General features: G+C 32.2%; 43 protein-coding genes and 3 tRNA genes (1 of these 46 only partly in view). 21 read left to right on the forward strand and 25 right to left on the reverse strand.

Annotated elements, in window-relative coordinates; genetic code table 11:
- Positions 1–189: 189 nt before the first annotated feature.
- The 7 genes from H0I26_RS09075 to H0I26_RS09105 all read right to left on the reverse strand — a co-directional run bounded on the left by H0I26_RS09075 (position 190) and on the right by H0I26_RS09105 (position 5,475).
- Positions 190–813 (reverse strand): hypothetical protein, encoded by a 624-nt coding sequence (locus H0I26_RS09075; RefSeq protein ID WP_218701932.1) that lies wholly within the window; start codon positions 811–813, stop codon positions 190–192.
- A 446-nt stretch (positions 814–1,259) separates the two neighbouring features.
- Positions 1,260–1,736: a DUF6155 family protein gene (locus H0I26_RS09080; protein WP_218701933.1), complete on the reverse strand. Its 477-nt coding sequence runs from the start codon at positions 1,734–1,736 to the stop codon at positions 1,260–1,262.
- A 390-nt stretch (positions 1,737–2,126) separates the two neighbouring features.
- On the reverse strand, positions 2,127–2,783 hold the full coding sequence (locus H0I26_RS09085; RefSeq protein ID WP_218701934.1) for a DUF2452 domain-containing protein: 657 nt from the start codon (positions 2,781–2,783) through the stop codon (positions 2,127–2,129).
- 124 nt (positions 2,784–2,907) lie between these two features.
- Positions 2,908–4,203 (reverse strand): sulfatase-like hydrolase/transferase, encoded by a 1,296-nt coding sequence (locus tag H0I26_RS09090; protein WP_218701935.1) that lies wholly within the window; start codon positions 4,201–4,203, stop codon positions 2,908–2,910.
- Between the two features lie 60 nt (positions 4,204–4,263).
- Positions 4,264–4,767: a hypothetical protein gene (locus H0I26_RS09095; protein WP_218701936.1), complete on the reverse strand. Its 504-nt coding sequence runs from the start codon at positions 4,765–4,767 to the stop codon at positions 4,264–4,266.
- A 16-nt stretch (positions 4,768–4,783) separates the two neighbouring features.
- Positions 4,784–5,020, reverse strand: a complete 237-nt coding sequence (locus H0I26_RS09100) for a hypothetical protein (RefSeq protein ID WP_218701937.1) — start codon at positions 5,018–5,020, stop codon at positions 4,784–4,786.
- Positions 5,021–5,022: 2 nt separating this feature from the next.
- On the reverse strand, positions 5,023–5,475 hold the full coding sequence (locus tag H0I26_RS09105) for an SRPBCC family protein (RefSeq protein WP_218701938.1): 453 nt from the start codon (positions 5,473–5,475) through the stop codon (positions 5,023–5,025).
- Between the two features lie 301 nt (positions 5,476–5,776).
- Here H0I26_RS09105 and H0I26_RS09110 point away from each other — a divergent pair, with 301 nt between their 5' ends.
- From H0I26_RS09110 to H0I26_RS09155, 10 genes are all read left to right on the forward strand, one after another.
- Positions 5,777–7,717: a peptidylprolyl isomerase gene (locus H0I26_RS09110; protein WP_256935309.1), complete on the forward strand. Its 1,941-nt coding sequence runs from the start codon at positions 5,777–5,779 to the stop codon at positions 7,715–7,717.
- Position 7,718: 1 nt separating this feature from the next.
- Positions 7,719–8,570 carry a peptidyl-prolyl cis-trans isomerase gene (locus tag H0I26_RS09115; RefSeq protein WP_218701939.1) on the forward strand — a complete coding sequence of 284 codons (852 nt, stop codon included), beginning with the start codon at positions 7,719–7,721 and terminating at the stop codon, positions 8,568–8,570.
- Positions 8,554–9,984, forward strand: coding sequence for a peptidylprolyl isomerase (locus H0I26_RS09120; RefSeq protein ID WP_317618227.1), 1,431 nt, complete (start codon positions 8,554–8,556; stop codon positions 9,982–9,984). Before H0I26_RS09115 ends, H0I26_RS09120 begins: the two co-directional genes overlap by 17 nt.
- Positions 9,985–9,989: 5 nt before the next feature.
- Positions 9,990–10,943 carry an AAA family ATPase gene (locus tag H0I26_RS09125; protein ID WP_218701941.1) on the forward strand — a complete coding sequence of 318 codons (954 nt, stop codon included), beginning with the start codon at positions 9,990–9,992 and terminating at the stop codon, positions 10,941–10,943.
- A 1-nt stretch (position 10,944) separates the two neighbouring features.
- Entirely contained in the window at positions 10,945–11,136 is a 192-nt protein-coding gene (locus tag H0I26_RS09130) for a gliding motility protein GldL (RefSeq protein WP_218701942.1), read from the forward strand.
- Between the two features lie 15 nt (positions 11,137–11,151).
- On the forward strand, positions 11,152–12,297 hold the full coding sequence (locus H0I26_RS09135; protein ID WP_218701943.1) for an acyltransferase family protein: 1,146 nt from the start codon (positions 11,152–11,154) through the stop codon (positions 12,295–12,297).
- Positions 12,298–12,529: 232 nt separating this feature from the next.
- Positions 12,530–15,310 (forward strand): bifunctional aconitate hydratase 2/2-methylisocitrate dehydratase, encoded by a 2,781-nt coding sequence (locus H0I26_RS09140; RefSeq protein WP_218701944.1) that lies wholly within the window; start codon positions 12,530–12,532, stop codon positions 15,308–15,310.
- A 186-nt stretch (positions 15,311–15,496) separates the two neighbouring features.
- Positions 15,497–17,767 (forward strand): aconitate hydratase, encoded by a 2,271-nt coding sequence (locus H0I26_RS09145; RefSeq protein ID WP_218701945.1) that lies wholly within the window; start codon positions 15,497–15,499, stop codon positions 17,765–17,767.
- 127 nt (positions 17,768–17,894) lie between these two features.
- Positions 17,895–18,770 (forward strand): anti-sigma factor, encoded by an 876-nt coding sequence (locus H0I26_RS09150; RefSeq protein WP_218701946.1) that lies wholly within the window; start codon positions 17,895–17,897, stop codon positions 18,768–18,770.
- 68 nt (positions 18,771–18,838) lie between these two features.
- Positions 18,839–19,405 (forward strand): TlpA family protein disulfide reductase, encoded by a 567-nt coding sequence (locus H0I26_RS09155; protein WP_218701947.1) that lies wholly within the window; start codon positions 18,839–18,841, stop codon positions 19,403–19,405.
- On the opposite strand, the gene H0I26_RS09160 is transcribed toward H0I26_RS09155, so the two are convergent.
- From H0I26_RS09160 to H0I26_RS09195, 8 genes are all read right to left on the reverse strand, one after another.
- Entirely contained in the window at positions 19,397–20,542 is a 1,146-nt protein-coding gene (locus H0I26_RS09160) for a lycopene cyclase family protein (RefSeq protein ID WP_218701948.1), read from the reverse strand. The genes H0I26_RS09155 and H0I26_RS09160 overlap by 9 nt on opposite strands.
- Positions 20,543–20,554: 12 nt before the next feature.
- The gene (locus H0I26_RS09165) at positions 20,555–21,004 is read right to left on the reverse strand and encodes a sterol desaturase family protein (protein WP_218701949.1); all 450 of its coding nucleotides are present in this window, start codon (positions 21,002–21,004) and stop codon (positions 20,555–20,557) included.
- A gap of 2 nt (positions 21,005–21,006) precedes the next feature.
- Positions 21,007–21,846 carry a phytoene/squalene synthase family protein gene (locus tag H0I26_RS09170; protein ID WP_218701950.1) on the reverse strand — a complete coding sequence of 280 codons (840 nt, stop codon included), beginning with the start codon at positions 21,844–21,846 and terminating at the stop codon, positions 21,007–21,009.
- Between the two features lie 2 nt (positions 21,847–21,848).
- On the reverse strand, positions 21,849–23,312 hold the full coding sequence (locus tag H0I26_RS09175) for a phytoene desaturase family protein (RefSeq protein ID WP_218701951.1): 1,464 nt from the start codon (positions 23,310–23,312) through the stop codon (positions 21,849–21,851).
- A gap of 13 nt (positions 23,313–23,325) precedes the next feature.
- The gene (locus H0I26_RS09180) at positions 23,326–24,225 is read right to left on the reverse strand and encodes a MerR family transcriptional regulator (RefSeq protein WP_218701952.1); all 900 of its coding nucleotides are present in this window, start codon (positions 24,223–24,225) and stop codon (positions 23,326–23,328) included.
- A gap of 91 nt (positions 24,226–24,316) precedes the next feature.
- Positions 24,317–24,402, reverse strand: a tRNA-Leu gene (locus H0I26_RS09185).
- Positions 24,403–24,454: 52 nt separating this feature from the next.
- Positions 24,455–24,527 (reverse strand) — tRNA-Lys (locus H0I26_RS09190).
- Between the two features lie 58 nt (positions 24,528–24,585).
- A tRNA-Lys gene (locus tag H0I26_RS09195) sits at positions 24,586–24,658 on the reverse strand.
- A 124-nt stretch (positions 24,659–24,782) separates the two neighbouring features.
- Here H0I26_RS09195 and H0I26_RS09200 point away from each other — a divergent pair.
- Complete coding sequence (locus tag H0I26_RS09200; RefSeq protein ID WP_218701953.1) at positions 24,783–25,298, forward strand: shikimate kinase; 516 nt, start codon at positions 24,783–24,785, stop codon at positions 25,296–25,298.
- Here H0I26_RS09200 and H0I26_RS09205 read toward each other — a convergent pair.
- Positions 25,290–25,793: a phosphoribosyltransferase family protein gene (locus tag H0I26_RS09205; protein WP_218702067.1), complete on the reverse strand. Its 504-nt coding sequence runs from the start codon at positions 25,791–25,793 to the stop codon at positions 25,290–25,292. The genes H0I26_RS09200 and H0I26_RS09205 overlap by 9 nt on opposite strands.
- Positions 25,794–25,797: 4 nt before the next feature.
- A complete protein-coding gene (locus H0I26_RS09210; RefSeq protein ID WP_218701954.1) occupies positions 25,798–26,172 on the reverse strand; it encodes an RNA-binding S4 domain-containing protein in 375 nt (124 codons plus the stop codon).
- 80 nt (positions 26,173–26,252) lie between these two features.
- Here H0I26_RS09210 and H0I26_RS09215 point away from each other — a divergent pair, with 80 nt between their 5' ends.
- Positions 26,253–27,305 carry an FKBP-type peptidyl-prolyl cis-trans isomerase gene (locus tag H0I26_RS09215; protein WP_218701955.1) on the forward strand — a complete coding sequence of 351 codons (1,053 nt, stop codon included), beginning with the start codon at positions 26,253–26,255 and terminating at the stop codon, positions 27,303–27,305.
- Between the two features lie 55 nt (positions 27,306–27,360).
- Here the strand turns inward: H0I26_RS09215 and H0I26_RS09220 are convergent, their stop codons facing one another.
- The 3 genes from H0I26_RS09220 to H0I26_RS09230 all read right to left on the reverse strand — a co-directional run bounded on the left by H0I26_RS09220 (position 27,361) and on the right by H0I26_RS09230 (position 29,915).
- The gene (locus H0I26_RS09220) at positions 27,361–27,951 is read right to left on the reverse strand and encodes an outer membrane beta-barrel protein (protein WP_218701956.1); all 591 of its coding nucleotides are present in this window, start codon (positions 27,949–27,951) and stop codon (positions 27,361–27,363) included.
- A gap of 144 nt (positions 27,952–28,095) precedes the next feature.
- Complete coding sequence (locus H0I26_RS09225) at positions 28,096–29,049, reverse strand: transketolase family protein (RefSeq protein ID WP_218701957.1); 954 nt, start codon at positions 29,047–29,049, stop codon at positions 28,096–28,098.
- A 20-nt stretch (positions 29,050–29,069) separates the two neighbouring features.
- A complete protein-coding gene (locus H0I26_RS09230; protein ID WP_218701958.1) occupies positions 29,070–29,915 on the reverse strand; it encodes a transketolase in 846 nt (281 codons plus the stop codon).
- A gap of 210 nt (positions 29,916–30,125) precedes the next feature.
- Between H0I26_RS09230 and tgt the strand changes: the two genes are divergently transcribed.
- The 9 genes from tgt (at position 30,126) to H0I26_RS09275 (ending at position 40,021) form a co-directional block, all read left to right on the forward strand.
- Positions 30,126–31,256 carry a tRNA guanosine(34) transglycosylase Tgt gene (gene tgt, locus H0I26_RS09235; protein WP_101020968.1) on the forward strand — a complete coding sequence of 377 codons (1,131 nt, stop codon included), beginning with the start codon at positions 30,126–30,128 and terminating at the stop codon, positions 31,254–31,256.
- 43 nt (positions 31,257–31,299) lie between these two features.
- Entirely contained in the window at positions 31,300–32,373 is a 1,074-nt protein-coding gene (locus H0I26_RS09240) for an LptF/LptG family permease (protein WP_218701959.1), read from the forward strand.
- Positions 32,360–33,268 carry a DMT family transporter gene (locus H0I26_RS09245; protein ID WP_218701960.1) on the forward strand — a complete coding sequence of 303 codons (909 nt, stop codon included), beginning with the start codon at positions 32,360–32,362 and terminating at the stop codon, positions 33,266–33,268. Before H0I26_RS09240 ends, H0I26_RS09245 begins: the two co-directional genes overlap by 14 nt.
- A gap of 109 nt (positions 33,269–33,377) precedes the next feature.
- A complete protein-coding gene (locus tag H0I26_RS09250) occupies positions 33,378–34,331 on the forward strand; it encodes an acetyl-CoA carboxylase carboxyltransferase subunit alpha (RefSeq protein WP_218701961.1) in 954 nt (317 codons plus the stop codon).
- Positions 34,332–34,587: 256 nt separating this feature from the next.
- The gene (gene dnaB, locus H0I26_RS09255) at positions 34,588–36,120 is read left to right on the forward strand and encodes a replicative DNA helicase (protein WP_101018036.1); all 1,533 of its coding nucleotides are present in this window, start codon (positions 34,588–34,590) and stop codon (positions 36,118–36,120) included.
- Positions 36,121–36,141: 21 nt separating this feature from the next.
- On the forward strand, positions 36,142–37,176 hold the full coding sequence (locus H0I26_RS09260; RefSeq protein ID WP_218701962.1) for an AI-2E family transporter: 1,035 nt from the start codon (positions 36,142–36,144) through the stop codon (positions 37,174–37,176).
- 70 nt (positions 37,177–37,246) lie between these two features.
- Positions 37,247–38,506 carry an asparagine synthetase B gene (locus H0I26_RS09265; RefSeq protein WP_218701963.1) on the forward strand — a complete coding sequence of 420 codons (1,260 nt, stop codon included), beginning with the start codon at positions 37,247–37,249 and terminating at the stop codon, positions 38,504–38,506.
- A gap of 135 nt (positions 38,507–38,641) precedes the next feature.
- Complete coding sequence (locus H0I26_RS09270; RefSeq protein WP_101018039.1) at positions 38,642–38,911, forward strand: EF-hand domain-containing protein; 270 nt, start codon at positions 38,642–38,644, stop codon at positions 38,909–38,911.
- A gap of 9 nt (positions 38,912–38,920) precedes the next feature.
- Positions 38,921–40,021, forward strand: coding sequence for an adenylate/guanylate cyclase domain-containing protein (locus tag H0I26_RS09275; RefSeq protein WP_218701964.1), 1,101 nt, complete (start codon positions 38,921–38,923; stop codon positions 40,019–40,021).
- On the opposite strand, the gene H0I26_RS09280 is transcribed toward H0I26_RS09275, so the two are convergent.
- The 5 genes from H0I26_RS09280 to thrS form a co-directional block, all read right to left on the reverse strand.
- Positions 40,018–40,821, reverse strand: a complete 804-nt coding sequence (locus H0I26_RS09280; protein ID WP_218701965.1) for an HAD family hydrolase — start codon at positions 40,819–40,821, stop codon at positions 40,018–40,020. The genes H0I26_RS09275 and H0I26_RS09280 overlap by 4 nt on opposite strands.
- Before the next feature lie 162 nt (positions 40,822–40,983).
- Positions 40,984–41,328, reverse strand: coding sequence for a 50S ribosomal protein L20 (gene rplT, locus H0I26_RS09285; protein ID WP_090839493.1), 345 nt, complete (start codon positions 41,326–41,328; stop codon positions 40,984–40,986).
- Between the two features lie 101 nt (positions 41,329–41,429).
- The gene (gene rpmI / locus H0I26_RS09290) at positions 41,430–41,627 is read right to left on the reverse strand and encodes a 50S ribosomal protein L35 (protein WP_090839495.1); all 198 of its coding nucleotides are present in this window, start codon (positions 41,625–41,627) and stop codon (positions 41,430–41,432) included.
- A 67-nt stretch (positions 41,628–41,694) separates the two neighbouring features.
- Positions 41,695–42,204, reverse strand: a complete 510-nt coding sequence (gene infC, locus H0I26_RS09295; RefSeq protein ID WP_256935332.1) for a translation initiation factor IF-3 — start codon at positions 42,202–42,204, stop codon at positions 41,695–41,697.
- Between the two features lie 70 nt (positions 42,205–42,274).
- Positions 42,275–43,829 carry the 3' portion of a threonine--tRNA ligase gene (thrS, locus tag H0I26_RS09300; RefSeq protein ID WP_218701966.1) on the reverse strand. The gene runs 380 nt beyond the window's last position, so only the last 1,555 of its 1,935 coding nucleotides appear in the window; the start codon falls outside the window, past its right edge — the gene reads right to left on this strand; it ends in the stop codon at positions 42,275–42,277.

Below are 43,829 nucleotides of genomic sequence, written 5' to 3' on the forward strand. Positions count from 1 at the left end.
GAGATGTATTTTGTTTACGGTTGTTTTTTTGTGTAAAAACATTTTGTTTTAGAGGTAGACAGTGTGGTATTTAAAATGATAGATTTTCGATTAATCACTTTTATTTGTCTTTATCTTGATTTTGTTCAAAAGTCAAATCAAAATGATTTGACGAATTTTATAAAAACGGATTAATTATTGTTTTGTTATCTACTTTTGGTTTATTTTCCAACCATTATTTTCATAATCGAAAAGGCTGTCTTCACCATTTATTATTGTAACGACGTGTTTTTCATAGGTTGCTTTATCAAAGGTCCATAATGAGCACCAGCGTTTAAATCTTTTTTTATCGTTTTTTCTTATTTCTTTAAAAAACCATTGTACTTCTTCTACAAATAAAGTAGGTAGTTTGTCGTACTTTTCTTTTTTTAAATAAATCTGAAGTAATTCAAAAGTTTTTAGCTTCCCTAGTATGGTGTCAGATAAAAAATGATGTTCTTCAATAGCGTACTTTTTAATTAGATTTTCTTTTGATTTATAGTAATTTTTATTTTGGTATATATACCCATCGGTCAAAAAGGTGTCTGTTTTTTTATTTTTGTTGTAAATAATAATTTTATGTGTACTTATATTTTCTTCGGTATAAAATATATTAGATTTATTTAAATCAACTATAAAGTCTTCTTTAAAATTCCCCCTTATTTTAATATTTGCTCCTAAATATTTAGAAAACACTTCGATTTTTTCAATTTCAGAAGGTTTAAATTTTAAATTCTTTGGAGTACTGCAGGATACTAAAATTAAAAAGTAAATTATGTAGGTGATTTTTTTCATTAAAGATGTTGTTATATTGATTAACGTTTTTTTTAATAATATTAGGGATCTTTTCTTTCTAGTCCGTTAGCCGATAGTAATTTATTTTTAGAAGAAGATAAAAATTGAGCTTAACGTAAAGGTGGTGTGCCATCGTTTTAATGATTTATATCAGCAGTTCTATTATTTTCGAAGGTAGTCGATTTTTTTATTAAAGTCAAATAGCAAAAGGGATGATCATTTCAGTTATGATAAAAGCAGAGCTACTTGTTTTATTAATTAAAATGAACTTATTTCAAAACACTGCTTAAGAGATGTACTTTGTTTACGGTTGTTTTTTATTTAGAAAAGAGTACAACGGTTTTGTGTAAGAATAAATAGGCTGTTTGTATGTATACAATTTTTGAAAATAAAAGGAATGTAACAAATACACAACGCCTTTTGTATTGACAAAAAAACGCAATTAGTTAATAGTTTAAGTCAAGTCCATATTCACTAGCTTTTGAGGATAAAAATAGTACTTGATCGTTATATTTCTCTTCCATTCCAAGTTCAAAGATTCCACTAACCGCGTTGTCAAACATCTTTGCTAGGGCATTATAATAAGTCCTATCATAATACCCAAAATCTTCAATAATTTCTAGACAACAACTTACATAATGTAATTCTAATTCAATATTGAGTGCTATAATATTCATTTTACGAACTGTGCGAATTATTTTTCGAGCCTCAATCTCACGTAAATCCATATTTCTCCCCTTTGGATAAATATATTTTTCTATTTCTTTTTTATATTTTTTTATTAGTTGTTCAATATCCCCCGTGGTTAATATATTCAAGTAATTTTTTGCGTCAGGAATTTTTTTATACATTTCTAAAACCAGTTTTATGATTTCAGTTTTGTCCATTTGGTTTAATTCCTTTTTTAAGTCTCTAAGTGCCATATTTAGATCTAATACTGTTTTTAGTTTGCTATTAACTTTAAGATGATATTGTTTTAATGATTTAAATCAGTAAGTCTATCGTGCTCTAATATAATTTATTTTTTTAACAACATCAAGTAGGTAAAGCAAATACGATTTAGGTTTTAGTAGGAGAGTGGAGGCTTGATTTATTAATTAAAGTGAATTATTATTTTAAAGCTTTTTTTGTTTTCGAAAGAAATATAATGTCTCGCACATCTAAATTAATCCCGTAATAAGCGGATTGCTTTTCGATAATAGATAGGTGTAGTTTTTGAATGTGGTAAATTCTAAAAATTGTTCAAACCGTTGTTTTAGTTCCGATTTATATTTTTTTTTTTATAGACATAGTTATACTCGTTTTTTTCTCGGTTAAAATTGACCAACAACTCTAAATAACATTGCGGTAGGCGCAATAATTAGTCCAATATAGAAAATGTATTTCCCGTGTTTTCTATCATTAGCAGAATAGGAATATACTTTTTGTCCATTTGGTAACGTCTTTTTAGAAGTCCACAAGAAATACCCAATGATTAACCCTAAAAACCCACCTAAAAAGGCAAATGCATACCCTCCAATTATCCAAGGCTTTTGATTGCCTTCTGGTTTAGCTAAATCTTTTAAACGTTCATTTTTTAATGAATTCAGCAAATCTTTATCGATTGGTTTACCTCTTTCTGTTAATATTTTTTGTACTAGTGAATAGTCAAAGTCACCCCACTCATCAGATTTGAGTAATATTTCATAAAGTTCTTCATTAGTAAATTCAAACAAGTAATAGTCTCTGCCAATTTCATTTATCAAATTTTCAGCGTCCTTTTCTAAAATTTTTTCAGCTTGTTTAAAATCCACTTGCTTTAGTCTTACCTCTATTTGATTTTGTAGTGTATTACCAGCAAAAGTAACATCTACAGGAGGAACATTGTCGGCCAGTTCCGATTCAATTCCGTTTTTTGATAATAACGCTTTCAGTTCGCTTGCTTGTTCTAAACTAGAAAACTTTCTAAAAATTGAATAATTTTCATTCATACATGATGTTTTTTTTAATAGGTAGTAATTTCTAGACGATACAATATCATTTTAATGATTAATATCAACAGTTATAGTATGACGTAAGATAGTCGATTTTTTTTATTAAAGTCTACAGCGGTGTTTATTGTCTGATTGTAAACAATTCTTCTTCTAACTGTGTCTTTACGTATTCTTGATCATAAGTTAATGTTTGTAAGACTAGATTTTTTTTCTCGTAAGGATCAACTTCTAAATTATAAAACTCTTCAGTACCATTAGCAAAAATTAATAGTTTGTATGCACCGTTACTTATGGTCCAGGCATCTTTTGTATTGTTTTTCATTTCAGAATATTGATACTTTCTAATACGATCTTCTTTTGTAAAAAGGGAGTTAAAACTTTTACTGTCATTAATTTCGGTAGTAGTTACTCCTGCAACTTCTGATAACGTTGCAAATATATCAGAACTTGTAATCAAGTTAGTGTCTATCCCTGTTCTTGTAACTCCTTTACCAGAAACAAATAGAGGCATATTAATACCGCCTTGATAAATGGATCTTTTAACTTGGTTGCTACCGTAAGGGGCTTGCGCAACATCGGGTTCTGTACCATTATCACCAATAAAAATAATGACTGTATTATCTCTTTCGGCTTTAGGTAATTGATCTAGTAATTGTCCTATTTGATAATCCATAGCTTCGATAGAAGCCATAAAATAGGGGGTTGGATCTAATTGATTTGTGTATTCAGGCAATGGGCCTTGGTTGTGCATGATACTTGGAGGCACGTGAAAAGGTGTGTGTGGTGCATTATAAGCTAACCACATAAACCAAGGTTTGTCTTGTTGTTGTATCCAATTTGTAGCTAAATTAGTGAATTTTGTAGTCGTGTACTCTGTACTTGTTTTGCTGATGCCATCTTCCGTTAAAGGCCAATTGTAGTAATCCTTTACTGAGCCATTAAAAAGACCTGCGTAGTAATCTAATCCAAAATTTTCTGGGTTAGTGGTCGTGTCAAACCCTGATAAGTGCCACTTACCAACGACAGCAGTGGCGTATTTGTTATTTGTATTAGTGTTAATATATTTCTGTAAGATTAATTCTGAGGGATCTAGAACTTGATTTGCCCATCTAACATTAGTACGATAACCATATTTACCAGTGATCATTGAGGCTCTGGTAGGAGAGCAAGTTGGATAGGTCCAAAAATTACTAAAGCTTAATCCTGATTGACGTATGCTATCAATGTGTGGGGTTTTTGGTTTTATATGGCCTTCTGAAAAACCACCAATAGCATCTTTACCCATATCGTCCGCAATAAGAAATAAAATATTAGGAGTACTTGAAGTTGTTTTCGAAATTAGAGTGTCTTTATTTGTTTTAGACTGATTGCAGGCTAGGAATGTTAAAACGAATACTATTAAGTAGGTGTATTTCATGTTTAGTTTTTGAAGCTCTTTTTTTTTAAATGAAATAGAAGGATGTGTTTTAGGCTCTTTTTATGCTACGCTATTCTTTTTGTAATGTAGTCCTGTTTTAAATCCGAAATATCCTAGTAAAATAAGTAAGACTATTTGAGTAAAAAAAAGACATTGGGATGCTATTTGTAAATAATTTGCTTTCGGTTGAATTTTAGGTAAGTTATTGGTGGCACTCAAAGGTGGGTAAATTGTCCATCCAGTAGTTTGATTAATTAGAGTATTTAATATTGAATCTATACCTGTCAAAATTAAAATGAATAATAAGATGGAAAACATTAAAACAAGATTAGCTATAACGTTTTTGAAATTATAATGTAATGTTCTAACAAGGTAAATTGTAAAAAAGACAAAAACACTTAGTAATAAAACAAAATGATAATTGGCAATGATAAAAGAAGTATCATGGACATTTAATGTAAGAGCAGCATTAGCGTTTATAGCATCAATTCCAAAGATAAAAATGTTTAAAATTAAGACTAGGATTACTGATCCAATACACCAAAACAGCTCTTTGTTTCTCAATGTCATATTGTTTAAATTACGGCGTGTAAACTTGTCCGCGGTGTGGTTTTAAAGCATCACGTATGGGTTTCATTTCTGTTTCATTTACAACCATAAAAGCAATACTATGCATATCGCTTAATTGTTCCACGTCAGTAATATTTAATTCGGTTTTTTCTAACGCAATAAACTCCTTAAGGTGTATGACGTGGTGTTGTGCTATTTTTAAAGCATCAGGACCTCTAAAATCCCAAATTAATTTAAGTTGTCTCATAATTATTTTATAACTAAAGTTTCGTTTTCGGCAAATTTTTTAAAATCATTTAAATACTTTTTAGATTGTTTTTTAAATGCTTTAGGCATCAATGTCAACATCAAATGAGATTTAAATTTTGTAGGCGCAAAATGGTTAGTACTAACCCATTTTGTGGTATTGTCATCCAATGCTTCAAAATAATTCTCTTGTATGTTGTGCATGCCAGAAGTGTCAAAATTAAAATGAATAACTTTCCCTTTTTCTTTGCCAGTAATGGTTTCGGTTAGACTCATTTGTCGTTTACCAAAAACATAATTTAGTTTTATTTTAGAACCAATCTCTCCGAGGTCTCCAGAAATATGCTCGTAACTTTCTAACCCTTCTTGCCAATACTTGATGTTACTATGGTCTTCTAGTAAACTAAAGCAGTCTAATACGGGCTTATTAATAATGATTTTTGTAGTATATTTCATGTTTTAAGGGATAAAAATCAAAGTTATTAAAGTAATTTTAAAAACAAACAACCTTATGATAAAATATGGGGGTTACGGCTAATTTGTTGATTTTTAAACTTCAAAAGGAAAACAGTAAATATTTTTTTTTAAACTTTAATACTATTATAACAGTCATGAAGCAAAAAATGTATGACTTTAGTGTTTTAAATATGCCTTAAAAAGTATAATAAATAGTTTATAGTATCGTTAGTAAAAGTGCTTGTATTATAGTGTAATATTGCTATTTTTGCAGACATTGCTAATAAAAGTGCTCTTTTTTATGAAAATGAATGTTTTACGTGCCACATTACTAGTTTTTTTATGTTCTTGTTTTTTTGCTAAAGCCCAAGATAACAATGTTTTATTTACAGTAGATGATGTCCCTGTTTATACCTCAGAGTTTAAACGTGTTTACAATAAAAATTTAGACTTAGTCAAAGACGATTCACAAAAAGATATAGACAATTATTTAGATCTATTTGTAAAGTATAAACTTAAGATAGCAGAAGCGAAGGCTTTAGAGTTGGATAAAAAAACATCTTATCTTAGAGAATTTGGTAACTACAAGAACCAGTTAGCTAAAAATTACCTAAACGATAATAAAGTAACAGACCAGTTAGTTGAAGAAGCATATAATAGACTTCAAACAGAGGTTGATGCCAACCACATTTTAGTCAAAATAGATCCCAATGCGAGTCCTAAAGATTCTATTTTAGCGTTTCAAGAACTTCAAAAGTTAAGAAGTCGTGCTATAACCGAAGGCTTTGATGCGGTAAAAAAGGATATTCATAACGGACGAACTTTATTTGCTGAAGAGTTAGGCTATTTTACAGCTTTTAAAATGGTTTATGCTTTTGAGAATGCTGCTTATAATACTAAAGTAGGCGAGTGGTCGGCACCATTTAGAACACAGTTTGGGTTTCATGTGGTTTTAGTAAAAGATAAGCGCAAGAATAGAGGAGACGTCACAGTAGCACATATAATGCTAGAGGATAAGGCAGACGAGAAAAATGTTGAGGATCGTATTAACGAAATTTATAAACGTGTTAAACAAGGTGAAGATTTTGGAGCACTTGCGAAACAGTTTTCAGAAGATAAAAGTTCTAGTAGTAATGAGGGCAAACTGAATACATTTTCGGCGGGCCAATTAAGTTCTAAAATATTCGAGGATCAAGCTTTTGGAATTGAAAATATAAACGCGATTAGCAAGCCGTTCAAATCGGAGTTTGGATATCATATTGTTAAGTTACTAGAAAAAAATGGAGTAAAATCGTTTAAAGAATTGGCGCCAGAATTAAAGAATAAAATTAAACGTGATTCACGATCTAAAGTTATTAATGATAAGCGATTAGAAGGTTTATATAAAAAGTATAATGTTGCAACAGAACATCCAGATTTAAAACCGTTTGTAGCTATTTTAAATGATGACTTTTTTAGAAGTAACTGGAAGATTCCAGAAGGTTTTAAAGGAGAAACGTTGTTAGTTAAGATTGGAGACAAGCAAATTGTATATAAAGAATTTGCAGACTTTTTATTTAAAAGTCAGCGTAAACGTCAAGTTAAAACAGCATTTGAAACACTAGTAGATGAAAATTATAAGGTTTTTTTAGAAAGTAATTTAAAAGCCTATCAAGAACAAAATCTAGAGAATGAAAACGAGGAGTATGCTCAAATTTTAACGGAATATCGAGATGGTTTATTACTGTTTGATTTAATGGAAACTGAAATTTGGAATGCGGCTAAAAAAGATTCTGTAGGACTACAAGCCTTTTATAAGGTAAATAAAGATAAATACTTTTATGATGTTAGAGTGGATGCAATTGTGGCCTCTTCAGCAAAGAAAAGCGTTATTAAAAAAGTAGCTAAACTTTTAGAAAATAATACGGCACCAGAGACTATAAAAACGCAATTAAATTCTGATTCTAAAATCAACGTTAGTTTTATTACTGATACATTAGATAACAATCATCAAGCTTTACCAAAGGGATTAGAGTTAACAAAAGGGGTTTCTAAAATATTTAAACACAATGACGCCTTTAGTGTTGTTCAAATAAAATCTGTTATTCCTAAGACATTAAAAACTTATGAAGCGTCTAAAGGTAACGTGATATCCGATTTTCAGGAACAAAAAGAAAAAGAGTGGTTGGCAAGTTTAGAAGAAAAGTACAAGGTGATTGTTAATCAAGAGGTATTAACACAAGTTAAAGCAGAATTAAAATAAATTGAAAAAATCAATATACAGTATCGCATTGTTAAGTGTTTTATGGTCTTGTGACTATTTTAAAGCGGAAGCTGAAGAAGATGCTCTGGCTAGAGTAGATGATTCTTTTTTGTACGCTAAAGATCTTAAACTAGTGTTACCAGAAAATTTAACTAAATCTGATAGTGCCATTTTTACTAATAACTTTATTAATAAATGGGCGACGCAACAGTTGTTAGTTCAAGGGGCACAAGTAAACTTATCGGATGCGACAATAGGAAAATTTGATAGATTAATACAGCAGTATAAAAGTGATCTATATAGTAAAGCTTATCTAGAAGCTTTAGTTTCTAAAAATTTGGACACGATTGTCTCTAGTGCAGAAGCAAAAGTATATTACGATACAAATACGGAGGCTTTTAAGTTAAACGAAGATTTAATACAGTTTAGATATATAAATGTTGATGCTAATCGTTTAGATTTAGAAGAGGTTAAAACAAAATTTAAACGTTTTAATAAAGCAGATAAAAAAGAATTAGATTCTATTTCCATTCAGTTTAAATCGTATTCGCTTAAAGATTCTGTATGGATTAGAGTAGATCAGGTTATTAGAAAAATAGAAGCGGTGCGTCCAGAAAACAGAAATGAATTGTTAAAAAAATCTAATTTTATACAACTCAAAGATTCATTAGGATTATATTTGATGCAAATAAATGATGTATTGTTGCGTAATGATACAGCACCACTAGAATACGTAAGACCAACAATTAACCAAATCGTTATTAATAAACGAAAATTGGAATTAATTAAACAATTAGAAAAGGACATTACTAAAGATGCCATTAAAAACGAACAATTTGAAATTTACAATTAAAACTAAAACGTTATCCACTTTTGCGTTTATATTATTAGCAATATTTACTGCTTCAGCTCAAGAAATTATTGACGAAACAGTTCCGGAAAAAATTAAAGATTCTATAGTTTCTAATGGAGCAACAAAAGTAGATGGTGTCGCTGCAGTAGTTGGAGATTACATTGTGTTGGATAGCGATATAGACAAAATGATTTTACAACTTAAAGCACAGGGCGCGTCATTAGAAGGTGTATCCAATTGTCAGTTATTTGGGAAGTTATTAGAAGATAAGCTTTATGCGCATCACGCCATACAAGATAGTATTGTAGTAAATGATGCTGAAATTTCGTCGTATGTAGACCAACAAGTAGAGCAGTTTTTGCAACAAACTAATGGGAACATGGATGAGCTACTTAAATTTTATAAAAAAGATAGCGAAGCAAGTTTCAGAGAAGAAATGTTCGAAATTAATAAGAGCAATAAGTTAGCTTCTGAAATGAAGAATAAAATTATTGATGAGATTGAAGTGACTCCTGAAGAAGTAAGACAGTTTTTTAATAAAATACCAAAAGAAGAACGTCCTAGATTTGGAACAGAACTTAAAGTAGCACAAATAATTATTGAGCCTAAAGTTAATGACGTTGAAAAGCAACGTGTCATAGACCAATTAAAAGAATTTAAAAGAGAAATAGAAGAAGATGGTAAAAGTTTTAGATCTAGAGCTGCATTTTATTCTGATGATCCAGGAACAAAAAAATCAGGAGGAAAATTACCGCCGATGAATAGGTCTAACCCTAGAATGGTAAAAGAGTTTAGAGATGTTGCTTTTTCTTTACAAGAAGGGGAGATTTCTGACCCGTTTGAAACGGACTTTGGGTATCATATTATATACTTAGAAAAAATTAGAGGTCAAGAATATGATGTAAGTCACATTTTATTAGTTCCAGAAATTTCTGATGAAGAAGTTTTAGAGGCAAAAGCAAGAATAGAAAAAATCAGAGACGAAATCAATAAAGGAGATTATACTTTTGCTGAAGCTGCCAAAGAATTTAGTGACGAGGTACAAACAAAATATCAAGGCGGACAGTTAATTAATCCACAAACTCAAGATTACAATTTTGAGTTGACTAAAATGGATCCAGAATTATATGGACAACTTCAAGGTTTAGAAAACAATACAATAAGTGATGTTTTAACGGATTCTGATAGACAAGGAAACCTTAAGTTTAAATTAGTAACTGTTACGGATAGAATAGATGAGCATGACGCCGATTATTCTCGTGATTATTTAAAAATCAAAGAATTAGCATTAAACGAAAAACAATACGAAGCTATTGGTAAATGGCAAAACGAAAAAATAACAGATACCTACATTAAAATAAGCGAATCGCATAGAGACTGTGAATTTAGTAGTAACTGGTTAAAAAATAAATAGAATTTATGTCAGACGTTGCAGCCGTAAAATCTCTAGTAACAAGATACAATGCCTTAAAGCAAGAAGTAGCCAAAGTAATTATTGGACAGGACGAGGTGGTTAATCAGATTTTAATTTCGATTTTTTCTGGTGGACACGCACTATTAATAGGAGTTCCTGGATTAGCCAAAACACTAATGGTTAATACCATTTCTCAAGCTTTAGGATTGGATTTTAAACGTATACAGTTTACTCCAGATTTAATGCCTAGCGACATTTTAGGAAGCGAAATCTTAGACGAAAGCAGACAGTTTAAATTTATCAAAGGTCCAATATTTGCTAATATTATATTGGCTGATGAGATTAACCGTACACCACCAAAAACACAAGCAGCATTATTAGAAGCTATGCAAGAACGTGCTGTTACCGTGTCTGGTCATCACTATAAATTAGACCTACCATATTTTGTTTTAGCAACACAGAACCCAATAGAGCAGGAAGGGACATATCCACTTCCAGAAGCGCAATTAGACCGTTTTATGTTTGCTATTAATTTGGATTATCCAAGTTTTCAAGAAGAAGTAGATGTCGTTAAGGCGACAACTTCAGATCATAGACCAAAAGTTAATGCCTTGTTTACTTCGCAAGAAATCGTAGATTTTCAACAGCTAATTAGACGTATTCCTGTAGCTGATAATGTTATTGAATATGCCGTAACTATGGTTGGAAAAACCAGGCCAAATAGCGACTCTGCAGCAGATTTAGTTAAGCAATATGTAGATTGGGGAGCAGGTCCAAGAGCGTCTCAAAACTTGATTTTAGCAGCAAAAACGCATGCCGCTATTAATGGTAAGTTTTCACCGGATATAGAAAATGTACAAGCAGTAGCAACTAGTATTTTACGTCACAGAATGATTAAAAATTACAAAGCTGAGGCAGAAGGTGTTACTATAGAGCATATTATTAAAAGCTTATTTTAGTATGACTTTGAAACAATTTAAAGTGCCATTATTACTTTTAATAGTAGGAATAGTATTAACTATAGTAGGTGCTGCATTTAAAATTCAAGGGAAGGCCAATGGAAGTATGCTTTTAACTCTAGGGACTTTTACTGAGTTTTGTGCTATATTTCTAGGAATATTAAAACTTATTAAAGTAGCTAGACACAAGTAACTCAATCTTTATCTTTTGAAATCCATAACAGCAAACAAACAAAGAATTTTTGGTTTAGATGTTGTTAGAGCATTAGCGATATTACTGATTCTTTGTTCACATTCTACCATTTTAATTTTCCCGGAATCAGAGTCCATACTTATTAAAACCATTCAGTTTTTTGGAACCATTGGTGTTGATCTCTTTTTTGTGTTAAGTGGTTTTTTAATTGGAGGTATTTTAATCAAACACATAGAAAACAAACAAACTAGCTTCAAACATTTTACGGAGTTTTGGATGCGTCGGTGGTTACGGACGTTGCCTAATTATTATTTAATATTACTTATTAATATTGGATTGCTATTTGTTTTTAATACCCAAATACCAAAGCAACTCTACAAGTATTTCTTTTTTCTTCAAAATTTTTCAAATAAGCAATCTGATTTTTTTACAGAATCATGGAGTTTAACCATCGAAGAGTTTGCCTATCTAATCGGACCCATTTTATTATTTCTTTTAGGTTTGATTTTTAAAAAGAGTGGTAAATGGCTGTTTTTGGGAGTAACACTGCTTGTAATAAGTAGCGCCATCTTTTATAGATTTATTTTTGATGTTAGTATCACGACTATTCCTCACCAATTCTCATGGAGTAAATCCTTACGTAAAGTTGTCGTGTATAGACTAGATAGTGTTTACTACGGTTTTCTGGCAGCCTTTATAGCGTTTTATTATACTAGCGCTTGGAAGCGTTATAAATGGTTAAGTTTTGGTTTAGGTGTTGTCTTGTTTGTTGGTGTTCACGTTTATATTTTTATAAAATCATTAGATCCTGATCATTTTTTATTCTTTTTTAATGTGTATTACTTATCTGCAGTTTCAATAAGTATACTGCTTACATTTCCTTTGTTTTCAAATTGGAGATCATCAGGGATACTTCAAAAACCAATTACAACTATTAGTTTATGGTCGTATTCAATCTATCTAGTAAATTATTCAATAGTATTATTAAGCATTCAACACTGTGTTGCTATTTCAGATCTAACCACATTAACTAAATTAGGTGTTTTAGTAGGCTATTGGAGTGCTACTTTTGTACTTTCTTATCTCTTATTTTCCTTTTTTGAATATCCAATTATAAAATTCAGAGATTCTGCTCGGTTCAAAAGATGGATTACAAGTTAGATTTCTTATTAATTTAATATTTTAAGGTGTTAAAAATTATCATTTTGTTATTTTTTAAGTAATATTTGATCTTATTGCTGCATTTAATTTAGTGAATATTCTAATATCTTAAATATTTTCAAAATACTTCAATTTTTTGTAATTTTGTTTGCCTTAAATAGGCGGTACGATTAAGCTAGGAGGTTAGCTTCATTGGACGATTAAGATTCAAAATAATCCTTTTAATTACTATATGAACACTTATAAAGATTACCTTAAAGAGATTGAAGACAGGAAAGTACTTGGACTTCATCCTAAACCAATTGATGGTGCTGAATTACTTAGCGATATCATTTCTCAAATTATTGATGTAAAAAATGAATTTAGAGAGGAGTCTCTAAACTTTTTTATCTATAATGTTTTACCTGGAACCACTAGTGCTGCAGGTGTAAAAGCTAAGTTTTTAAAGGAAATTATTTTAGGTGAAGCTGTAGTTAAAGAAGTGACACCTGCTTTTGCTTTCGAGCAATTGTCACACATGAAAGGTGGACCATCCATTGAAGTATTATTAGGTTTAGCTTTAGGAAACGATACTGCTATTGCTACAGAAGCTGCAAAAGTATTAAAGACACAAGTGTTTTTATACGAAGCAGATATGGCACTTTTAGAGAATGCTTTTAAAGCAGGTAATACTATTGCAAAAGAGTTGTTAGAGAGTTATGCTAAAGCAGAATTTTTTACAAAACTTCCAGAAGTTGACGAAGAAATAGAAATAGTAACTTTTGTTGCTGGTGTTGGAGATATCTCTACAGATTTATTGTCTCCAGGTGCAGATGCACACTCAAGATCAGATCGTGAATTACATGGTCAATGTATGTTTGAGCATAACAAAGACATGCAGAATCAATTGTTAGCTTTAAAAGCGCAACATCCTGATAAACGTGTGATGTTAATCGCAGAAAAAGGAACAATGGGAGTGGGGTCTTCAAGAATGTCAGGTGTAAATAACGTGGCGTTATGGACTGGAGTTCCTTTTAGTAAATATGTTCCTTTTATCAATTTTGCTCCAGTAATTGCTGGGACAAATGGTATCGCACCAATTTTCTTAACGACGGTTGGAGTAACTGGAGGTATTGGTATTGATTTAAAAAACTGGGAAAAGCAAAAAGATGCTGATGGAAATACTGTTGTAGATGCAGATGGAGAACCAGTTTTAAAGCAAACCTATTCAGTAGAAACAGGTACAGTATTAACCATTAATACTAAGACTAAAAAATTATATAACGGAGATAAAGAGTTAAAAGACATCTCAACTGCATTAACGCCACCAAAAATGGAGTTTATCAAAGCAGGTGGGTCTTATGCTGTTGTTTTTGGAAAAAAATTACAAACATTAGCTTGTAAAATATTAGAAGTAGAGATTCCTCAAGTGTATGCCACTTCAAAAGAAGTATCTATAGATGGACAAGGGCTTACTGCTGTTGAAAAAATCTTCAACAAAAATGCTGTAGGTACAACTCCAGGGAAAACATTACATGCAGGATCTAACGTAAGAGTAGAAGTAAACATTGTAGGATCTCAAGATACTACAGGTTTAATGACGTCTCAAGAATTAGAGATGATGGCAGCGACTATTATTTCTCCAATTGTTGATGCAGGATACCAATCAGGGTGTCATACAGCATCTGTTTGGGATGACAAGTCTAAAGCTAATATTCCAAGGTTAATGACCTTTATGAATGACTTTGGATTAATTACTGCGCGTGATCCTAAAGGAAAATATCATGCTATGACGGATGTAATCCACAAGGTTTTAAATGATCTTGCTGTGGATGATTGGGATATTATTATAGGAGGAGATTCTCATACACGTATGTCAAAAGGTGTTGCTTTTGGAGCCGATTCAGGAACAGTTGCATTAGCATTAGCGACTGGTGAAGCTACAATGCCAATCCCAGAATCTGTAAAAGTTACCTTTAAAGGAGAAATGAAATCTTTTATGGATTTCCGTGATGTCGTGCATGCTACGCAAGAGCAGATGTTAAATCAGTTTGGTGGAGATAACGTATTCCAAGGTAGAATTATTGAAGTTCACTTAGGAACACTTACAGCCGATCAAGCGTTTACATTTACGGACTGGACTGCAGAAATGAAAGCAAAAGCATCTATTTGTATCTCAGAAGAAGACACATTAATAGAATCTTTAGAAATTGCAAAAGGTCGTATCCAAATCATGATTGATAAGGGAATGGATAACGAAAAGCAAATGCTTAAAGGTTTAGTAGAAAAAGCTAATGCTAGAATAGAAGAATTAAAGTCAGGTGCTAAACCAGCTTTAAAACCAGATGCAGATGCTAATTATTTTGCAGAAGTTGTTGTTGATTTAGATGAAATTGCAGAACCAATGATTGCAGATCCTGATGTAAATAATGAAGACGTATCAAAACGTTATACGCACGATAATATCAGACCGTTATCTTACTACGGCGGAACTAAAACCGTAGATTTAGGATTTATTGGATCATGTATGATTCATAAAGGGGATATGCAAATTTTAGCGCAAATGTTGAAGAATATTGAAGCGCAACATGGTAAAGTAGAATTTAATGCACCATTAGTAGTAGCGCCTCCAACTTATAATATTGTTGATGAGTTAAAAGCTGAAGGAGATTGGGATATCTTAGTTAAATACTCAGGTTTTGAATTTGACGATAATGCACCTAAAGGTTTAGCACGTATTAAATATGAAAACATGTTGTATTTAGAGCGTCCAGGATGTAACCTTTGTATGGGGAATCAAGAAAAAGCAGAACCAGGAGATACAGTAATGGCAACATCTACACGTTTATTCCAAGGTCGAGTTGTAAAAGATTCAGGAGAAAAGAAAGGAGAATCTTTATTATCTTCTACACCAGTAGTTGTATTATCTACTATTTTAGGAAGAACGCCTACAATGGCAGAGTATGAAGCTGCAGTTGACGGAATCGTATTAACTAGTTTTAAACCTTCTAAAAAGAAGTTAGTGTTAGCATAATACTTGATAAATATATTAAAAAGCCTGAATCCTAGATTCGGGCTTTTTTATGCGGTAACTTTAAATAGCCGTGACATATAAATAACTTATGTTAGAATCAATCTATACTATTAATGGCGCTTTTAAAGTCTCTCTATATTTCGTACCTTGTAAGAATTAAAGTAGAATCTAAAAAAAATAAAATTTATGGCATTTGATATCGATATGATTAAAGGAGTTTACTCTAAAATGACGGAACGTGTTGATGCAGCACGTAAAGTTGTAGGTAAACCTTTAACACTTTCTGAAAAGATTTTATATTCTCACCTTTGGGATGGAACACCTAATACTGCCTTTGTAAGGGGTAAGGACTATGTGGATTTTGCTCCAGATAGAATTGCATGTCAGGATGCTACAGCTCAAATGGCACTATTACAGTTTATGCAAGCTGGAAAAGACAATGTTGCAGTGCCGACAACTGTGCATTGTGATCACTTGATTCAAGCTAAAGATGGTGCTACAACAGATTTAAAGCACGCCAATAGTGTGAGTAGTGAAGTTTTTAAATTCCTAGAATCTGTCTCTAACAAATACGGAATTGGTTTTTGGAAACCAGGAGCAGGAATTATTCATCAAGTCGTTTTAGAAAATTATGCATTTCCAGGAGGAATGATGATTGGTACAGATTCTCACACAGTAAATGCTGGTGGTTTAGGTATGGTAGCTATTGGTGTTGGTGGTGCTGATGCTGTAGATGTAATGGCAGGTATGGCTTGGGAACTTAAATTTCCTAAACTAATAGGTGTAAGACTAACAGGTAAATTATCTGGTTGGACGGCACCAAAAGATGTCATCTTAAAAGTGGCTGGTATTGTTTCTGCTAAAGGAGGAACAGGAGCCATTGTAGAATATTTTGGTGAAGGTGCTAAATCAATGTCTTGTACCGGAAAAGGGACTATTTGTAATATGGGTGCAGAAATAGGAGCAACAACTTCTACTTTTGGATATGACGAGTCTATGGAGCGTTATTTACGTGCTACAGATAGAGCAGATGTTGCTGATGCAGCAAATCAAGTTAAAGACTATTTAACTGCAGATGCAGAGGTGTATGCTAATCCTGAAAACTATTTTGATCAAGTCATAGATATTAACTTATCAGAATTAGGACCATTATTAAATGGACCTTTTACTCCAGATTTATCAACACCAGTTGGTAAATCTATGGGTGAAAAAGCGACAGCTAACGAATGGCCTTTACAGGTAGAATGGGGACTTATTGGTTCTTGTACTAACTCATCTTACGAAGATTTATCGCGTGCATCTTCTATTGCACAACAAGCGTTAGATAAAGGTATAAAAATGAAAGCAGAATTAGGGATTAATCCAGGTTCTGAGCAAGTACGTTACACAGCAGATAGAGATGGAATTTTAGGAATCTTTGAAAAATTAGACGCTAAAATATTTACTAATGCTTGTGGTCCATGTATTGGACAATGGGCAAGATATAGTGATCCTAAAAATGCACCTAAAAATAGTATCGTGCATTCGTTTAACCGAAACTTTGCAAAACGTGCAGATGGTAATCCAAATACACATGCTTTTGTAGCCTCTCCAGAGATTACAGCAGCTATTGCAATTGCGGGTCGTTTAGACTTTAATCCTTTAACGGATTCTTTATTAAACGAAGAGGGCCAAGAAGTAATGTTTGATGAGCCAACAGGATGGGAATTACCTCCAAAAGGTTTTGAAGTAAAAGAAAATGGATACTTAGCGCCCGATGAAGATGGTAGTGGTGTGGAAGTAAAAGTAGCTTCAGATTCTGAAAGGCTACAATTATTAACACCATTTATACCTATTGGAAATGATATTTCTGGTGCTAAATTATTAATAAAAGCTTTCGGAAAATGTACGACAGACCATATTAGTATGGCTGGACCATGGTTACGTTTTAGAGGGCATTTAGATAATATTTCTAATAACTGTTTAATTGGTGCTGTTAACGCATTTGGTAAGAAGACAAACTTTGTTAAAAATCAATTAACAGGAGAGTTTGGTGGTGTACCAGATACTGCAAGAGCTTATAAAGCTGCGGGTGTTAAAACTATTGTCGTTGGAGATCATAACTACGGAGAAGGATCTTCTAGAGAGCATGCAGCTATGGAGCCAAGACATCTTGGTGTTGTAGCGGTAATTGTAAAATCTTTTGCACGTATCCACGAAACAAACCTTAAAAAACAAGGGATGTTAGGACTAACATTTAATAATGAAGCAGATTACGATTTAATTTTAGAGGATGATACATTCAACTTTGTAGATTTAAACGAATTTGCTCCAGGAAAACCATTAACAATCGCGATTGTTCATGCAGATGGAACAAAGGACACAGTAGTGGTAAATCATACATATAATGAAGCACAAATTGCTTGGTATAACGAAGGAAGTGCACTTAACTTAATTAAAAAAGAGAATAACGCATAATCATTAAATTATAGATATTTAAAACTCCTAAATTTAATTTTAGGAGTTTTTTTTGTTAAATATGTAAGGAATCATTTTAAGAATCGACAATTATAAGAAAAATTGTTAATTAATTAAAACCAAAATTATGATTAGAAAAATGTATTTAGCTGTAATAGCTCTTGGAGTATTAAGTGTATCATGTAGTGATGATGATGATGCAACACTACAAATAGAAACATCCGAATTAACACTAAATCTTTCAGATCTAGACCCACTTGGAGACGACTTTGTATACGAAGGTTGGATAATAGTGGACGGAGCTCCTGTATCTACAGGACGTTTTAGTGATGTTACTTTTCCACAAACATTTCAAGTATTGAGCTCACAATTAGCATCAGCAACAACATTTGTACTATCAATAGAACCTACAGTTGATCCAGATCCAGCTCCAGCAGCAACTAAAGTGTTATCAGGAGATTTTTCAGGAAGCTCAGCAAGTGTAAATTCTAATTTAGTAGCAGATTTTTCTACAGCAGCAGGAACATTTATTTTAGCGACGCCTACAGATATGGATGATACAAATGAAGAAAGTGGCGTTTGGTTTTTAGACAACGCTTCTGGATCAGCCGTAACAGGATTAAATTTACCAGAACTTGCTGATGGATGGAAATATGAGGGATGGGCTGTAATAGACGGTACACCAATAAGTACAGGAACGTTTACAGACGCTTCTATGGCAGATGATAATGCAGCAACGTCTCCTTTTAAAGGTGACGCAGGTAATGGTCCAGGATACCCTGGAGAAGATTACTTACAAAATGCACCTGCAGGATTTACATTTCCAACAGATTTGAGAGGCACTACAATTGTAGTTTCAGTAGAGCCAAGTCCTGATAATAGTGCAGCTCCATTTACTTTAAAACCTTTATTACAAGATGTGGCTATGGATGCAGCTGTACTTACCTCTATAACTATGGGAGTAGGACCAGTGCAATCTTTAATGGGGACAGTAAATAGATAATTTTTAATTGTTTTTTTGTTAGATTTGAAGCACCTAATTGTATTAGGTGCTTCTTATTTTTTAGACTTATGCAAACACCTAAGATTACATTAAAAAATATAGTTTTTGGACTTGTTATAGTCTTATTAATTATTCCTGCTAGTAGGCAATTTATTCAAATACAACTCCATAAAGGCTTGGCATTATTTTCGCCTAGTATTGAAACCGAATCAAACCGAGAGCGAATCGCCAATTATAATTGGAATTTAGTAGATCTAAATGGTAGTGTATATAATTTCCGTCAAGCGGAAAACAAAATCGTACTTGTAAGCTTTTGGGCCACTTGGTGCCCACCGTGTATTGCAGAACTACCAAGTATGCAAAAACTATACGAAACCTATAGCGATAAAATTGAATTTGTATTTGTATCCAACGAAAAAAGAGAAACTATTAAAGCATTTATGGATAAAAACGGGTATGATTTTAAGGTTTATACACCCTTAGAAGCTCCAATAATCAATCAATTTAAGGTAAATAGTATTCCTCGTACATTTTTGATTGATCAAAAAGGAACTATTGTTATTGATAAAAATGGTGCAGCTAATTGGAATAGTGATGCGGTAAAAGGGACTATAGATAAGTTATTGTTACTTTAGCGTTCTAAAAAAAGCTTTTATAAAGCTAAAGCTAAATAAAGACCACATGATTTTTAAGTCTTCGGTAAAAGTAGACTCTTCATCTAAAAAGCGAAACATCGTATTTACATCGTTTTTACTATAGTATTGCTCAAAAATCCATTCTCCTTTGTGATTTTCGTCTTTTAAAACCTTTAAAAATATTTTATCGTAGAATTTATATTTTACTATAAATAGGTTTTTAGAAGGTGGTTGGTTGGCTTTTATGTTGGCAACAACCATAGTTACTTTTTTCTGAGTATGTTTAAATGAATAGCCTGTGGAGGGTTTTACCCAGCCTCCAGCGGTTCCTATTTTAGTAATGTTGGATGTGTTGTTGTTACTAAATGGAAATGTTGTCATTGGTATGACACCAGATTCCGTTTCTGCTATGGTGTAGTTTTCAATTTTTAAATAATCAGAAATGTAGTGTTTGATATAACTATCGTAGGTCGATTCTTTAACAGTGTTTTCTGTAAAATAAGTAAATTCTACTAAAGCTTCAGTCTTAGAAAATGGTAACACATACATAAACGTAGTTTGGTTGCCGTCTTTTAAACGGTAGTCCATCATTGTTATCTGTGTATCATCAAATACAGGGAATTCTGTTCTTATAATCCAACCTTTAAAGTGTTGTAATAATGTTGTGTGTTTTTTATTTTGAGTTGTAAAATCGGGTGTGATTCTACTATCAAAAACATGATTTGCGGTATAGCTATTAGTTTCGGTTATTACTGAAACTAAGTCTTTTTCTGATACTTTTGTAACAGTATCTGTTATAAAGTGAATATTATGCTTCTGTTTTAAATTCGCTTTAGCGTAATTATAAAAATCTAAGGCTCGTATACTTTTATAGGAATAAGGCTTTAGATTTAGTTTTATTTCTTTTTTTGAACTATAAATAGTGGCTTTTTGCCAAGTTTTATAGGGTAATTTCCCCCAAGTGCTATCTTCTGTTTCCCAAAAACTCCACGTTTTGTCATTCTCAGACTTTGTAGAAGGATCTATTAATGCAATTTGTTTATCATTAAAAAAAGCATCATTTCCTAATGCTAAGGCTAGTTGTAGTCCCGCCAATCCATTACCAACTATTATGTAATCATAATGGGGTTTATGCATCTAATTTGTAGGTTACTTTTTAAAATATTTAAAAGGAACGAATAGCATCCCGAAGCATTCTCCATCTCCTTTTCCTAAATGCTTGTGGTGCATTTTATGTGCACGACGTACCCCTTTAGCGTAAGTGTTATTTGCGTTTCTAAATAACTTAAAACGTTGGTGTATAAAAATGTCGTGTACTAAAAAGTAAGCAGCACCGTAGGCCATAATACCAAGACCTATAGGTAGGCAATACCATACGCCTTCATAACTCCAAAGGTAAAAGCACGTCATACTAACGATGGCGTAAAATATAAAAAAGGCATCATTACGCTCAAACCAACTGTCGTGATCTTTGTGATGGTGATCTTTATGTAAGCTCCATAAAAAACCATGCATGACATATTTGTGTGTAAACCACGCCATAAATTCCATTGCAGAAAAGGTTCCTAAAAAAACTAATATCCAATAAACTGTTTGCATTATTATAATAAATTGAGTTGGTATTTTACATAACTACGTGTAAGAAGTTCTGCCTTTTTATAATTAGGGACTCTAATACGTGTGTTTTTTATTTCTAAAGCGGGTGTTTTCTTTAATTTTTTTAATAATTGGTTGTAGTATCGGTAAGCCATAAACACACCAAATTTGGCTTCGATAGGTAATTGTTTGATTCCTTTTAAACCTTCTTCAAAATCACTTTCGATATCCTGAATAATAAACAATTTATCTTCTTCTGTTAAATTAGTTAGATCTGTATTAGGAAAATAGGTTCTATCCAATAGCTCATGGTCAGCTTTTAAGTCTCTTAAAAAATTCACTTTTTGAAACGCAGAGCCTAAAGACATTGCTGTACTTTTAAGTGATTCGTATTTTTCGCTGTCACCTTTAACAAAAACTTTTAAGCACATTAAGCCAACAACATCAGCAGAACCGTAGATATAGTCTTTGTATTCTTGCTCTGTTGTGTATTTAGTTTTTGACAAGTCTAAACGCATACTTTTCATAAACGAGTCCACCATATGCTTATCTATATTGCATTTGTGATACGTGTGCTGAAACGCATTTAAAATAGGATTTAAACTTATCTTTTCTTGTAATGCTAATTCTAGATCATTTTCAAAACGATCAAATAAATCCTTTTTATTATAGTCGTGGAACGTGTCTACGATCTCGTCAGCAAATCGAACAAAGCCATAAATATTATAAATGTCTTGCCTTATTGTATGGGATAACATTTTAGTTGCTAATGAAAATGAAGTACTATAAGAGGTAGTAACCACTTTACTACAATCGTAGGAAACAGCGTCGAATAATGATTTCATCTTTAATTATTATGGTGTTTGTTAATTAATTGTGCGACTAGTTTTCCAGAAATAAGTGCTGGTGGCACGCCTGGACCTGGTACAGTTAGTTGTCCTGTAAAATATAAATTATTGACTTTTTTACTTTTTAATTTCGGCCTTAAAAATGCAGTCTGTAATAGTGTGTTGGCCATTCCGTATGCATTTCCTTTGTACGAGTTGTAATCCTTTTTAAAATCTTTCACACAAAAAGACTCTTTAAAGATAATATTATTTTTAACATCTTGTTTTGTCAATTTTTCAAACCTTGCTAAAATAATGTCAAAATATTGTGCTCTTAACTCTGCTGTATCCTCGATGCCTGGTGCAATAGGTATTAAGAAAAAACCAGTCTCAAAATTTTCAGGAGCCATGCTACTGTCTGTTGTTGAAGGGAAATTAGCATAAAATAAAGGGTCTGATGGCCATTTTGGGTTATCATATATTTCTTCAGCATGGGTCTCAAAGTTGGTGTCAAAAAACAAATTATGGTGTTGAATGTTGTTTAACTTTTTGTCAAATCCAATGTAGAACAATAGGGAGGAAGGGGCGAATGTTTTCTTGCTCCAGTATTTTTCTGAATATTGCCTGTGTTGTTGATCCAACAGTGTTTCAGAATGGTGATAATCTGCACCGCTTAATACAACATCAAAATCTATCGTTTGATTATTAACAACTATGGATGTCGCTTTTTTAGTAGCCACATTAATTTTAGTTATCGGACTGTTTATTTTGAATGTTACACCTAAGCTTTCAGCCAAAGTTTTCATTGCTTTCACTATTTCATACATACCGCCTTTTGGATGCCATGTACCTAAACCAAAATCCGCATAGTTCATAAAATTATAAAACGATGGCGTTTTGTTTGGTTTAGCACCTAAAAACAATACAGGAAACTCTAAAGTAGAGATCAGCATTGGGTTTTTGAATTTTTTTCTGACATCACTACTAATCGTTTTAAAAAATTGATCTACGCGACGAGCTGTTTCTGGTGTTATTAATTCTAAAGGAGAAATTCCTGGTTTTAAAACGACTTTGTTAATGGCTATATCGTAATTTGTTCCTGCTTTTTTTATAAATTTTTTAAGCTGTACAGAACTACCAGGTTCAATGCGCTCAAATTCTATACAGATTTTATCAAGCGTATCTCCAATAGTGATTTCTTCATCTTTAAAAAAGATTTTATAGGCTGGAGATAATTTATCTAATTGATAGTAATCAGATGTCTTTTTACCAAAATCGGCAAAAAAATTATCAAAGATATCTGGCATCCAATACCAGCTGGGGCCAATATCAAACGTAAAACCTTCTTTTTTAAATTGTCTACAACGCCCACCTACGGTTTCATTTTTTTCAAAAACAGTAACTGTGTGACCTGCTTTAGCCAAATAGCAAGCGGCCGATAGAGCAGAAAACCCGGAACCAATAATTGCAATGTTTTTAGTCATTAATTAAAATAAATTAGAAGCTTTCAATAACATCTTTTGTAGAATTGAAAGCAGTTATTTTCGGGTTTATCTCAGAATCAATATAGGCGGTCATTCGCCCAGAAATGATCAGATTATTATTAGTCTTATTTAAAAGTTTTTTATCAAACTCAGCTAAATACTTATTTATATAGTCTTTTTCCGGTTTGACTGTAAAGCAGGAAATAAACGTTATCTTTTTATATTGCGATAATAAGAATTTTAGACTATCGATTGGTACACTTTGACCTAAATAGATGGTATGCGAGCCTTGATTTATAATTTCGTAGTTTGTGTATAACAAACCTAATTCGTGGACTTCATTGTCAGGTAGAAATAAAACATATGTGGTGTCATCATCAGTAGGATTGGAAATGCTTATAGCATGGTCTATGTTGATTAAAATTTTACGTTTTATTAATTCGACTATAAAATGTTCGTGTGCGGCAGTGATGGTGTCTGTTTGCCATAGTATTCCTATATCATCCAATAAAGGCACTAAAATAGTATAGAAAATATGTTTGAAGGAAAATTCACTTATTAAATCATTAAACGTATTGTAAAAGAGTGTTTGATCAAAGTTGATCATCGCTAATTTGAAAATATTAACAGCGTGATTTTTGTTATCACTTTGTTTAGATATTTTTTTTACTAACGAAGGTATTTCTTCTGTTTTTAAATTTGCTATTTTAGATATTTTATAACCATTAGCATTTAAGTAGCTAATGTTTAGAATCTTTTGTAAGCTTGTTAAGCTATAATATCTAATATTAGTTTCTGTTCTGTTTGGTTCAAATAAATTATAACGTTTTTCCCATATCCTTATGGTATGTGCTTTTATACCTGAGAGGTTCTCTAGGTCTTTAATGCTAAATTTTGACTTAATATTGTTCATTATTTTGCTAAATTAGTTAAACAAAACGAGTTTAAGCCCTAAAAGGTTAAACATTTTGAAATAATTAACAGTAAAAAAAAGTTTGGAAAAGTGCGCACGAGAAGACTCGAACTTCCACGATTATAAGTAATCACTAGCCCCTCAAGCTAGCACGTCTACCAATTCCGCCACGTGCGCTAATTTAAAATAAAGATAAAAAAAAAGTTAAGCGATTGCTTAACTTTTTTAGTGACCAGTCTGGGGCTCGAACCCAGGACCCTCTCCTTAAAAGGGAGATGCTCTACCAACTGAGCTAACTGGTCAATATTTGTATTCGTAAAAAGATAAAATAATCAATAATATTTCTTAACTATTTTATTGTGACCAGTCTGGGGCTCGAACCCAGGACCCTCTCCTTAAAAGGGAGATGCTCTACCAACTGAGCTAACTAGTCTTTTCCGTAACGGGGTGCAAATATATAATCTTTTATTAAAAATACAAGGCTATTTTTGATTTTTTTTTTGTTTTTTTGTGTGGTGCTTCTGTATAATTTTAATAATCAATATATAACGTCAAAAATGAATTTAATTTTAGTTGGATATATGGCTTCTGGAAAATCAACAATTGGTGTGAAAACAGCAAAATTGTTAGATTTTAATTTTATAGATTTAGATGCGTACATAGAAAAAAAAGAAAATTTAAGTGTTTCTGCTATTTTTAAAACCAAAGGAGAATTACATTTTAGAAAATTAGAACAGTTGTATCTTAAAGAAATAACTGCTAAAGTTGATAAAACAATTATTTCTTTAGGAGGAGGTACACCTTGTTTTTATGATACAATGACTTGGTTGAATGCATTAGAAAATGTTAAAACGGTTTATCTAAAAACGAGTTTAGATATTTTGACAGATCGGCTTTATAAAGATCGTACAAGACCCTTAATAGCGCATTTAGAGAGCAAAGAGGCTTTAAAAGACTTTATTGCTAAGCATATCTTTGAGCGTTCATATTTTTATAACCAAGCTAATTTGGTTGTTGAGTCTTCTATTTCTGTAGAAGAGACTATAAACTCCATAGTCTCTCAATTAGTTTAAATAGGCTTTCCAGTCTTTTCCTTCTAAATCTACTTGGACATGCTCATGTAAGGAAGTAGATAGAGAGATGCCTTTGTAATCAGCCTTAACAGGGAATTTTTTATGATTTCTATTTACTAATACAGCTGTTTTGAATTGCTTTAAAGGCACATTTAAAAAGTGTTTTACACAATATATTAAGGTAGTTCCAGAGTTAAGAACATCATCAATCAAAACGACGGACTTATTTTGATAGTCTTCCGGCTTGATAGATGTTTTAATTTGTAATCTTGGATTTTTTTTGTCAATGGTTATTTTGCAAAGTATGGGAGTTATAGTTGATATCTTGGATAATATTGTTTTTAACTTTTTAGCAAGAATATACCCATTGGCATCAATTCCGGCAAGTATAATATCTTCCTCATTGATATTGGCCTCGTATATTTGAAAAGCTATTCGTCTTAATTTATTATTAATTGCGTTGCTGTCTAGAATTATATCTTTTAACGGATTCATACTGTTATTGCTCATTTTCGATGTTTAAATTATCTAAATCTCTTCTGTCTTTTTTTGTAGGTCTTCCTACACCTTTTTTCCGGTAATAATCTTTAGCTAATTTAAGTAATTCCTGTGCTTCAAAAGCCGATTTAGGGGTTTTATCTACTCTATACATGTCAACTAATTTGGCTCCAACACGGTTAGGGGGTATATCCAAAACGGTTAATGTATAATTAATTTGATCTTTTCTTAGTTGTATAGTGTCTGTTGGATAAACATCTCTGCTAGGCTTAACCACTTGTTCGTTTATCTTAATGTGACCTTTTTTACAGGCAGTGGTAGCAATGTTTCTGGTTTTGTAATATCTAACACACCACAAATATTTATCTATTCGCATATTAATTATCTAAAATTGACGTTAACGTTATTGTACAAAATTATATTAAAATGTATCTTGCAACTTCAAAAATAAGAATAATGAAATTAAGAAAAATTACTTTCGCACTTTTATCAATATTTATGCTAACTGTAGCATGTAATTCTGATGATGACGATGTCGCGGCTTTTGTTGAAAGAGATAGACAAGAAGTGTACGACGAAAATATTGCCGAAATAGAAGAATATCTTAATACGCATACATATAATTATGAAGATTTTGATTTTACAAATCCTTATTCTTTAGCAAATGATAATTTTGTAATGGTATTTGATACAATTAGCGCTGCAAATGGTAATTTGGATGCAATCTCCCTGATGGATAGTCCACAGTTAGCAAGTAAAATTGTTACTAATGGTGATTTAGATGATATTGATTATAAGCTTTATTATTTAAATTTAAGAGAAGGCTTAGGTGAAGTTGTTCATCCTTTAGATGCAGTGGGAGTAACTTATGAAGGAATACTTTTAGATGGTACTGAGTTTGATAGAAAAGAAGTGATTGATAATACTCTTAATTTAACTGGTGCTGGGGCTACGTTTGGTGTTATCACAGGGTTTAGAGAAGCTCTAATTGAATTTAAAACTAGAGATGGTTATAGTGATAATGGAGATGGTACAAGCGTAAATCACAATTTTGGTATAGGTGCGGCATTTATACCATCAGGCATAGGTTATTTTTCAGGATCTACGACATTGATTCCTAGTTATTATCCTTTAATATTTAAGTTTGGCGTTATTACTAAAATTGTTACAGATTACGACGGAGATTCAGTTCCATCTTATCTTGAAGACTTAGATGGAGATGGAGAAGGTGATGATGAAGATACAGATGGTGATGGGTTTGCAAATTTTGCTGATAGTGATGATGATAACGATGGTATTTCTACTACAGATGAAATTCTAAAAAATGTTTACGTTATTGATACAAATGCTGGCGAGGTAGAGCCTGTTTATGCAAGTAATGAGTATGAAACGTCTAGAAATGATGTCTCAGGTGTGATAACAATTAAAACCATTACATTAGTAGACTCTGATAATAATGGTATACCAGATTATTTAGAAAATACGATTTCAATAAATTACAGTAATTAACAATTATTTGTAGTGTTAAATAAAAAGAGCCACTTTTAAAGTGGCTCTTTTTATTTTATAGCATTACCGACAAACTAAGTATGAGTTGTTCTGGTCTTGTATCTAGCCTGTTAGGGTTGAGAGACGAGATGTTGTTATTAATAATAGTAGCTTCGTTATTATTGAAGCCTCGTTCATACCTTAAGTCAATACCAATTTTGTTTAGACTAAATCCAATACCAAAATTTAACCCAATAGAAAAATCATCTTGGATACTACCAATGGTTGCGTTTTCGAAATTACTATCGACGATATATTGTAATGATGGTCCACCAAAGATATGAAAGGGGCCTAGAATATTAATTCCAACCAATAAAGGGGCGTCTAATTTTTTTAATTCGAAAGTACCTGCATCGTAATCACTCTTTGTTGCTGTGTAAACTAATTCTGGTCTAAAATAAATTTTTGTGCCAAGTTTACCAAATACGCCGATATGATACCCTATGTTTCTATCAGAATTCTGGTAATTATTGGCGATAGATTCAAAATAATCTCCATTACCATTATAGTTTAATCCGCCTTTAAAGCCAAACCCGCTTTCTGTTTGTGCGTAAATACATGTCGAAAATAATAGCGTTGTAATTGATGTTATAATTAAATTTCTCATAATTAATGTTTTTGTGATGAACACAAATTATAACGAATATTATGCCTGTATATTTTAAATACTCAACTACAATTGATTACAGAACAAAAAAAAAGCGTTTAAAACTATTAGTTTTAAACGCTTATATTATGAGTGGTTTTTAGTCTATTTTCTTTTAATAACGCGTTCACAAGCATTAATAATAGCTTCTGCATTTAAACCATATTTTTCCATAAGTTGGGCAGGAGTACCAGATTCTCCAAAGGTGTCATCTGTAGCAACAAACTCTTGCGGTGTCGGCTGATTTTGTGATAGTACTCTAGATATACTTTCTCCTAAGCCTCCTAACTTATTATGTTCTTCTGCAGTAACAACACATTTTGTTTTCTTAACAGATTCAATAATGGCATTAGCATCCAATGGTTTTATAGTGTGGATGTTTATAACCTCCGCAGAAATACCTTTTTCATTTAAAACCTTAGCAGCTTCTAATGCTTCCCAGACTAAATGTCCAGTAGCAACGATAGTCACATCTGTACCGTCTTGTAAATGTACCGCTTTTCCAATTTCAAATTTTTGATCAGCAGGTGTGAAATTAGCTACTTTTGGACGCCCAAAACGTAAGTAAACAGGACCTTTATGTTCCGCAATAGCTATTGTTGCGGCTTTAGTTTGATTGTAATCACAAGTGTTGATTACAGTCATTCCTGGAAGCATTTTCATTAATCCAATATCTTCAAGGATTTGGTGTGTTGCACCATCTTCACCTAAAGTTAAACCGGCATGAGAGGCACAAATTTTTACGTTTTTATCAGAATAAGCAATACTTTGTCTTATTTGATCGTAAACACGTCCCGTAGAAAAGTTAGCAAATGTACCTGTAAAAGGAATTTTTCCTCCAATAGTTAAACCTGCTGCAATACCCATCATGTTTGCTTCAGCAATTCCAATTTGAAAAAAACGTTCTGGATTTTCTTCTATAAACTGATTCATTTTTAAAGAACCAATTAAATCTGCGCAAAGTGCTACAACATTAGGATTTGTTCTCCCTAATTCTGTTAATCCGTCTCCAAAACCTGACCTTGTATCTTTACTTCCTGTATTTGTATATGTTTTCATTTTGTCTTAATTCAAGTTGATTAATAATCGCCTAACGTTTCAGGGTTTTGTTCTAATCCAATAGCTAATTGCTCATCATTAGGTGCTTTTCCATGCCAAGCATGAGTATGCATCATAAAATCTACGCCATTACCCATTACTGTTTTTAGTAATACGCATACTGGTTTTCCTTTTCCTGTTAAGCTTTTTGCTTCTGCCATTCCTTTTAAAATAGCATCAATGTTATTACCTTCTTCTATGTCTAAAACAGTCCATCCAAAAGCTTCAAATTTAGCTCTAAAACTTCCCATTGGTAAAACAGTATCTGTAGAGCCATCAATTTGTTGACCATTTAAATCGATAGTTGCAATAATGTTATCTACTTTTTTTCCTGAAGCATACATAATTGCCTCCCAGTTTTGACCTTCTTGCATTTCTCCATCACCATGTAAACTATACACTAAATGCTTATCACCATTTAATTTTTTAGCTTGGGCAGCACCTAAAGCAACACTTAAACCTTGACCTAAAGATCCAGACGCAATTCTAATACCAGGTAATCCTTCGTGAGTTGTTGGATGCCCTTGCAATCTTGTATTTATTAATCTAAATGTATTCAATTCTTCTACAGGGAAATAACCGCTTCTTGCTAATACACTATAAAATACAGGTGAAATGTGACCGTTAGAAAGGAAAAATAGATCCTCTCCAATACCGTCCATATCAAACCCTTCTTTTCGATCCATTATGTCTTGATAAAGTGCTACCAGAAATTCTGCGCAACCTAATGAACCTCCTGGGTGTCCAGAATTTACCTTGTGTACCATACGTAAAATATCTCTACGTACTTGAGTAGTTAAATCTTCTAATTGTTGTGTGCTTGCCATGTTGTATGGGTTAATTATTTTGTTCAAAATTAGTTTTTTAATATGCCTTTACCAAGATTATTGATGACACTTATTAACGAAATAGGCCGATTTCTTAACAATTATAGATATTTATACTAATCGATAACAATTTTTTCAATTTTAGCAACTATTTAGGACCCTTTGTATTTTTCTTATATATATTTGCTGGCAGAAGATTTAAGAGATAAAATGACTTTCGATTTAAAAGCTAAAGACACACAAAGTAACGCAAGAGCAGGAGTAATAACTACAGACCATGGTGTTATTGAAACACCTATTTTTATGCCTGTAGGAACTGTTGGTTCTGTAAAAGGTGTGCACCAAAGAGAACTAAAAGATGATATAAACCCTGATATTATTTTAGGAAACACCTATCACTTATACCTAAAACCTCAAATTGATGTTTTAGAAAAAGCAGGTGGATTACATAAATTTATGAATTGGGATAGAAATATTTTGACTGATTCAGGTGGGTATCAAGTCTATTCTTTATCTGGAAATAATAAAATTAAAGAAGAAGGGGTTAAATTTAAATCCCATATAGATGGAAGTTACCATATGTTTGCTCCCGAAAATGTAATGGAAATACAACGTAGTATTGGAGCTGATATTATTATGGCTTTTGATGAATGTACACCTTACCCGTGTGATTATAATTATGCTAGACGCTCTATGCATATGACACATCGCTGGTTAGAACGTTGTATTGCACATTTAGAGAAAACACCTTTGAAATACGATTATTCTCAAGCCTTTTTTCCTATTGTTCAGGGAAGTACTTATAAAGATTTGCGTAAACAATCGGCAGAATATATTGCAGGTGTTGGTGCAGAAGGAAATGCCATTGGAGGTTTATCTGTTGGAGAACCGGCAGATGAGATGTACGCCATGACAGAAGTTGTGACGGATATATTACCTTGGGATAAGCCACGTTATTTAATGGGGGTTGGAACACCAATTAATATTTTGGAAAATATTGCGCTTGGAGTGGATATGTTTGATTGTGTGATGCCAACACGTAATGCTAGAAATGGTATGTTGTTTACAGCACATGGGTCAATAAATATCAAAAACCTTAAATGGCGTGAAGATTTTTCGCCAATTGATGAAATGGGAATTACCTATGTCGATACAGAATATAGCAAAGCATATTTGCGTCATTTATTTAATGTGAATGAATTATTAGGAAAGCAAATTGCGACTATACATAATTTAGGTTTCTATTTGTGGTTAACTAGAGAAGCAAGAAAGCATATTATAGCGGGAGATTTTAGAGCGTGGAAGGATAAGATGGTTAAACAAATGGATAATAGACTTTAATTTAAATCACAGTATTACTTTCTTTTGGAGAATTTAAAATAAAATGAAAATACTAGACTGGTACATATTAAAACGTTATTTACTGACTTTTGCTGTCATGCTATTATTGTTTATACCTATTGGTATAACAGTCCATTTGGCTGAAAAAATTGGAAAAATATTAGAGAAAAATGTCCCTTTTGGTGAAGTCATGGTCTACTTTTTAGACTTTACAATATATTTTGCCCATTTATTATTTCCGTTGTTTCTATTTTTATCAGTGATTTGGTTTACGTCCAAATTGGCCAATAATACAGAGATTGTTGCTTTTCTAAGTTCTGGTGTATCATTTTCACGATTTTTAAGACCATATTTAATAGGTGCAACTATTGTCGCGATGATTTCGATAGTTTTGGGGCTGTATTTAGCACCCAATGCCAGTAAAGGTTTTAATAATTTTAAGTATAAATATCTTTCAGGAAAGAAAACAAGTAATACGACCAATGTTCTCAAGCAAATAAATGATAATGATATTATTTATGTCACTAGTTTTGATACAAAAAACAAGACAGGTGTTAATTTTACTTTAGAACATTTTGAGAATAATAAAATGAAGTATAAATTAAGTGCTTCAAACATTAGGTACATAGAAGAAGATTCTGCTTTTGTGTTACGTAACTACCTTAAAAGAACTATCGGTGAGGACATAGATAAGTTAGATTTAGAAAGAAGAAAAGATACTGTTTTTAGCTTCGATTTAGAGGATTTAACACCGGAAGATTATATAGCAGAAACACTGCGCTATAATGAGTTAATTAAATTTATTGATAGAGAAGAGCAACGTGGATCTAAATATATAGGACGTTATAAATTGGCTAAATATCAAAAATGGAGTTTGCCAGTGTCTGTTTTTATATTAACTATTATTGCAGTAGCCGTATCTTCCAGAAAGCGAAGAGGTGGAATGGGAGTTAATTTAGCCTTTGGTATCTGTATTGCAATGATATTTGTCTTTTTTGATAAAATTTTTGGGACATTAGCCTCTCAATCAGATTTTTCACCGTTATTGGCAGTATGGTTTCCAAATATTATTTTTGGAATTTTAGCCATTATTTTACTGCGTAATGCAAAACGATAAACTTAAAAATTACTTACACTTACATCTTCTAGTATTTATTGCTGGCTTTACCGCCATTATAGGTAAGTTAATAACTTTGAATGCAGTCAGTTTAGTCTGGTACCGGATGCTTATCGCTACGGCTTTAATGTTTGCATACATTAAAATAGCAAAGATTAATATTTCAATAAATAGAAAATCGTTTGGTAAATTAGCTATTGCAGGAATTATAATCGCTTTACATTGGATAACTTTTTTTGGATCCATTCAAGTCTCTAATGCGTCTATAGCATTAGCTATGTTTTCTACTGGAGCTTTTTTTGCTTCATTTATCGAACCTATTATTTACAAACGAAAAATTATAGCATATGAGATTGTTTTTGGTCTTATTGTTGTTTTAGGGATTTATCTAATTGTTAGAAGTGAATTCAGATATATAGACGGCATGATTTTAGGTGTTATTTCTGCGTTTTTATCATCATTATTTGCAGTTTTAAATGGTAAATTTTTGGAGGAACATTCTGCTACCAAAATTTCTTTTTATGAGTTTATAAGTGGTGTGTTTTTTATTACATTATATATTGCATTTTTTGGTGACGGCTTTAATGCTAACCATTTTAACATCTCAATGTCTGATGGACTTTGGTTGTTTGTTTTGGCTTCAATATGTACAGCTTATGCATTTATTGCTTCGGTACATGTTATGCGCTTTATAAGCCCATATACAGTCGTGTTAACTTATAATCTAGAACCAATTTACGGAATAGTTTTAGCCCTGATTTTATTTCCGGAGTCAGAAACAATGTCATCTTCATTTTATATAGGAGCCTTTATTATTCTGGGCGTCGTTTTATGTAATGGTATTTTAAAAAATTGGAAGAACTTCAAAAAAAACAAGAGTAAACAAACTGATTGATTATCAAATTTTAACGTTAAAAAGGATGCTTTTTAATCAAATTCTTAAAATTTGAAATAAAAAATATGTAATTTTGCTAGCTAACAAATAAACAAAACTATCATTCCCTATGGAATATTTAGAATTTGAATTACCGATTAAAGAACTAGAAGAACAACTAGGAAAGTGTCAAATTATTGGAGAAGAGAGTGATGTAGATGTGACACAGACTTGCAAGCAGATAGAGAAAAAGCTTGTAGCAACAAAAAAGGAAATATACAAAAACCTTACCCCATGGCAACGTGTACAAATGTCACGTCATCCAGATAGACCATATACTTTAGATTATATTAAATCACTTTGTGGCGACTCTTTTTTAGAGCTTCATGGTGATAGAAGTTTTAAGGATGATAAGGCTATGATTGGTGGTTTAGGTAAAATTGGAGACCAGAGTTTTATGTTTATTGGTCAACAAAAAGGATACAATACCAAAACTAGACAATACCGTAATTTTGGTATGGCTAACCCAGAAGGGTATCGTAAAGCATTACGATTGATGAAATCTGCTGAAAAATTCGGAATTCCTGTTGTAACTTTATTAGATACGCCTGGTGCTTATCCTGGTTTAGAAGCTGAAGAGCGAGGACAAGGAGAAGCTATTGCAAGAAATATTTTAGAAATGACACGTTTAAAAGTACCTATTATTACCATAGTAATTGGTGAAGGTGCTTCTGGAGGAGCATTAGGTATAGGAGTAGGTGATAAGATTATGATGTTGGAAAACACATGGTATTCTGTGATTTCTCCGGAATCTTGTTCTTCTATATTATGGAGAAGTTGGGAATATAAAGAACTTGCTGCTGAAGCGTTAAAGTTGACGCCTACAGATATGAAAAAAATGAAAATTGTTGACGAAATCATTAAAGAACCACTTGGTGGAGCACATTCTGATAGAGAAACAACTTTTAAAACGGTATCTGAAGCTATTGTTTCAGCTTATGACGAGTTTAAAAACTTATCACCAAAGGATTTAGTAAATAAACGTATCGAAAAATATTGTGACATGGGAGTTTTTAAGGGGTAAACCTTATAAATCCATTTGCTAACATAAATCTGAAGTTTAGGCTTCAGGTTTTTTTTTATGCTTATTAACAAAAAAATAGACTTATTAACAGTATAAATGTTGATGACCTGTTAAGATTGAGTAACTTTGTAATTCAATATTTCTTAACAATTTATTTACTTTCGCTAAGTCTAAAAACAGAAGGTTTTTAACCTCTTATTAGTCAATATTTAACCAAAAAATCATTAAGTTTTAAACTTAAAATTATAGTATATCGATGAAGCAACCCAATCAAGTAAAAGGCTATCAAGTTGATAGAAGTACCATAATTAACCTTGAAAAAGGGAAGATTCCACCTCAGGCGTTAGATCTAGAGGAGGTCGTACTTGGTGCCATGATGATTGATAAAAAAGGGGTGGATGAAGTTATTGATATTTTAAGCGCTGATGCTTTTTATAAAGAAGCACATCAACACATATTTGAAGCGATCTTTATGTTGTTTCAAGAGAGCCAACCTATTGACTTATTAACAGTTTCGACACAATTAAAGACAAATTCGACTTTAGATTTAGCTGGTGGAGATTTTTATTTGATTTCCTTAACGCAGAAAGTATCGTCTTCTGCCCATATCGAGTTTCATGCCCGTATTATTTTACAGAAATTTATACAACGTAGTTTAATTAAGATTTCTTCAGAGATTATTGAAGAAGCTTATGACGAGACGCAGGATGTTTTTGATTTATTAGATAAAGCAGAATCTCGACTTTACGAAGTAACGCAAGGAAATATTAAAAAATCAAGTGAAACAGCACAAGATCTTGTAATACAAGCTAAAAAGAAAATTGAAGAAATCTCCAAAAAAGAGGGGATGAGTGGGGTGCCTTCTGGTTTTAATAAACTAGACAAACTGACGTCTGGATGGCAAGAAAGTGATTTAATTATTATTGCAGCACGTCCGGGTATGGGTAAAACGGCCTTTACTTTGACTATGGCACGAAACGTTGCCGTAAATTCAAATATACCAGTAGCCTTTTTCTCTTTAGAGATGGCATCTGTACAGTTAATTACACGTTTAATTTCTAGTGAGACTGGATTGTCTTCAGAAAAACTGAGAACAGGAAAATTAGAGAAGCACGAGTGGGAACAACTTAACGTAAAAGTAAAAGCGTTAGAGAAAGCGCCACTTTTTATTGATGATACACCTTCACTTTCTATTTTTGATTTACGTGCAAAAGCACGTCGTTTAGCATCGCAACACGGTATTAGAATGATCATGATTGATTATTTACAGTTAATGACAGCTGCCGGATCTGGTGGTAACCGTGAACAAGAAATATCGACTATTTCTCGTAACTTAAAAGCATTGGCTAAAGAATTAAGTTTACCTGTAATTGCATTATCACAACTATCGCGTGCTGTAGAAACGCGTGGTGGAAGTAAACGTCCTTTATTATCCGATTTACGTGAATCTGGAGCTATTGAGCAAGATGCCGATATTGTAAGTTTTATTTATAGACCAGAATATTATAAAATCGACGAATGGGATGATGAAGAACGTTCTCCGACTGAAGGTCAAGGTGAGTTTATAGTAGCAAAGCACCGTAATGGTGGTTTAGAAAGTATTAGACTTAAATTTATCGGTCATTTAGGTAAGTTTGATAACTTAGATGATTTTGATACACCTTTTGGTCAAGAATTCCATAGTAAAATGAATGCTGCTGCAAATGATAATACATTTGCTCCAGATAATTTCCCTTCTGCTAATGATGCTTTTGGAGCACCAGAAGAAGATAATGATGTACCTTTTTAATATAAATTAATTATTACTTTGATGGATAAAATCAAAACGACTAACTATTTGCTTTTAATAATTGTAATACCAATTATTTTTTATTTACTAAAAGTGTTGTCTTTTATTTTCGTACCGTTAGTATTCTCAATGTTTATTGCATTGCTGTTTTTACCATTAATGCGTTTTTTACGTAAACGGAAACTTCCAAAAGCCGTTAGTGTTTTTGTGGTCTTACTTGTTATCGCTTTGGGTGTTAAAGCTGGGGTAGAGTTGGTTAAATTATCTAGTAAAGAAATTATAGCATCAGATTCTCAATTTTTCCATAAAGCTGAAGATAAAATCAATATGTTAATTGATAATACGCAAACCTTCTTTGGAGTTGATAAGGTAGAAGGTAGTAGGTCGTTAACTAGGCTTCTAAATAAAGATGCGTTATTAAGTAACTTGTCGCCAACACTTAGTTTTATTAGTAAATTTTTAACGGCTTTATTAATGACAACTTTTTTTGTGGTCCTGTGGTTGGCAGAGTCTATTAATGTGGAACAGTTAATTAATAAAACTATTTTAAAGAAGAAACACACCTCTATCAAAACATTTATGAAGATAGAGAAAGACTTAATCAAATTTATTAAAGTTAAGTTTTTGGTTAGTTTCTTAACAGGAATTGGGACTGGGTTAGCGTGTTATGTTTTTGATGTTAGTTTCCCTATTTTCTGGGGATTATTTGCTTTCATTATCAACTTTGTACAAATGGTAGGGTCATTTATTACAGTTATATTGTTATCAATTTTTGCTTTTGTAGAAATTGAAAACATGAGTGTGTTATTGTTTTTTACCTTGTCAATTACAGGGGTTCAAGTATTATTTGGTGCTATTTTAGAACCTGTTTTTATGGGAAAATCTTTTTCTATAAATATTATTGCAGTATTAGTAATGTTAATGTTCTGGGGCTTTATTTGGGGTATTCCAGGTTTAATTATGGCTATTCCAATAACAGTATTTCTTAAAATTATTTTAGAGCAGTTTCCAAAGACGAAAATTATATCAGATCTACTTTCTGGATCGACAAGTTAATTTAATACTAATCCCTTTTATATAAGTCGGTTTTTTAAGTATCTTTCAACCTATAAAACCACTTTTTTAGATGAAAAAATTAACGCTATTTTTATTTCTGTTCGTGTTTGCAAATCAATTGTTTGCTTCATACATTCTTATTCCTATGGATGCAGAGACTCAGGAAAATCATTTAAAAGCCTATGGTATTACGTATTGGACTCTACAGAAAAATGTTAAAGTAAAATGGTTACTTAATTATCGAGGCGGTTCTTTTCTATTGCCGGATAGTGAAGATATACAAAGAGAATGCCAAATTCGAGGAGTAACTTTTGAAGTTATTTCTGATTCGAAAACTGAAGCTATTTTAAAAGATATAGATAGCCCAGGTAAAAATATGGAATCCGTTGTGCTAGAAAAAGCACCTAAAATAGCTGTTTATACGCCAAAAGGAAAATTGCCATGGGATGATGCGGTTACAATGGTATTAAGTTATGCTGAAATTCCTTACGAAACAATCTATGATGAAGAAGTCTTAAAAGATGAATTATTATTGTACGATTGGTTACACCTACATCACGAAGACTTTACGGGACAGTTTGGTAAATTTTATGCTAGATATAGACAAGCAGCATGGTATATCCAAGAAAAGCAATCAGCAGAAGCATTGGCTACTAAGTTGGGGTATTCTAAAGTGTCAGAAGAAAAAAGAGATGTAGCTCTCAAAATAAGAGATTATGTTGTCGGTGGAGGATTTATGTTTGCTATGTGTAGTGCGACAGAAAGTTTTGATATTGCATTGTCTGCAGCAGGAATTGATATATGCGAACCGATGTTTGATGGAGATGGTAGTGATGGTAATTATCAGTCTAAAATAGAGTTTTCAAAAACATTTGCGTTTAAAGATTACACGTTGGAGCGGAATCCCCAGGTTTATGAATTTTCAAGTATAGACATGACAGCTAAACGGAAAATACCGAAGGAAACGGATTATTTTTCACTTATGGATTTTTCCGCTAAATGGGATCCAATCCCAACGATGTTATGTCAAAACCATACAGCTTTGGTCAAAGGGTTTATGGGACAAACAACTTCTTTTACTAGAGAACAAGTTAAATCGAACGTATTGGTCATGGGAGAAAATAAAACTAACGGAGAAGCTAAGTATATTCACGGTATCAAAGGGAAAGGTTTTTTTACTTTTTATGGTGGTCACGATCCAGAAGATTATACACACCAGGTCGGTGATCCAAAAACAGAATTATCTTTACATCCAACATCACCGGGTTATAGACTTATTTTAAACAATGTCTTATTTCCTGCAGCTAAAAAGAAAAAGCAGAAGACATAATAAAGACTTGTATTTTGATAAATCACTATCAAATTAGTTTTTTTACCAAGTGTTAAACAAAACAGATCTTTAAGTAGAATAGTATAAAGATTAGTGGTTAAATTAAGAAAGAATAATAATTTAAATTAATTGTTAATGTCAACAAAAACGGATATCCTAAAAAAAATAGAAATTCTAATTACAACACATTTTGAGACCCCAAAAAAAGCATTCGATTTCTTTGATGACAATGGTGATCAAAAATTATCTAAATCAGAAATTAAAAACCTTTTACAAGAAGCCGAGATTAGTGGCTTTATACGGGGTATAATTTCTTCCAAGTTAATAGAAGGTTATGATAAAGATGGTGATCAGTTAATTAGTTGGTCTGAGTTTAAAGTGGCAATTGATGAAATCTCTCAATAAATATAGCTTTTGAAAAATTTATTAGTCCAGTTTTTAAGATTATTAGTAGCTACCATTATTTTTTGGTCTATAGCTTTTTGCGTATTTATAATGATACGGTACTTTCAAATAGGAGTAGAGGGAGGAAAGGCATTTGAAGTAGGAAAGGATATTCCTGGTTTGGATACAGATGGAGTACCAATAACCCAATGGTTGGAGTTTGGTGTGTTTTCCGGAATTGTAGTAGGCTGTATTTATGCTATAGTAGAGTTTCTTTTCGAAAAATTGCGATTAAATAAACTCTCGACAGGATTGGTTTTGGTAGAAAAATCCCTGATTTATTTAATAATGCTAATTCTTTCAACTAATTTTATTATAACTTTAATTGAAGAGCAAATTGACAGAAATTTACCAAATGAACAAGGATGGTGGATTCAAAATAAAGTATTTTGGTTGGTTGTTGGTTATTTTGTGATCTGTTCTTTAATTTTTTCATTCTTAAAAATTGCCAAAGATAATTTTGGTAGAGGCGTATTCTTTAATCAATTGATAGGAAAATATAAAAAACCAAGAGAAGAAAGACGCATTTTTATGTTTTTGGATTTACAAGCGTCGACGACTATTGCAGAACAATTAGGCCATTTTAAATATAGCGAGTTGATACAGCAATGTTTTTACGATCTTAACTATGTATTGCCTAATTATAATGCAGAGATTTATCAATATGTTGGTGATGAAGCAGTAATAAGTTGGCCTTTTGATAAAGGAATAAAGGATAACAATTGTGTAGAACTGTTCTTTAAGTTTCAAGATAGGTTACTTAAAAAAGAAAAAACATATATCAAAAAATTTGGCATTCTACCTAAATTTAAAGCTGGTCTACATGGCGGAAAGTTAATAGTCACAGAAGTAGGAACAATTAAAAAAGAGATTGCATACCATGGTGATGTTATAAATACAGCAGCACGAATTCAAGGGGAATGTAATGCTTACAACGAAACGCTTTTAATCTCTCAAACCTTGTTGGACAAATTAAAGTTACATAAATATAAACTAGAATCTATAGGGGACATTGCTTTAAAAGGTAAAGAATCTGAGGTGAAGTTAGTTTCTATTAATAAAAATAGCTAATCCAAACTGTCAATTAATTGTTTTATAATAAATTCGACGCCATTCTCATCATTCGTTTTAGTAGTAAAATTAGCGACAGCTTTTACATGGGGATGTGCGTTGTCCATAGCATAACTAAAATGAGCTAACTGGAGCATTTCTATGTCATTATTATAGTCACCAAAAACCATAGTTTCTGCTTCGGTAATGTTGTGAAGTTCTTGTATGTGTTTTATTGCGTAACCTTTGTTAGCAATATTTTCTGATATATCCACCCAATGATTTGCAGATACTTTTACTTTAAAATTAGATTCTAGATGCTTTACAGAAGGATATATATACTTTTCAGAACTTTCCTCATGGTATAATGCAATCTTATAAATGTCTTCTTTAATGTCTGCTATAGTTTCTATAATGTCGTAATTGGAATAGTATTCACTTAAAAGAGACATTAATTTTTTAGATTTACTGATAACGTAGGCCTTATCTTTTGTACAAAAAACGGGATGAGTATCTTTTAAATTAAGTATTATATCAGATATAGCATTTAAATTTTCAGTTTTAAATGTATTAGAAATAAGCAAATCATTTTTTTTTACAGCCAATCCACCATTCTCAGAGACTATAATAATGTCATTTTTTATCGGAGCTAATTTGTCAATCATACTATAATATGGACGTCCACTAGCGGCAACAAATAGAATATTTTTCGATTGTAATATCTTAAAAAGTTTAAAGAATTTGGAACTAACTTCGTGATTAGAGTTCAGTAACGTCCCATCTAGATCGGAAACTATTAATTTGACTTGACTTAAATTCATAAGGGTGTAAAGTGTTAGGTTGTAAATCTAATTGTATTGTTTCAAAAACAGCAATATTTAGCGTTAAGTTATAATTAAAGGCATAAAAAAATCCGATTCAATTAAGAATCGGATTTTCTATGTTATAAGCGAAGTATTGTTATACAATTGGCAAAATGCCTTTTATTTTACTTTGTTCACAATTGCTTCAAAAGCATCTGGATTGTTCATTGCTAAATCAGCTAAAACCTTACGGTTTAATTCGATATTGTTAGCTTTTACTTTCCCCATAAATTGTGAGTAAGTCATTCCATGTAATCTAGCTCCAGCGTTAATACGCGTGATCCATAATGCACGGAAAGTTCTCTTTTTATTTCTACGGTCTCTGTATGCATATTGCATAGCTTTGTCAACCGCATTTTTTGCTACTGTCCAAACGTTTTTACGACGTCCAAAGTAACCTTTTGCTTGTTTAAGCACCTTTTTTCTTCTGGCTCTTTTGGCAACAGAATTTACTGATCTAGGCATAATTTTAATGTGTTTTGTAGTAGGCGGTTAATTAATAACACTTTATATAGGCCTAACTCCAGGGTTTATAAATAATAATTTGTAACCAAATTAAGGTAATGTTACTTTAAACGCATCATTACTTTAATGTTGTTCTCATCCGCTTTATGTACTAAACCGTCATGAGTTAACTTAAGCTTACGCTTTTTAGACTTCTTTGTTAAGATGTGACTCTTAAAAGCGTGCTTTCTTTTAATTTTACCAGTACCAGTAAGCTTGAAACGCTTTTTAGCACTAGATTTTGTTTTCATTTTAGGCATTTTGTTTCCTAGTTTTAATTATTTCGCTTATAATATTTTTAAGTACTGAAATTCTTTCAGCAACTTCTTACTTCTTTGGAGCAATAAACATAGTCATACGTTTTCCCTCAAGTCTTGGCATTTGTTCTACTTTACCAATTTCTTCTAAATCTTGGGCTAAACGTAATAATAATATTTGTCCTTGCTCTTTAAACACAATCGATCGTCCCTTAAAGAAAACAAAGGCTTTTAACTTTGCACCTTCTTTTAAGAATTTTTCGGCGTGTTTCTTCTTAAACTCGTAATCATGATCATCTGTTTGTGGTCCAAACCGAATTTCTTTAATTACAACTTTAGTAGCCTTGGATTTTAATGCTTTTTCCCGCTTCTTCTGTTCATAAAGAAACTTCTTGTAATCCATTATTTTACATACAGGCGGATCTGCTTTTGGCGAAATTTCTACCAAGTCAAGTTCTTGCTCTCTTGCAAATTCTCTTGCCTCTTTAGTGGTATAGATTCCTACTTCAACATTCTCTCCAACTAGACGCACTTTCTCTGCTCTAACCTTACCGTTAATGTTGTGCTGATCTTCCTTAATGATTCTTGCCGGACCTCTTGATCTTTTTCTACGTATTGCTATGACTTATATATTTTAGTTAAACTTAATTTTAAAATTGTCTTTTTGTCTTATTTATCTCTGTTTTAACAATCTCTGCAAAGGTATCTACACTAATCGTGCCTAAATCTTCACCGCCATGTTGTCTGACAGATATCTTATTTTCATTCTCTTCTTGCTCTCCAATGATAATCATATAAGGCGTTTTACTCATTTCAGCCTCTCTAATCTTCTTACCTATGGTTTCACTTCTGTTATCTAAAGTTGCGCGAATCTCGTGATTTTCTAGCAAAGTTAAAACATTTTCCCCGTATTTCTCGTATTTCTCACTAAGAGTTAATATAGAAACTTGATTTGGCATTAACCAAAGTGGGAAATTTCCGCCAGTATGCTCTAATAAAATAGCAATAAAACGTTCCATACTTCCAAAAGGAGCACGGTGTATCATTACCGGTCTATGGGTTTCATTATTACTACCTTTATAAGATAATTCAAAACGTTCAGGTAAATTATAATCAACCTGAATAGTTCCTAATTGCCATTGTCTTCCTAAAGCATCCTTTACCATAAAGTCTAATTTAGGTCCGTAAAAAGCAGCTTCGCCAGTTTCTATAACATAATTTAAGTTTTTATCCTTGGCAGCGTTTATTATTGCTTGTTCTGCTTTTTCCCAATTTTCTAAACTTCCAATATACTTCTCTGGTTTTTCCGGATCACGTAAAGAGACTTGTGCAGTAAAGTTTTCAAACCCTAAAGATCCAAATACGTATAATACCAAATCAATAACGTTTTTAAACTCTTGATCTAATTGATCTGGAGTACAAAAAATGTGAGCATCATCTTGAGTAAAACCTCTAACTCTAGTTAAACCATGTAATTCTCCACTTTGTTCATATCTATAAACAGTACCAAATTCAGCAAAGCGTTTTGGTAAATCTTTATAGGACCATTGCATACTGTTGTATATCTCACAGTGGTGAGGACAGTTCATTGGTTTTAGTAAAAACTCTTCACCTTCTTTAGGTGTAGTAATCGGTTGGAAGCTATCAGCACCATATTTCTCATAATGACCAGAAGTAACATAAAGTTCCTTTTGACCAATATGTGGCGTAATAACCATTTCATAACCAGCTTTTTTCTGCGCAGCCTTTAAAAAATCTTCTAAACGCTCACGTAAAGCAGCACCTTTAGGTAACCATAGCGGTAAACCAGCACCAACTTTTTGAGAAAAAGTAAAAAGCTCAAGCTCTTTACCTAATTTTCTATGATCACGTTTTTTTGCTTCCTCTAATAGATGTAAATATTCAGTTAATTCTTTTTGTTTAGGGAAAGACGTTCCGTAAACACGCGTTAATTGCGGTTTGTTTTCATCACCTCTCCAATAAGCACCAGCAACAGATAATATTTTTACCGCTTTAATAATCCCTGTATTTGGGATATGCCCACCACGACATAAATCAGTAAAAGTAGCATGGTCACAAAAAGTGATAGTCCCATCTTCAAGATTCTCAATTAATTCAGTCTTATATTCATTGTCCTTATATAAAGACAAAGCATCAGCTTTAGTTACAGATCGCATAGCAAACTCATGTTTACCTCTGGCAATC

The sequence above is a fragment of the Olleya sp. HaHaR_3_96 genome (assembly GCF_019278545.1).
GTDB lineage: Bacteria > Bacteroidota > Bacteroidia > Flavobacteriales > Flavobacteriaceae > Olleya.

Bases quoted from the DNA above. Each gene is read 5' to 3' on its own strand.
- H0I26_RS09075 (WP_218701932.1), bottom strand. From the start codon at position 813: ATGAAAAAAATCACCTACATAATTTACTTTTTAATTTTAGTATCCTGC.
- H0I26_RS09080 (WP_218701933.1), bottom strand. From the start codon at position 1,736: ATGGCACTTAGAGACTTAAAAAAGGAATTAAACCAAATGGACAAAACT.
- H0I26_RS09085 (WP_218701934.1), bottom strand. From the start codon at position 2,783: ATGAATGAAAATTATTCAATTTTTAGAAAGTTTTCTAGTTTAGAACAA.
- H0I26_RS09090 (WP_218701935.1), bottom strand. From the start codon at position 4,203: ATGAAATACACCTACTTAATAGTATTCGTTTTAACATTCCTAGCCTGC.
- H0I26_RS09100 (WP_218701937.1), bottom strand. From the start codon at position 5,020: ATGAGACAACTTAAATTAATTTGGGATTTTAGAGGTCCTGATGCTTTA.
- H0I26_RS09105 (WP_218701938.1), bottom strand. From the start codon at position 5,475: ATGAAATATACTACAAAAATCATTATTAATAAGCCCGTATTAGACTGC.
- H0I26_RS09110 (WP_256935309.1), top strand. From the start codon at position 5,777: ATGAAAATGAATGTTTTACGTGCCACATTACTAGTTTTTTTATGTTCT.
- H0I26_RS09125 (WP_218701941.1), top strand. From the start codon at position 9,990: ATGTCAGACGTTGCAGCCGTAAAATCTCTAGTAACAAGATACAATGCC.
- H0I26_RS09130 (WP_218701942.1), top strand. From the start codon at position 10,945: ATGACTTTGAAACAATTTAAAGTGCCATTATTACTTTTAATAGTAGGA.
- H0I26_RS09140 (WP_218701944.1), top strand. From the start codon at position 12,530: ATGAACACTTATAAAGATTACCTTAAAGAGATTGAAGACAGGAAAGTA.
- H0I26_RS09145 (WP_218701945.1), top strand. From the start codon at position 15,497: ATGGCATTTGATATCGATATGATTAAAGGAGTTTACTCTAAAATGACG.
- H0I26_RS09150 (WP_218701946.1), top strand. From the start codon at position 17,895: ATGATTAGAAAAATGTATTTAGCTGTAATAGCTCTTGGAGTATTAAGT.
- H0I26_RS09155 (WP_218701947.1), top strand. From the start codon at position 18,839: ATGCAAACACCTAAGATTACATTAAAAAATATAGTTTTTGGACTTGTT.
- H0I26_RS09160 (WP_218701948.1), bottom strand. From the start codon at position 20,542: ATGCATAAACCCCATTATGATTACATAATAGTTGGTAATGGATTGGCG.
- H0I26_RS09165 (WP_218701949.1), bottom strand. From the start codon at position 21,004: ATGCAAACAGTTTATTGGATATTAGTTTTTTTAGGAACCTTTTCTGCA.
- H0I26_RS09170 (WP_218701950.1), bottom strand. From the start codon at position 21,846: ATGAAATCATTATTCGACGCTGTTTCCTACGATTGTAGTAAAGTGGTT.
- H0I26_RS09175 (WP_218701951.1), bottom strand. From the start codon at position 23,312: ATGACTAAAAACATTGCAATTATTGGTTCCGGGTTTTCTGCTCTATCG.
- H0I26_RS09180 (WP_218701952.1), bottom strand. From the start codon at position 24,225: ATGAACAATATTAAGTCAAAATTTAGCATTAAAGACCTAGAGAACCTC.
- H0I26_RS09200 (WP_218701953.1), top strand. From the start codon at position 24,783: ATGAATTTAATTTTAGTTGGATATATGGCTTCTGGAAAATCAACAATT.
- H0I26_RS09205 (WP_218702067.1), bottom strand. From the start codon at position 25,793: ATGAATCCGTTAAAAGATATAATTCTAGACAGCAACGCAATTAATAAT.
- H0I26_RS09210 (WP_218701954.1), bottom strand. From the start codon at position 26,172: ATGCGAATAGATAAATATTTGTGGTGTGTTAGATATTACAAAACCAGA.
- H0I26_RS09215 (WP_218701955.1), top strand. From the start codon at position 26,253: ATGAAATTAAGAAAAATTACTTTCGCACTTTTATCAATATTTATGCTA.
- H0I26_RS09220 (WP_218701956.1), bottom strand. From the start codon at position 27,951: ATGAGAAATTTAATTATAACATCAATTACAACGCTATTATTTTCGACA.
- H0I26_RS09225 (WP_218701957.1), bottom strand. From the start codon at position 29,049: ATGAAAACATATACAAATACAGGAAGTAAAGATACAAGGTCAGGTTTT.
- H0I26_RS09230 (WP_218701958.1), bottom strand. From the start codon at position 29,915: ATGGCAAGCACACAACAATTAGAAGATTTAACTACTCAAGTACGTAGA.
- tgt (WP_101020968.1), top strand. From the start codon at position 30,126: ATGACTTTCGATTTAAAAGCTAAAGACACACAAAGTAACGCAAGAGCA.
- H0I26_RS09240 (WP_218701959.1), top strand. From the start codon at position 31,300: ATGAAAATACTAGACTGGTACATATTAAAACGTTATTTACTGACTTTT.
- H0I26_RS09245 (WP_218701960.1), top strand. From the start codon at position 32,360: ATGCAAAACGATAAACTTAAAAATTACTTACACTTACATCTTCTAGTA.
- H0I26_RS09250 (WP_218701961.1), top strand. From the start codon at position 33,378: ATGGAATATTTAGAATTTGAATTACCGATTAAAGAACTAGAAGAACAA.
- dnaB (WP_101018036.1), top strand. From the start codon at position 34,588: ATGAAGCAACCCAATCAAGTAAAAGGCTATCAAGTTGATAGAAGTACC.
- H0I26_RS09260 (WP_218701962.1), top strand. From the start codon at position 36,142: ATGGATAAAATCAAAACGACTAACTATTTGCTTTTAATAATTGTAATA.
- H0I26_RS09265 (WP_218701963.1), top strand. From the start codon at position 37,247: ATGAAAAAATTAACGCTATTTTTATTTCTGTTCGTGTTTGCAAATCAA.
- H0I26_RS09270 (WP_101018039.1), top strand. From the start codon at position 38,642: ATGTCAACAAAAACGGATATCCTAAAAAAAATAGAAATTCTAATTACA.
- H0I26_RS09280 (WP_218701965.1), bottom strand. From the start codon at position 40,821: ATGAATTTAAGTCAAGTCAAATTAATAGTTTCCGATCTAGATGGGACG.
- rplT (WP_090839493.1), bottom strand. From the start codon at position 41,328: ATGCCTAGATCAGTAAATTCTGTTGCCAAAAGAGCCAGAAGAAAAAAG.
- rpmI (WP_090839495.1), bottom strand. From the start codon at position 41,627: ATGCCTAAAATGAAAACAAAATCTAGTGCTAAAAAGCGTTTCAAGCTT.